Raw genomic sequence first — 57,671 nt, forward strand, 5'->3', positions numbered from 1 at the left:
TATAACCTAAGGGGGTTTATGTTATTATTTTTCGTTTAATTCTAATGCCATATCTATAAATGGACCGATTGATTTTCCTCTAATTGACATTCCTGCATCTGCAACTGAATCTAATTTGTATCTGTCGGATGCAGAACCATTTAAAGCATAGTCAATTCCGTCAATTTCAATAGTACACCAATATTTTTGTCGACACTCAATTATAACTTCTTCTGCATAAAATGGCCATTCTCCATGAAAATCTTTTTTTGATATTTTTTTGAATTTAATATCTGGATTAATTTTTCTATTAAGATTATCTATTGCCGTTCTTTTATGTGTCTTTTTTTCTTTCTGTTTAAATCGTGTTGTTTGTTTTCTGTAATCTATAGTTCCTATTTTATCATCTTTAAGTAATATAAAATCGTAATATACCGGTGAGAATTGTTGAGCTTTTTCTCCTAGTTGTCCAATTGTGAATTGTCTGCTAATTGCACGAACAAATATTTCGAGTTTACTTATAATAAATTGTGTTACGTATGAATGAACTTCCTTTTCATATTCAAAATCAGATAACTTTTCTAATAGATTTGTGTCAGCAAGTACAATATCTGTTTCGTATTTTTCCCAAAGCCTTTTTACATCAATACTTGGTTTGGAGGCAGATGTAATGATATCTAAGTTATGGTATCTGGCGTATTTTCCAAATTCAGAGAGTAGATAGATTAATTCTTTTAAATCGCTGTCTTCTCTTAGGAACTTTTCATCAATTTTGAGGGCAGGTATTTTTCTATTTTCAAAATAATTAGTGAGGATGTTATTTTTAAGTTCATTTAAATCATGACCGTTTCTTCCCCCACATTTTTTTAAATATTTACTGTCAGGATATTCTTTATGGATTTCATAATAGCCCAAGCAAATAAAACATTTCATTAGTCTTTCTAATCCACTTGAAAGTAGCTGAAAAGGCAAATGATAAAAATCATTTATAGAATCTAAATTTTGAAATTCTCCGAAACCAAGTTTAATTAACTTAAATGAAGTTGTTAATTCATCGTGTAGATATAAATCTTTAATTATACTATCTGTCATTTTTGTTTTACGTTTGTGCCTAACGTCAGTTCGTCTAATAACCTCCGTGTTTTTTAATAGTTCGTACTAAAATACTTTTTTTACTACACTATTACATAGCAATTTGCTTTTTTTGATAAAGACTAGAATAAAGAGCTAGAACTCCTAAAAAATCTAATACAGACAACATACAAATATTTATAGCTCTAAAAAGCGTTTGTTTCTTTGTTTTCAGTATGTTCCATATTCTTTTCAGGTTATATGCTATGAACATAAACCCTACATCTGCACTTGCTCTTTGCATTGTTTTTTTAGTTGAGATATAGCTAAAGCCCCATTGTCGTTTTATGGTTCCGTAAGGGTGTTCTACAATAGCTTGTCGTTTTTTATAAGTTTGAGGGTTCTGTAAAACTCTTTTAGCATTCTCTTCTATATATTGCTGGAACTCGCTACGCTGTATCACTTTTCCATTTATTTTAGAAGTAGTACATGATGCTCTCACTGTGCAGGTTCTACACTTATTTGTTTTATATTGTTTAAATCGATAGTTACGCCCTTTATATGTACTACCATTGCTTTTAAGAGTGTTTTTTTGCGGACAAGTATAAGTGTCGTTTTCTTGATTATATTTAAAATGTTCTGAGTTGTAGTTTAGATCGGGCGCCTGTGAAGCCCTGCCTATACCAGGAACGGCCACGAGCGTCTCTATACCTAATTGATTCGCTGTTTTAAATTCACTACCTGTATGATATCCTTTGTCATAGAGTGCTGTAAAGGTGTTTGTTTTTAAAATGGTTTAGCTCTGAGTAGCATCTGTCCCATTGCCTTGGCGTCATTATTATTGGTGACCAGATAATCAAAAGGAATATTGTTTTTTGCATCGACAGTAGACTGAACACAATAAGCAACTTCTGTGATGTTGTTTCTTATAATCAAATGCTTGCTATCTGGATCAGAGGTGGATATTTGTGTTTCTCCAGATTCTTTTAACTGCTCATTAAGTTTTTTATATTGGTTTCTACGGTCTTGGTGTTTATTAATGTCTTTCTTGATTTTCTCTTTTTCGTTTTTACTCTCACTCTGTTCAAGTGCCTTATTATACTATTCGAGTTTGTTATCAATGTAATCTAAGTGGCGTTGTATTTTCTTCTGGTTAAAATTGTTCTTCTTGCTGTTCTGTGCTCTAAACTTAGTACTGTCTCCTGCAATCAAAGTAGCACCAATGAGTCCGAAGTTACGAGCTATCTTTACGGTTTCAAAAAACACTTTTTTGATGGCCTTTGCATTATTCTTTCTAAAATTAGAGATGGTATTGTGATCTGGATCGAGTGATTCGAGTAGCCACATTACTTCAATGTTTCGTCTGGATTCTTTTTCTAATTGTCTAGAAGAATGAATTCGGTTCATATAACCATAGATATAAAGTTTAAGTAACACAGCTGGGTTATAGGCGGGAGGGCCATTTTCTATGAAATCTTCAAGAGAAACGGGAAAAAGGCAGGTTTGTTTTCGGTCTTTTCCAATGATAAATTTCATAATAAAAAGATACAAAAATCACTTGAAATAAACATGAGAACTTCTTTTTTTAATTACTAAAAACGAAAGAAGTTATTAGACAGTCTGACGTTGTTGTATAAGCTTTGTTGCGTTGGTTTAGCAGTAAAGTTACTAAATAATTACCGACCAAGAAAGTCCGCGAGGACTTTCGCAAGTAAGCAAAAAGCCAGCAATAAAGTTTATACGGTGTTAGGCACTTTGTTTTTTTAATTCTTTCTTATAATATCATCTTCATTCAAATATATTCCGTCTTTTCCAGCAGAAATTAATTTATAATTTAAAGAATCAATTAATTCGTATTTATATGGATTTTTCCAACTATCAGCTTTCCAACTTCCCCAAATAGGTTTTCGACTGACAAATGATTCATAATTTTTCGGATAAGTTCCATAATGATTTTTATAAAGTTTAATCAGTTTTATGTTTTCCGCATTATTTTCCGCCAATTCTTTTTCAGGAAACATTTTGTTCAGCAGTTCTTTATTCAAAGCCAAGAAAATAATCAATAAAGTCAGAAATATTGGATTGAACTTAATTGGTCCAATTCCGAATATTATGTTTGAATAATAAATATCAATCAGATTTAGGATTCCGAGAATCAAAGTCAGTCCGAATATATAAACAAATAGCTTTTTGTGCTTAAAATACAAAAGCGTTGAAATTCCAATTAATCCAATTCCCACGTAATGCTTATAATTCAGAGTATAATCCGTAAAAAATGTAATTCCGATTGAGATTATCAAAAGAATTATTGAAATCAGAAGTGGAATTATGTCTTTACCGATGGTTTTTCTCATATGTGCTGTAACGATAGCAGTATGAATAGTGACACCCATAAGGTGTTATTATTTATACTGCGTGTTATGTTTAGTTTATTTGTTCAAATCTAAGAAATTTTATCATCCATCCAATGGAACAAAGAAACGGTGTTTTAAAAAGCGCTCAAAATAAACCCCGCCAAAAGACTTATAATTGTCAGTGTTAGCTATTGCTTATATATTTAATATGGGGAGTCGATAACAATGGGACTGAGTGGTGAAAAATGCAAATATCTCGTCAGCTTTTTATACAGTACTATCGAGTTGTTGAAAAACAAACATTTGACTTTTTAATTTTTTTTCAATAACTTCACCAAAGTCTTTTAGACGTTACAACGTTTACAAATTCTGATTTGCACGATGCAATCGCTAAGACTTTGAGTGCGTCAATTATCATTGACACGTACTGTATAAAAAACTTCCTTACTCATAGTTTTTACCAATCCTATTAGAAGTCTTTTTCCGCGTGCTTTTTTAAATTAAATCTAACTAAAATATATAGTTATTAACTATATATATTCTATATGATCAACTAATGTAATAGTTTTTTAAGTTTTTAACGTCAAAATATTCCTAATTAATCATTCAACACCATGCATAATGTCATAATTATAAACTAGTAAACAGAAGAACTAACACATCAGTGAATTTTCTAATACTAAAACTATTCACATAATTTTTCATACACAAGACTATTAAACAAATCCCTTCAGCAAAACTCCTAACTCTAAACCTTCGTAGCCTTCAATGTAAAAATCAACGGATACAATTTATCTTTTGTAACAAACATACCCAAATCCGTTTCAATTAAATTAGGCAACACATCATATGGGCTTTCATCATGTTCGGTCAAATATTCTATATGTAAGCCTGCTTCGGTCAAAGCTGAAACAACTTCACCTAAACCATGATTCCATCCATATTCCTTACTTATCATTTTTGAATTTTGATTAGCATAAGTCCCCTCATACTCTTCATAAATAACATCATCTTGCATATAACCATATTTAATAATAGGTTTATCACTTAAATAATCGAACATCCAAACGATAGGATGAAATTCTGCCATAAAAAAAACGCCTCCTACCTTTAATCGTTCGGCTATCATCTTTCCCCAAGGCTTCAAATCGGGTAACCAACCAATTACACCATAACTAGTAAAGACAATATCAAACATCTCCTTAACATGTTTTGAGGTATCTAAAACATTACAGCAAACAAATCTTGCATCGCATTCTAACTCTAAATTTAACTCCTTAGCTAACTTTATACCTTCATCACTTAAATCGACACCAGTACATTTAGCTCCCATCCTACTCCAACTTAAGGTATCTTGTCCAAAGTGACATTGTAAATGTAAAAGCGATTTACCTTCAACATTACCCAAAGCATCTAACTCATATGACATTAATGATGATTTACCTTTCTTGAAACCTATTAAATTATACATATCACTTTCGGCATGTATTTTTACTTTATCATTCCAAGTAGCTTTATTAATTTTAAAATAATTATCGTTAGTATCCATTACAAAAATTTAATTCTTCAATATAAAACATCCCTTTTAAATGTTACATATCTTTGTCAAAAATTCCAATCATGAAAAAATCACTCTTGTTATTCTTATCCTATAATTAAGTTTTTCTTGTAAACAAAAAAAGAAAAAACACTTGAAACTAAACCTCTAACTATTGCCAAAAAAATAGCTAATGCTCATTTTGAAAACTGGAAAAATGTAACCAAAATTAGTTTCACTTTTAATGTAGACAAGGATAATACTCATTTTGAAAGAAATTGCTCCCACTATAAATTAGAAATGAACAAAATTACCTTAACTTATGCTAAATAAGTCGGTTATGCTCCAGGGGATGTTTCTGATATTTATTATGGAAACGGTTTTTTAATTAAAGAATAGATCTTTAGAAAAGGAAATAACAAAGAACCATCTATGATTACTACTTTTGAAAACTATCAAGATTTTAATGGTATTAAAATTGCTTTAGATCACAAAAAAGCGGATGTTAACTGGAACCTTAACTTCACAAATGTAAAAGTAGTTTTAAAATAAGGCTAATTAACCCATAATTTTATTTATTGATGTAATTAAAACATCCAAACTACGACTAATATCGTATATAAAGTATAAATAGAATTTTCCGCATTTGCGCCTATATATATTAAAAGTGCTTCAATCAATGGTTGAAGCGCTTTTCCTTTCTATATAATTTAACCTTTAAAAGCTTCTTTTACGTGAGTACCATCGCAAAATGGTTTATTACTAGAAGCTCCACATCTACAAAATGCTGTTGTTTTGTTTTTAGTCTCCTTACTTCCATCCTTATATGTAACTTGAAGTGTACCATAAACCAATAAAGGTCCGTTTTCTAATACCTCGACCTTTGTTTCTAAAGATTCCGAAGTTTTATCACCCTCAGCATTCATATAATAACTTAAGGCTCCAGACGGACATTTTTTTACTTGCTCAATAATATTATTTGTAGAAGCAGCATCAATCTTTATCCAAGGTCTATCTTTAGGTTGGAAAACTTCAGGAAGTCCTTTCGCACAGATAGCAGAATGAATACATTTTTTGGGTTCCCAGACCACAGTTACGACATTATTTGAATATTCTTTTATTTTACTCATATCGCAAAGTTTTTACTAAATATACAAAAAAACAACAATCAAATTATCATAATCTAGCTATTCGTTTCTAATTTAATAATTCTTATTTTTGTTACAAACAGAAAAAACCAATCACTTTGTCCAACTATAAATTAGGTCTTGATTATGCAATAGAAGAAGACCAAAATGATACATTATCGATTTACAAAACTCAATTTCATATTCCTAAAAGTCCCGATGGAAATGAATTAATTTACATGACGGGGAATTCTCTTGGTCTCCAACCCAAACAAACCAAAGCTTATATAAACCAAGAGCTTAAGGATTGGGCTAATTTAGGTGTAGAAGGACATACTGAAGCAAAAAACCCATGGCTACCTTACCATGAGTTTTTAAATAAAAATATGGCTAAAGTTGTAGGAGCTAAACCTATTGAGATTGTGGTCATGAATACGCTTACTGCAAACCTACATTTCATGATGGTATCTTTTTACCGCCCTACTAAAAAACGTTATAAAATACTTATTGAAAGTGATGCTTTCCCATCTGATAAATATGCAGTAGAATCGCAATTACGCTATCATGGTTATGATGATAAAGAAGGACTTATCCTCTGGAAACCTCGTGAGGGTCAAGAATTACTAAACTATGACGATTTAGAAGACATCCTTAAAAAACAGGGCGAAGAGATCGCTTTAATTATGATTGGAGGTGTAAATTACTATACAGGACAATTTTTCGATTTAAAGCGTATTACCGAATTAGGACACAAGTATGGTTGTATGATTGGTTTTGATTGTGCACATGGCGCAGGAAATGTAGAACTCAATCTTCATGACTCAGGAGCAGATTTTGCTGTTTGGTGTACTTATAAGTATTTAAATTCGGGTCCAGGAAGTCTAGCTGGTTGTTTTGTACATGAAAGACATGCTCATAATAAAGCCCTCAACAGGTTTACAGGCTGGTGGAGCCATAACAAAGAAACACGTTTTAATATGCGTGATGAATTCGATCAATTACCAGGAGCAGAAGGTTGGCAATTAAGTAATCCTCCTATTTTATCTATGGCAGCTATAAAAGCTTCTTTAGATATGTTTAATGAAATAGGCATAAAAAGTCTTACTGAAAAATCTAAAAAATTAACTGGGTATTTTGAATTTTTATTAAAACAATTAGGAGAAGATACTATTAGAATAATTACACCATCTAATCCAAATGAAAGAGGCTGTCAATTATCAATTCAAGTTATAAACGCAGATAAAACATTACATAATAAATTAACCGAAGCAGGTGTAATAAGCGATTGGCGAGAGCCCGATGTTATACGATGTGCGCCTACTCCATTATATAATTCATATCAAGATATATATTATTTAGTTGAAAAACTTAAAACAATATTAAATTAATCTCTCACTTCTGTAAAAATAGACTTCTATTTTATACAGAATAAAAATAATAAAATTCCTACTTTTGCAAAAGTAAAATGAAAGAAAAACAACAGAACATACTAGTAATAGGTGCTGGTCTATGCGGCTCCTTACTTGCTTTACGCTTAGGACAAAGAGGCTATAACGTTTCGGTTTACGAAATGCGTCCCGACTTAAGAAAAACAGATATTAGCGCTGGTCGATCTATAAACCTTGCCTTTTCAAATCGCGGTAATAAAGCCATGAAACTAGTTGGTTTAGAAAATAAAGTTAAAGCACTTTGCATCCCCATGAATGGTCGTATGATTCATGATAAAGAAGGCAATACCTTTCAATCTAATTACAGTGGTCGTAATCATGAATATATAAATTCTATATCTCGAGGCGATTTAAATGCTTTACTTTTAAATGAAGCAGAAAAACATGAAAATGTTTCTATCTATTTCAATAAGAAATGTAAGTCGGTTAATTTTGAAAATACAACGGCGCTATTTAAAGATTACGAAACAAAATCGGAATTTATTGAAGATGCAGATGCCATTATAGCAACAGATGGAGCGGGTTCTGCAATGCGAAAAAGCTACTATTTAAGTAAAGCATTCTTATTCAGTTTTTCTCAAGAATATTTAACGCATGGTTATAAGGAATTAAGCATTCTACCAACAGAAACTGGTGATTATAAAACTTATAAAAATGCTTTACACATTTGGCCGCGAGGCTCTTTTATGCTTATTGCTTTACCTAATTTAGATGGTAGTTTTACTGTCACTTTATTTTTAAGTTATAATGAAGGTGATTATAATTTCAATAATCTTACTACACCTAAAATGGTTACAGAATTCTTTCAAAAAGAATTTCCTGATGCCTTAAAATTAATGCCAAATTTAGTGGAAGAATTCTTTGAGAACCCTACTGCACCATTAGGCACAGTTAAATGTTCTCCCTGGCATTATAAAGGAAACACCTTATTAATGGGAGATTCGGCTCATGCTATTGTCCCTTTTTATGGTCAAGGGATGAATGCATCTTTTGAAGATGTTGTTGAATTTGACAACATTTTAGACCTTAATTTAGAAAATTGGGAATCCGTTTTTAAAACTTATGAAGATACTCGTAAAAAAGATACCGATGCTATTGCAGATTTAGCTATCGATAATTTCCATGAGATGAAAGATCATATTGCTAACCCTATTTTTCAAGAAAAACGTAAATTGGAAATGGCTTTCGAGAAAATATTCCCATCGGAATATTCATCAAAATATTCATTAGTAACTTTTAATGATAATATAGGCTATAAAAAAGCTATGTTAAAAGGTAGAGCACAAGACAAAGCTATTTTAAATATGTTAGCAGATGGTGATATCTTAATATCTGATGATATCAAAGAAAACGAGTTAAAAATAATATTAGAAAAAGTAAAAAACCAAACCAAAGCCATTCTTAAAGATGATAGAATAGCTGGATTGAAATAATATAAAAAGTCCTGCTTTTTGCAGGAATAACAAAAATTATGGACAATAAAACAGTGACTCCCAGAGGAGCATACCCGCATATAAAACGTGTAGGTGACTTTATATTTGTATCGGGAACCAGTTCTCGTCGCCCAGACAACATAATAGCTGGCGTAGATATTATTGACGAAATGGGAACTAAATATTTAAATATTGAAGTACAAACTCAAGAGGTTTTAAAAAATATAGACACTAATTTGCAAAAAGTAGGCGCTTCGTTAAAAGATGTTGTAGATGTCACTACTTTTTTAGTAAATATGAATGATTTTGCTAATTATAATAAAGCTTATGCTAATTTTTTCGACAAAGATACTGGGCCAACCAGAACAACTGTTGCTGTACACCAGTTACCACATCCAGATTTAGTTGTAGAAATTAAGGTTGTTGCTTATAAGAAGTTGTAGATGATAAAATATTTTATTCTAATATGCGTGCTCTCGTCATTAAATTTATTTGGTGATGCAGGCAACGATTATAGGTTTTATTTAGAACTCATTTCGAAAAATTCAGATACCATAAGTGGATACTTTTATCATTATCCATATAATGAGTATGATAAATTTACACACTACGATCAAAATTTTAAAAACTTTATAAAAAAAGACAGTATTGCTCTTTATTCGTTTATTTCAACTGTTAATATTGGAAATATGAATATTGATTTTTCTAAAACTGATTTTAAAAAAACGATTGATTTAAATAAGTATGATCATATTAGAGTAATTGATTACTTAGATTTTGGAGGAGGAGTCTACAGAATAAAAGAATTGAATAAAAATTAATATGCTTTAATAGTGGCAAAAAAATCTTTTTGTGAGTCTGTAAACATTTATGACATAGAAGAATGCTGTCATTTACACTTCTTATCTTGGAAAAACAATGTTAACAAAGATTTGATTGATAAAATCCTAGCAGATCTTCGCAACTATAAAAAAGATGAGTTAAATAATAATTTAGAACAAGATAATGAGCCAAAATTCTTTGAGTATTTAAATAAAATAAAGGAGTCTCTTCTTAAAAAAAACATATTACTAATACAATATTGCGAGTCTTGCTAAAATGAATATTAAAAACTATATAAACGGTATACATAAAAACCCAGTCAATAATGAGTGGATAGACAACTACTGTCCAGCAAATGGCGAAGTTTATGGACAAATACCTAACTCTTCCAAAGCAGATGTAGAAAACGCATATCGAGCTGCTAAATCTGCTTTTTCAGGTTGGTCTCAAACAACTTTAGAAGAACGTAGTAGAGTATTAATAAAAATTTCTGAATTGCTAGAAGCTAATCTTGAACGTTTTGCTGAGGCTGAAAGTAAAGATAATGGCAAACCTATTAGTTTAGCTAAAGCAGTAGATATTCCTAGAGCTGCTAGTAACTTTAGGTTTTTTGGACATGCTATTACACAATTCGCTAGTGAAAGCCATGAAAGTACTGGTCAAAATGCTATAAATTACACTCTAAGACACCCTATAGGTGTTGTTGGCTGTATTTCTCCATGGAATCTTCCGCTGTATTTATTTACTTGGAAAATAGCTCCTGCCATTGCAGCTGGAAACTGTGTAGTTGCTAAACCAAGTGAAGTTACTCCTATGACTGCTTATTTATTAGGTGAAATTTGCAATAAAGCTGGTTTACCTAAAGGCGTTCTAAACATTATACATGGATTAGGTAAAACTACGGGGCAAGCCATTATTAAACATCCAGATATAAAAGCGATTTCATTCACAGGAGGTACAGAGACTGGTGCTCGTATAGCAAAAATAGCTGCTCCCATGTTTAAAAAACTATCTTTAGAACTTGGTGGTAAAAACCCAAACATCATTTTTGCAGATTGTGATTATGATGATATGCTAAATACTACTGTACGTTCGTCCTTTGCCAATCAAGGACAAATTTGTTTATGTGGAAGTAGGATTTTTGTAGAAAAGTCTATCTACAAAAAATTTAAAATAGATTTTATTGAAAAAGTAAAACAACTTCATGTTGGGCATCCATCTGAAAGTGATATAAATATTGGAGCTTTAGTTTCTAAATCGCATTTAAAAAAAGTATTACAATATATTAATATTGCTAAAGAAGAAAACGGAACTGTACTTTGCGGAGGCAGTAAAGTAAATGTAGAAGGTTACGAAAAGGGTTATTATTTAGAGCCTACAGTTATTGAAGTACCTACAGACGAATGTAGAATAAATCAAGAAGAAGTATTTGGCCCTGTTGTAACTATTATGCCTTTTAGTTCTGAAAAAGAAGTATTACATATGGCAAACAAAGTAAAATATGGTTTGTCTGCAACACTTTGGACAAATAATTTAAAACGAACCATGCGCATAAGTAATCAATTACAAGCAGGAATTGTTTGGGTTAACACATGGATGTTACGTGATTTGCGCACTCCTTTTGGAGGCGTAAAAGCATCTGGAATTGGTCGTGAAGGTGGTTTTGAATCTTTACGATTTTTTACAGAAGCTAAAAATGTATGTATAAAATATTAATTTCCGAGTATCAGGAAATCTATTAAATTGAAACTAGATTATTATTAAAAAATGCAGCTCTAACAGAAATAAGTATATGGATTTAAAATTAAATAACAAAAATGCACTTGTATGCGGAAGCACACAAGGTATAGGAAAAGCTACAGCTATGGCATTAGCTGCTGAAGGTGTAAATGTAACCTTGGCTGCAAGAAATAGAGATAAACTAAAGGCTGTTTTAGCAGAGTTACCTCAACATAGAAACCATAGTTATATTGTAGCAGATTTTTCTAACCCAAGGGATTTACAAGAACAAGTCATTAATTTTGTTGAAAAAAATCATGGGTTTCACATCGTGATAAATAATACTGGTGGGCCCAGAAGTGGCGGAATATTAACGGCTAGTTTAGAAGAGTTTGAAAATGCTTTTACACAACATGTAAAATGCAATCATGTATTAGCTCAGGCTACAATTCCGTTTATGAAAACTGAAGGTTTTGGTAGAATAATAAATGTTATTTCTACGTCTGTTAAAGAACCTATTCCTGGTCTTGGAGTAAGCAATACTATTAGGGGTGCTGTAGGTAATTGGAGTAAAACACTATCTCTTGAAGTTGGTGCTTTTGGTATTACTGTAAATAATGTATTGCCTGGTTTTACAGAAACGGAACGTTTAACACAAATTATTAAAATTAAAGCTGCTAATGAAGGGAATACAATTGAAGAAATGGCAGAAATCATGAAAAACTACACGCCAATTAAACGTTTTGCTAAACCAGAAGAAACAGCCAGTGTTATAACCTTTTTGGCTAGTGAAGCTGCTAGTTATGTTAATGGGATTAATGTTCCGGTTGATGGCGGACGTACAAAATCTTTATAATAATTTAAACCCTATAGTCTTTAATACTTTTTAAGACCTTTGTATATTAGTAATAAATTTGCGTGAAGGATTGAAGCGATATCCTTTTTGTTTTTCTCAAAAAGATTTAGCGTAAAGCCTGACCTTTAGGGCACGCCCAAAAAATATAAATATGAGTAATTTAGTTTCTCCATTAAATTTTAAAGCTTGGATTGAGGAAAACAGACACCTTTTAAAACCCCCAGTTGGTAATAAATGTGTGTGGAAAGATGGTGATTTTATTGTAATGGTTGTTGGAGGACCTAATAACAGAAAAGATTACCATTATAATGAAACTCCTGAGTTTTTCTATCAAATTGAAGGTGACATTATTTTAAAAATAATAGACAATGGCACGCCTAAAGATGTGCATATTAAAGAGGGTGATATTTATTTATTACCTCCAAAAGTCCCCCACTCCCCCAAAAGAGGAGCTAATACAGTAGGTCTTGTTATTGAATACAAAAGACCTGAAGGCATGCGAGATGCTCTTTTATGGTTTTGTGAAAATTGTGTAACTAAACTTTATGAAGAAGATTTTATTGTAAAAAATATTGAAACAGATATGCCTAAAATATTTGATAAGTTTTATGGCGATAAAGATAAACGTAGTTGTCCTAACTGTGGAGAAGTTATGCAACCTCCTAAGAAAATTAAGATTGATTAAATAAAATTTAAAGATTCCTGACCTCTCAGGATTTAAACATGAAGCGTAAACTAAGAATTAACGGCCATTCACATCTACTTCCTTACCCAGAAGAGATTCCTGATTTTATGAAGGAAAAAGAAATTTTCTGGGTTGATGACGAACGTAAACACATGTTACAGAAAGGTTGGAAACGCCCTGTAACTGATTCTAGTTTTTTTCTAGATGAAAAGCTAGAATGGATGGAACGTAACAATTTAGACCATGCTGTTGTTTTAAATTTATCTCAACTATATGGCAATGGTTTACGTTTACAAGATATGAAAAAAGCATTACGCTTTCAAAACGATTTTAATGCAAAAATACAGCATGATCACCCTTCAAAATTCACTTGTGGTTTTGTGGTACATCCAGGTTTTATTCATGGTGCTTTATGGGAGATTGAGCGTTGTGTAAATGAACTAAACATGAAAGTGCTATGCTTACCTACCCATTTTATGGATTCTATAGGGCAATGGCGTTCTGTTTTTGATAAAGAAAATGATGCTATTTTTGAAATGGCTAACAAATACAAATTGGCCATAGAAATACACCCTTATGATGGTGATAAAATGATAAATTTAGAAAATTCTTCATGGCGTTTTCATCTTATTTGGATGCTTGCTCAATGTGGTGATGCGTATCATTTTTATACGCTTAATGGCATGCAGGAACGTTTCCCTAATATTAGAACGTGTTTTGCTCACGGCGGGCAGCTTGCTCAAATGAATTTAGGTAGACGTATACAGGGTTTCGATGGTAGACCAGATTTATTTAAAGGCAAACACCACCCTAGAAAAGCTGTTGGTCATCCTAATATTTATTTCGACACATTGGTACATGATACCGATTCTTTAAAATTGATGATTGATAGACAAGGAAGCAATCAAGTTATTATGGGACTTGACGATCCTTACCCTCTTGGTGAAATGGAAAGTGACGCACAGTCGTCCTATCCTGGTAAATTATTGGATTTAGCTATAGATAGAAACATTATTGACAAAAAACAGTACGAAGATATTTGGGAAGATAATGTACTTAGATGGTTATTTGGGGATGATAATAATGCTAAAAAAGATCTTATTTCTAAAATTTTAAATAATTAATCGAAAGCCTTTCTTTTTAGTTTATAAAAAGAGTGTTTGTAATTAGAAACGCATTAAACCTTATAAGGTTACTGCAAATAGTTATTATTAAGATATTTTACCTATTTTGAATAAAAATTAAACTATTATTAAAATGAATAAAGAAAAAAGTAATACTTTCGATTCTTAATTTTTATTTAATTTACTTTATGCATTTTATACCAGAAGCACTAGATAATTATGTTGTAAAACATTCTGAAGAAGAACCTAGTTTATTACAACAGTTAACTAGAGAGACTTATCAAAAAATATTACAGCCACGTATGCTTAGTGGTCATTATCAAGGGCGTATTTTAAGTATGATTTCTAAATTAGTAAATCCAAAGGATATTTTAGAAATAGGCACTTATACTGGCTATTCTGCCTTATGCTTGGCAGAAGGTATGCAAGCTACTGGTGAATTACATACTATAGATATAAATGAAGAACTTATAGATTTTCAACGTAAATACTTTGATAAATCTGCTTTTGGAGATAGAATCCATCAACATTTAGGAAGTGCTTTAGATGTTATACCTAAGTTTGATAAAACTTTTGATTTAATTTTTATTGATGCCGATAAAGATAATTACCCTAATTATTATAACATTATAATTGATAAGTTAAATACTGGAGGTATTATTCTATCTGATAACGTGCTTTGGAGTGGTAAAGTTATTGAAAAGTTACGTCCTGATGATACCTCTACAAAAGCTTTATTAGAATATAATACCCTATTGAAAGAAGATTCTAGAATTGAAACGATCCTTTTGCCTATTAGAGATGGCTTAACAATTAGTCGCAAGTTGTAATAGCAAATATTAACAAGCCCCTTGAAATTTAGTTTTACAATTACTACTATTCTGAATATTGGTTTCTATTATTTGAAAAAATTCATAGTTATCAAATGGCTTTGTTATAATTCCATTAAATCCAATAGATTTATGGTTTTCTTTAAGTTCTTCTACATCTGCTGCTGTAAGTGCGATTATAGGTATATCTGTATTAAACTTTCTTATTAATTGAGTAGCTTCTATCCCTCCCATAATGGGCATATTAATATCCATTAAAACAAGATCAAATATTTTATTTTTTAAGACCTTTATGGCTTCAGTACCATTTTCTACAATTTCGCAAAAATAATTTTCCTTCTCTAATAAGTTTCGTGTTACTATTTGGTTAATTTTATTATCCTCGGCTATTAGTATTCTACAATGGTTAACAGGTTGTATACTCTCTTTAAACATTTTTACATTAGAGTTTACAAGTACTTTTTTATCTAAATCTACTGTAATATTAAAACTAAATGTTGATCCAAAACCATATTCACTTTCAAGTTCTATTTCTCCTCCAAATAGTTCGACTATTTTCTTGGTAATTGAAAGTCCTAATCCTGTTCCTTGATAATTAGTATTACTATTTTCTAATTGAGAAAAATTTTCGAATATTGTATTAAACTTTTCTTCTGGTACACCTATACCACTATCTTGTATTTCAAAACGTAAATCCACCTTATCGTCTAATAACTTCAATGTTTTTACTCTTACAGCAATGCGTCCATTTTTTGTGAATTTCACACTGTTTCCTATTAAATTAATTAAAACTTGAGATAATCTCACATTATCACACTTAATATATTTAGGAACCCTTTTATCTATAATTACTTCTATTTTATTATTCGTTTCTTGTAACTTATAATCAAAGGAACCTACAATGTTTTCTACTAAGCGTCTTAAATCTACTGATACTTTCTTTAATTCAACTTTTTGAGATTCAATTTTACCGAATTGTAAAACTTCATTAACTAAATTTAAAAGGTAATCGCCTGAGTATTTAAGAGACTCTAAAAATTTACTATCTCTATCATTTAAACTATTATTTGATAACAACAAGGACGTTATCCCTACTACTCCATATAATGGTGTTCTTAATTCATGAGTTACGTTTGATATGAATTTTGATTTTAACTCTGATGATTTTAGTGCTTCATTCTTAGCTAGTTCAAGCTCTTTATTTTGTTTTTTTAAGGTATTTGTTAATCTTCTTTTTGAAATATAATTCTTAAGCAAAGTTATAAGGGAGATAGCCAATAAAACTAATGTAAGTGTTATTACAAAATTTATATTTTTAATTTTTTTTGCTATTTGTAATTGCCTTTGTTTTTCACTGTTTGCTATTTGAACATCATTTTTATAATCTTCAATTAGAAACTTGGATTTTGCTATAACATCTTGCCTTACTCGCTCTTGATTTATAAACTCATCATTATAGGTATTGTATTTTAATAATGCCAAATAAGCCTCTTCTTTACTACCTGTTTCTGCAGACGATAAAGACAACTCTTTATAAAGTTTACTTAACAATGAATTACTATCATGATTATTGCTTAAAGCTGTCTCTTCTAAAGAAGCTATAGCTTTATTAAATTTTATATTAGCATTGTTATAAAGCTCCTTTTTTACAAGATATAACCCATGTATATAACAATAATAATTTTTATAGTAACTATTTAATTTTGTATCAGTATTATTTATATTTTTTTCTAATCTCAATAAATTTATTAGAGCTTTTTCTAAATGTTCCTTTTCCAAATAAAACTCACATAATTTCACTCTAGTTTCTAGCATTAAATCATGATATTGATCTAAGCTATAATTATTATCATCAAAAAAGTTATGTTTAGAAACATGTTGTAATGCCTTCTCGAAATAAGATACAACATCTTCATTAGACTTTTTCATTTTATATAGCTTACCTAGGCTTAAATATGCATTTGCTAATAAAAAATTATCCCCAATTACTGTTGAAGGTTTTAGCATAGAAGTATAACTGCGCTCTGCATTTTCATATTCATGCATTGAGTTATAAATATTACCTAAATAAAAATTAGAAACAGCTTTACCATAACTATCATTTATAGAGTCTGATATTTTTTTAACTTTATTGAACGCTTTAAAAGAGAGTACTATTTCATTATTATTATAGTGTAATAAAGCAGTGCAGCTAATGCTATCAATTTGATTTATTAAATGTCTTTCACTTTGGCTGAAAGCAACATTAATAAGTGCCAAAAAGCACATTATTAAGTAGGTTTTCATAAATGTATAATTGGTTAAGAAAGACTAATGTAGTACTATTATCGCTATATTATCGCTATAAATACAAAAAAATCGTTGAAAGATAGCGATATGAAAGAAAAGAAATACAAAAAAATTATACTGAAGCTAAAATTAGAATTTTCGTTTTACAGAACCTGTAAAATCTTCTAAATCATCTTTAACTTTATTGAGTTCATTTTTAACATCTTTAGTTATACTGGTATCAATACCACTATTTTCAGCAGTTTTTGTTATTTCGTACTTAATGTCATTAGTCGCGTCTTTAAGAGTTCTCATACCCTTTCCTAATCCACGTGCAATTTCAGGTAACTTATCGGCACCAAAAACCATAATAACAATAAATAGTATAAAGGCTATTTCTGCACCACTAATAAATAAAAATGTAGCTTGTTGTATCACTGTACAAATATAGTGAGTGTTTTGTTAGAATAAAAAAAAAGCCGATTTTAAAAATCGGCTTTAATAAAAAATTAATATGTTTTTTTAACTTTTAACCCTGAATTTTTTCTTTGAATTTGTCAAAAGTACTTTTTTGAACCTTCTTTGGCCATGAGTTATTAGACGTATCAATATCTGCAGTTTCATTATCTGGATCGACAGTTATTGAAACTATTTCTTTTTCTGAAGCTAAAGATTTACTTACCATATTATCGTTTAACCTCCATATCTGAGCTGGATACGTTTCTCTTTTAGATGTTCCATCTGCATATGTATATTCAACAATTATTGGCATTACTAAACCTCCTGGTTTTTCAAATGTAATATTATAGAAATATTTTGGCGCTTTAATACTTTTACGTTCTTCTGGTGTAAAATTATCCATAAGGTACTCTTTAACTGGAATAGATTTTTCTAAAAGTGTTCCTTTTTTTAAATCTTCGTTATAATCTTCACTACCCTCTTCAACCATAAATACTAATGGGATTAATTGGCTCTTTTTCAACCCTCTTTCTTTCATTATATTTCTCATATACTCGTTAGGTTCTGAGGATACATAAAACTTCTTTACATCTTTTACTCCTATATCAACCCAGTCTGTAGTATAAAACCACCCTCTCCAGTACCAATCTAAATCAAAAGCAGAGGCATCTTCCATAGTTCTAAAAAAGTCTTCTGGGGTAGGGTGCTTAAACATCCAACGTTGCGCATATTCTTTAAAAGCATAATCAAATAAATCACGCCCCATGACAGTTTCTCTTAAAATATTTAATGCAGTAGCAGGCTTACCATAGGCATTATTCCCAAATTGATAGGTATTTAAACCTTTAGTCATAATTGGAGCTATTGCATCTTGTTCTCCTCCCATATAAGGCACTATCATTTCTGCTGGTCCACGATCTGAAGGAAAGTGTTTATCACTTGCAGATAATGCTTTTGGATACCATTCTCCAAAATCTTGCTCGGCAACATACTGAAGAAAAGTATTTAAACCTTCATCCATCCATGTCCATTGACGTTCATCACTATTAACAATCATAGGAAAAAAGTTATGTCCAACTTCATGTATAATTACTCCCATCATACCATATTTTACACGATCGCTATAGGTACCGTCTTCTTTTGGACGACCAAAATTCCAACAAATCATAGGATATTCCATACCTTGATTTTTAGCATGCACAGATATTGCTTTATGGTAAGGATAATCAAATGTCATTCTTGAATAAGATTTTAATGTACTAGCTACTGCCTTTGTAGACCATTCTTCCCAAAGAGGGTTTCCTTCTTTTGGATACATAGAAACTGCCATCACATCTTTATTTCCAATTTTAACAGCCATCATGTCCCAAATAAACTTTCTTGATGTTGCAAAACCAAAATCACGAACATTTTCGGCAGATAATTTCCATGTTTTTGTTTCTGTAGATTTACTTTTTTCTGCTTCCTCTGCTTCTTTTTGAGTTACAATAACGACTGGCTTATCATAACTTTTTTTAGCTAACTCATAACGCTCCATCATTGTTTTAGAAAACACTTCTTTTCTGTTTGTTAGTACTCCTGTACCATCTAAAATATGATCTGCCGGCACTGTAATATTTACATCATAATCGCCAAATGTTAAGGCAAATTCATCACGTCCCCAAAATTGAGAATTTTGCCAACCTTCTACATCACTATATACTGCCATTCTTGGGTAAAACTGAGCTATAACATAAGCTCTATTTTTATCTTTTGGAAAAAACTCATAACCTGAACGTCCACGTTTCACAACATGATCATTAATATTATACCACCATTTAATAGAAAATGAAAATTTATCACCAGACTTTAATACTTTAGGTAACTCTACTCGCATCATAGTTCTATTTATCATGTGCTCCAAGTTTTTACCACTAGCATCTTTTACTTCCTGAATTTTAAACCCGCCATCAAAAGGCTTTGTTAAATAATCTGCAACAAATTCATCTGGTTGTAATACTGGAGATATCCCATCACCTTCTATTAATGGGCTTTTTGAGTCTTTTGCCCTAACATTTTGATCTAACTGTACCCATAAATATTTTAAATTGTCAGGTGAGTTATTTGTATAAGTTATGGTTTCAAAACCAGACAATTTAGATTTCTCATCGTCTAAAACAATATCCATTTTATAATCAGCTTGTTGCTGATAATAAGCAGATCCAGGAGCTCCAGATGCTGTTCTATATAAGTTTGGAGAAGAAAACTCATCATACAATTGTTTAAATTTATTTGTATTTGTATGCCCCTTTGTTGACTCAGTTTTTTCTTCATTCTGTGCAAAAGCGGCAGTAGAAATAAAAACTACAGAAAGAAAATAATACTTCAATTTTTTCATATCAAATTTTATATTTTATTTAACGAATTGCCTCTTTTAGCTAAAATAAACTAAAGATAACAATATAAAACGCTCGAAATTAATGAATCCTGAAAGGTTTTAACTTATTTTTAAATAAATTTTAACAGTGCTTTATCCTTTTGCGGGATGAGAATAAAACTTTTTTGTTTGGAATTAATTTTTGTTTTTACAATATTCTGCTGATCTTCAAATAAATCAAACAAAACCCTATTAATAATTTCTATAGACTCTATTTTTTCTATTTTTTCTATTTCTAAATAAAAACGCATAATATCTCCATCGTATTCTTTACCAAGGAAAACTAAATTCACTAGTTTATCATTAACTTTAATCTTTATTTTTTCTTTTAAATAACGCTCCGTGTAAAAATTTACATTTTTTACTGATTCATCTTTATCTGCCAATGTTATGTTTTCATCAAAACGTTCCCTTAATAAGGCCTCAAAATCATCTATAAAAACTCTAGATGTTATCTGTATTGATCGGCTTTTTTCAATATAATCTATTTGAGTAACGCTTATGTAGTATTTATGTATGCCCGTAAAGGCAAAAAGAGGTAACAATATTAATATAAAAGTTAACTTGAATAATTTCATTTTCAACATACTGTTTTTTTCAAAAAGGTTATAAATACTTTATTACATTTTTTTGCTAAAGTAGTTATTTTGATGTTTCAAAAAGTATTCCATAATATTAGTCTTTAGATTATTCAAGATTTGCTTTATAAGTAATAAGTTTTTCCTTTAAAAATTCTAATATTTCAATATCATTTTTTCCTTTACAACGTTTATTGAAGTTTGGATCTTCTTGGCAGAAATAGAAAAAATCTATATACAAGCTTTCATCAAGAGAGTTCATACTAAAAAAATCTTCTGATAAACTTGCTTTTATTTTTTGTAATAATTCGTCATTTACCTCTAATTGAATCCGTTTTTTAAGCATTTTAGTTCTGCCAGATATAGCATTTAATATTGGGTTTAACGGCACTATACCTCCACCTGTTGTAGCTTCATGTAATCTACGCTCACCTTGTGTAGCAGGTTTTCCTGTATATCCTGGAATACCAACATCAAAAAAATTAATAGGTGCTTTTCCTTCTACATTAGTAATATCTGAACTTAAGCTTCCAGTTAAAACCCTCCCAACTACAACTTCTTCTAACTCATTAATTTGCTCTTCTAACTTTACAAAAAGGGCTTTACTTAAAATAATATCTTTTGAAATTATAACTTCTTTTAATTTATACTGAATTGATGAAAAAGTTAATGTGTCATTAATTTTTGCTGTAATAATAAAACTTCCTTTACTATCTGTAATAGTAAAAACTTGAGATGTTTTATTAATAACGTGAATATTCTCAATACCAATATTACTTTCAACTTTCCCTGAAATTTCTATTGATTGAGAAAAAACTACTCGAAAAGAAAGCAAAACTAATATTACAATGAAAGGCTCAATTTTTAGCATTTTGAAGTTTTAAAAACGATTGACTTTGTTTTATTAAAAACTCGACAAGCTGTATTTCATTTTCAGGCATAAGAAACTCAGATTTAACACCTTTTTTTTCAATAAAACGAACAAAATCAACAACATCTACTAATGGAATATTAAAATTTTCGCTTATATATTTATCGGTATAAACATCTAAGATTAACGCTTGCTTTTCTAACTTATCGGCTAGTTTATCTTTTTTACTAGGTCTATTTTTTTTCTTCTTAACAAATAATTTTACAATTTTTACTAAGTCTGGTAAATAATCGCGATCATCTGGATTTTTTATAGACTTTAAATGATCTTTTGTTACCTTACTATCAAAAGCCTTATCATTATAATACTCAAAATCCGCACTCATATTCCCCATGTTTATGGTTATAGGCTTAACTGTTTTAACGTTTTGTATATCGGCTCCCATATTTCCTGTAAGACCAGACGAAAGCGTAACAGCATCTAATTTATTAATTTGCTCAACCAAATGAATTTTTAATTCTTTCGATTTTAGAACATCAGCATCAATAATAATGGAGACCGTTTGAAATTGCAATGCAGAAACTTCAATAATATCATTTAAGGAAACAGCTATTTTAAATAGACCTTTACTATTGGTTATAGTTCCTTTATTTGATGAACTATTAAAAATAGTTACAGCTTCAACATCATTATTATCTGCAAGAATAACACCGTTTACTTCTACCCTATTTATTGTTTGACTGTTTATAGAAGATGATAAAAAAACTAAAATCAAAAAGATTAATATACGCTCCAATGTTGATTGAATTAGAGTACAAAGTAAGTGTATGAAATCTTAAATAAAATGTAAACAGCCTTTAATTTTTTGTTAAAAACCTGATAAAAAACCGATTAACTATTTTTTTAAGTTTAAAAACTCTTTACTTTTTTTATTTAGAAGTTCAAGAAACTCCATTTCTTTTCCATAATTCAACAATGTGAAATCAAAATTATCGCTTTCGGTAAACTGTATAAATTCTTCAATGCGATGTTCTGGTATTTTAAAATTATCAACTAAAAATTCCGATCCGAAATAATATTTAATAGCCTCTATAGGCACTTCTGGTACACCAACCTTCTTTTTATCTTTAACTTCAGACCTAAACAAAGGAAGCAGTAATTGATCTACTACATTTACAATATTAAGGCCATCAACCATAGGTCGATATTCTCTTCCTATACTCACGTTATTAGCTTTAGATTTATAATCTTTTTCAAAATTATAATCAGTATTATTCTTAATACCAAAATACAAAGCATCTAATTTAGGTTTGAAAAGCTTAGTTACTTCTATATCTTCATTTAAATCTCCTGATAATCCTTTTGGTTTAACAACAACCTCATCTAATCGGTTAATTTCTTCAATTAAAAAAAGCTTTATTTTTTTAGATTTAATTATTGATTCATTAATATTAAAACTAATATTTTGATACTGTAATGCACTTACTTCTATTTTATCATCCAACTTAACTTTTAAAACAAACTCCCCTTTTTCATCTGAAACAGCTCCTCTATTTGAAGTTGTATTAAAAATAGTTATTCCAGAAATATCATTGCCTTCAATAATTATTTTACCAGAAACCTGAATTCTATTAATATTTTGTGATACTGAACAGATAGAAGTCAAAAAAACTAAAAAGAAGAATAATTTGCTCATTGTATTTTCTTTTAAAAATACCATTTTAATTACTCTTTATGAAGCAAAACCAGTAAAAATTTTTCTAATTCCAATTTTTGATTAGCTTTATACTCTAACATTTTTTTTATGAGAAATATCATTATAGCTAGTACATCTACAATACATGGAAGTGGTTATTTAGATTATATATTAGATGATTTAAAACTTTTTTTTAATGATGCTAAAAACATTCTTTTTATTCCCTATGCAAGACCAAGTGGTATATCTCATGATGATTATACAGAAAAAGCTAGTATATGTTTTGCTAAAATCAACAAACAAGTAAAAAGCATACATACATTTAAAAACCCTATTGAAGCAATAAAAAATGCTGAAGCCATTTTTGTGGGAGGCGGCAACACCTTTGTTTTAACAAATCAATTACACAAAAACAACCTAATTAATGCTTTAAAAACAGCAATTAACAATGGAACACCATATTTAGGTACTAGTGCAGGTAGTAATATTTGTGGGTTAACTATAAAAACAACCAATGATATGCCTATTGTATACCCTCCAAGTTTTAATGCTTTAGGTTTTGTTCCTTTTAATATTAATCCGCACTATTTAGATCCAGATCTTACTAGTAAACACATGGGAGAGACTAGAGAAACCAGAATAAAAGAATTTCATCATTTTAATACACAACCTGTTATAGGTTTACGTGAAGGAAGTTGGTTAAAAGTAACAAACAATTCTATTGTTCTAAAAGGTAATTTAACTGCTCGGGTTTTTGAATATAATAAAACGCCTTATGAGGTTGGAATTAACACAGAATTAAACCATTTAAAATAAAAAAGCTTCATCTTTATGACGAAGCTTTTAGAGCGGGAGACCAGGTTCGAACTGGCGACATTCAGCTTGGAAGGCTGACGCTCTACCAACTGAGCTACTCCCGCATTAACTATGGTGCAAATATACAATCTCATCTTATATATACAAGAAAAAATTATAACTTTTTTAAAAAATGATAGCCTAAAATTCTAAAGTCCTCATTATGATAGAACTTATGAGAAGGATAATTATTCACATAAGTATTTAACTCTGCTGTTTCACAACCTTTACTTAGCGCATAACTATAAATCCAGTCAAAAAACTGCTTTCCTAAACCTTTCCCTCGATAACCATCATCTATAAAAACATGATCTGCCTCTATACTTTTTCCTGAATAATGCCTCGTACAAAACCACAATCCACAAACTCCTATTAATTTATCATTATCGTATATAACAGCACATTCATAATTTTGAGTAACCATTTCTGAAAAACGCTGTTTTAAAACTTCATCTGATACTGTATTTTTATTTAATTTTCTAACCAAAGGGACTACTAAATTAATATGCTCCTTTTCTATGATTTTAAAAACAAAAGACATAAGATTATTTTTTTGTGAAGATAATTAATTTTAAGTTTGATAAACACAACATCTATAAAATTGGATTATAAAATTAGGTTAATAAATACAGAAGAAGCATACATTATTAGGCACTCTGTTTTAAGGGTAGGTAAACCTATAGAATCTTGTGCTTTCGATGGAGATAACCTTGAAACCACTTTTCATTTTGGGATCTTTTTAAAAAATGATTTAATAGGAGTTTGTACGTTTTTAAAAAACAGTAATAATCTAATAACTGAGACCTCTCAATACCAACTTAGAGGCATGGCTATTTTAGAAAAATTTCAAAAAAAAGGTTTAGGTAATGTTATTTTAAATTATGGCGAAAATTTCTTAAAGACAAAAAATACACAAATAATTTGGTGTAATGCGAGAGAAAAAGCTTCTAATTTTTACAAAAAAAGTCATTATAAAATAATTGGCAACCCTTTTAATATTAAAGAAATAGGCATACACTATATAATGTATAAAGTATTGTGACCAATCTTGAAAAATTGTTTCTAATTAATAGAACCTATTTTTTTTGTAATTTTATATCAATATTTTAAAGAAGATGAGAGGAAAGAATCTTAAAATCAGATTACTAATTGGTGCAGCTATCGCTTTATTTTTTGTTTTAAAAAAATGTAGCCAACAAGAAGTTAACAAATATACAGGTAGAACTCAAACTATATCAATGACGCCTGATAAGGAAATTGCTATTGGCTTGCAGAGTAAGCCTCAAATGGAGCAGCAATATGGAGGTTTACATCCAAATAACAAATACCAAGCTTTAGTTGATAAAGTTGGAAATAAATTAGTAAACAATAGTATTGCTAGAAAGACACCTTATAAATATGAATTTCATTTATTAGCAGATCCTAATACAATTAATGCGTTTGCTTTACCTGGTGGACAAATTTTTATTACTTATGCTTTATTTTCTAAATTAGATAATGAGGAGCAATTAGCAGGTGTTTTAGGTCATGAAATTGGTCATGTACTGGGTAGGCACAGTGCAGAGCGTATTGCCGAAAGTGAATACTGGCAAGGATTAACAACCGCTGGATCTGTTGGAGCAGATATGGGTGGATTAGTTAGCAATATTGGTCAAAACAAATTATTAACTAATGGACGAGACGATGAGTTAGAAAGTGACGATCTAGGTGTTCAATTCATGATTAATTCTGGGTACAATCCTGAAGAAATGATTGGTGTCATGGAAATTTTAAAAGATGCAGCAGGTTCTAATCGTGTACCCGAATTTAAAAGCACACATCCAGACCCCGACAATAGAATTGAAAAAATTCGAAAAGCCATTAAAAAATACAAAAATCAATAAATTAAAAAAGCCTTGTTAACCAAGGCTTTTTTATACGAGTGACTAACTCAAAATAATATTACACTATTATTATTTTTTCTTTTTAGACAATGCTTCTTTTATAATAACTATAGCATCTGTTGCTCCATGCAATTTTGCATACTGCGCAGCTGTCATTTTCTTATTAGATCTTGTTTTTAAATTAGCTCCTTTAGAAATTAAAAGCTTTAAAATTTCTGTTCTATTAAATTTAGCAGCGTACATTGCTGGTGTCATTCCATTAGACTTTTCGTTTACATCTGCTCCTCTAGCTATAAGCTTCTTTACTGTTTCTATATCTCCTTTAGCTATCGAAACACAAAATGAATTCACTTTAAATACAGCCTCAACATGACTTGTATTAGTATTTTCTATAATAGGTTTTGCATTAACAGTTAAAATAGAGAAACATAATGCAATTGCGGTGATGATGATTGTTTTTTTCATGATGAAAGATTTTAATTGATTTAATGATTTCGTTTTTTTGATATATTATTATAGACGATAATAATTTATACTTGTTACACCTAAAAACGATTTATAACATTTTTTTAACGTTTAACTTATATATAATCAACCGAATGACTACTTTGTTATAAAATCATAAAAAGCCTCTAGTACTCTGGTATTTGAAAAGGTTTTTCACCTATTCTTTTATTAAACTTATTTATATTTGCGACATATTAAAATTTAAAAAAATGAACAAAAAAGTTATCTTAATGATACTTGATGGATGGGGAAATTCTCCAGATCCTAAAGTTTCTGCTATCGATCATGCTAATACACCTTTCATAGATTCACTTCATAAAAAATATCCTTTTGCTACATTAAGGACAGATGGTTTACACGTTGGTTTACCAGAAGGACAAATGGGAAATAGTGAAGTTGGCCATATGAATCTAGGTGCTGGTAGAATTGTATATCAAGATTTAGTAAAAGTTAATTTAGCTGTAAAAAACAAAACGCTTAACACAGAAAAAGTTTTGGTTGATGCCTTTAGCTATGCTAAAACTAATAATAAAGACGTTCATTTTTTAGGTTTATTAAGTGATGGTGGTGTACATTCTCATATCAATCATTTATTTGGTTTATTAGATGCAGCAAATGATTTTGGGTTAGAAAACACCTACGTTCATGCCTTTACAGATGGACGTGATGTAGATCCAAAAGCAGGATATGGCTTCCTTACCGAATTAGAAGAACGTTTAGATAAAACCAATAGTAAATTAGCTACTGTTACAGGTAGATATTATGCTATGGACAGAGATAAACGTTGGGAACGTGTAAAACTAGCTTACGATGCTTTAGTTAACAGTGTTGGTGAAAAATCTAATAATGTTACTGAAACTATTCAAAAAAGTTATGATAACGATGTTACTGATGAATTTATCAAACCAATTATCATGGTTGATAAAGAAAATAAACCTGTCGCTAATATTAAAGAAGGAGATGTTGTTATCTTTTTTAACTTTAGAACAGACCGTGGTCGTGAATTAACAGAGGCTTTATCGCAAACTGATTTTCATGAACAAAACATGCATAAATTAGATTTACATTATGTAACGCTTACTAATTATGATGACACCTATAAAAATGTTAATGTTATATTTAACAAAGATAATTTAACCGAAACTTTAGGTGAAGTTTTAGAAAAGCATAATAAAAAGCAAATCCGTATTGCTGAAACAGAAAAATACCCACATGTAACATTCTTTTTCTCTGGCGGACAAGAAGCGCCTTTTAAAGGAGAAACTCGAATTTTAAGAAACTCTCCAAAAGTAGCGACTTACGATTTAAAACCAGAAATGAGTGCTTACGAACTAAAAGACGCTTTAATTCCTGAATTAGAAAAAGGTGAAGTCGATTTTGTTTGTTTAAATTTTGCTAATGGAGATATGGTAGGTCATACAGGTGTAATGGAAGCAGCAATAAAAGCCTGTGAAGCAGTAGACGAATGTGTTAAAGAAGTTGTTACTAGTGCACTAGAAAACGACTACACAACATTACTCATCGCAGATCATGGAAACTGTGAAACCATGATAAACCCAGATGGTTCTCCTAATACTGCACACACAACAAATCCTGTACCAGTTGTTTTAATTGATAACGAATTAACTCAAATAAAAGATGGGATTTTAGGTGATATGGCTCCAACTATTTTGAAGCTTATTGGCATAGAACAACCAGAAGCAATGACGCAACACCCTCTAGTATAATCCTAATAATAGTAAATTGTTGTATTTTTACATAAAACTCAGATTTACAATTTAAATGAATTTTAGCCAACAATTAATTATTGCTGTTGATTTTGACGGTACAATAGTAGAAGATGCTTACCCTAAAATAGGCAAGCCCATGCTATTTGCTTTTGATACTTTAAAAAAACTTCAAAGTGAAGGCCATCGTTTAATATTATGGACCTATAGATCTGGAGATAAACTAAAAGAAGCTGTTAAGTTTTGTGAAGACAACAACATCTTTTTTTATGCTGTAAATAATAGTTTTCCAGAAGAAGAGTACTCGGCAGAAGTAAGTAGAAAAATTAATGCCGACCTATTTATTGATGATAGAAATATTGGCGGTTTTCTTGGTTGGGGAGAAATATATCAAATGCTAACAAATACTGCTCCTCCCTTAGCAGAAAAGAAAAAAGGATTTTTAAGCTTTTTTAAATAAACTAATTTTACATGCGCTAAACACGTTTCAATTTATTGATCTTTTAGTGCATGTGAAATTTCCTTAAAATAAGATATTAGTTTTAAGTATCTTTGCCTATATTTTATTAAGAATGATTATAGTAAAAACCGCAGAAGAAATTGAGTTAATGCGCGAGAGTGCACTAATAGTATCAAAAACATTAGGAGAAATTGCTAAAGTAGTTAAACCAGGTGTTACAACATTACAATTAGATAAAATAGCAGAAGAGCATATTAGAGATCATGGAGCAATTCCTGGTTTTTTAGGGTTATACGATTTCCCTAACACACTATGTATGAGCCCTAACCACCAAGTAGTACATGGTATTCCTAATAAAGACCCATTAGTTGAAGGCGATATTATTTCTATAGATTGTGGTGCTTTAAAAAATGGTTTTTACGGAGATCATGCCTATACATTTTCTGTTGGAGAGATTGCTCTAGAAACAGAAAAGTTACTACAGGTAACAAAAGAATCTTTATATATTGGGATTAGAGAATTTAAAGCTAACAACCGTGTAGGCGATGTTGGTTTTGCTATACAAAAGTATTGTGAAGACCATGGCTACGGTGTTGTAAGGGAATTGGTAGGTCATGGATTAGGTAGTAAAATGCATGAAGATCCGGAAATGCCAAACTATGGAAAACGTGGAAGAGGCAAAAAATTTGTTGAAGGTATGGTTGTAGCCATAGAGCCTATGATAAATATGGGAACACACCGTATAAAACAACATAGAGATGGCTGGACTATTACAACATTAGATAAAAAACCAAGTGCACATTTTGAGCATGACGTTGCTTTAGTTAATGGTAAACCAGAATTACTTTCAACTTTTGCTTATATCTATGAAGCATTAGGGATTAAAAGTGATGAGGAAGATGAGTTTAGACAGGAAGCCTTAACCTTATAATTATGGACTTTAATATCTCTAAAATTCCGCAAAAAGAATTAGTCAAGGGTATTAAAGGTCGTTATATTCACACAGAAAATACCACCATCGGTTTTATTGATATTGAAAAAGGAGCTATTTTACCAGCTCATTCACATTTCCATGAGCAAACTACTCAAATTATTTCGGGAAAGTTAGAAATGACAATTGATGGTATTACAAAAATTTTAGAACCAGGAACTATTACAATAATTCCATCAAATATTGTTCATAGCGCTATTGCAATTACTAAATGTGTTTTAACCGATACTTTCTACCCAATTCGCGAAGATTATAAATAACCTCTTTTGAAAAAACTCTTCAAACTTATATTAAACAGCATTCCTAGACCATTACTAATTAGGTTAAGCTATGTAATAAGGCCAATTATAGCCTTTTTTTTAAAAGGAAATAAATTTACCGATCCTATAGATGGCAAAAGTTTCAAAAGTTTTCTTCCATACGGTTATGGTAAACAACGAAATAATGTTTTATCGCCTTCGACACTTTCATTAGAACGTCACAGACTATTATGGTTGTACCTTAAAAATGATACCGATTTTTTTTCTGCAAATAAAAAAGTACTCCATTTTGCTCCAGAACAATGTTTTTTAAAACGTTTTAGATCTTTAAAAAACATAAACTATACTACAACAGATTTAGAGTCTCCTATTGCCGATATAAAAGCCGACATATGCAACCTTCCTTTTGAAGATAACAGCTATGATGTTATCCTCTGTAATCATGTTTTAGAGCATATTCCAGACGACGCTAAGGCTATGCAAGAATTATATCGAATATTAAAACCTGGCGGCATGGGAATATTTCAAATCCCTCAAGATTTAAACAGAGCTATTACTTTCGAAGACGATTCGATAACAGATAAAAAAGAACGTGCTGAGATTTTTGGACAATACGATCATGTACGCGTTTATGGGCGCGATTATTTTAACAAACTTCGCAATATTGGTTTTAAAGTTGAAGAAGTTGATTATACAGCAACACTTTCTAATGAAGAAATCACTAAATATTGTTTAGCTAAAGGAGAAATCATTCCTGTGGTTTACAAATAAAATAATCTACTATACTTATGACGCAACAAATTATTATTACTACTGCAGCTGTATTTGGAATGTTATCCGTAATTTTTGGTGCTTTTGGAGCACACGCCTTCAAAAAAATCCTATCTAAGGAACAATTAAAAAGTTTTGAAACAGGAGTTAAATATCAAATGTATCACGCTATTACTTTATTAATACTAGGCTTTAATTTAAAAAATATAACACCTGCTGTTTACTGGTGTTTTACTTTAGGCATCCTATTATTTTCTTTCAGTATTTATGGTTTAGTTCTATCTGATGCCAAAGAAAAAAAGCTTCGGTTTTTAGGACCTATTACTCCAATAGGAGGATTATTTTTAGTTATAGGTTGGTTTTTATTGATAATTAATCTTTGGTAAAACATTTATAAAAGCAAAATTGATATTTTACTCAACTTACTTCTCTTTTAATACGCAGTACTTTTAAGCTTATAAAAAACTAGGACTAATTAGGAAAACCATTTAAAGCTAAAGTTTCCAATTCCTTTTTATCATTCTCAAAAATTAAAAACACTTTAAATTCAGGGTGTACCTTTAAAAAAGTCTGTACTTTTTCAATCCCCATAGCTTTAAAAGCTGTAGCATAGGCATCTGCAGTCATACAATCTTTAGCGATCACAGAAATACTTAACAAATTTGTTTTACTAGAATACCCCGTTTTGGTATCTATAATATGAGAATACCTATTTCCATTCTCGTCAACTTTAAATTTTCTATATGTCCCAGAAGTTGCCATAGCTCCTGTACCTAAATTAATAGACTTTAAAATAGATTTCTCTCCATTAAAATTAGGTTCTTCAACTCCTACTTTCCAAGGAGCTTCCTTTTTTTTATTTATCCCTTTAACACGTATTTCTCCTCCTATTTCAACTAAGTAATTTTCAATATTTTTAGATTCTAAAAACTCACCTATTACATCTACACAATACCCTTTAGCTATAGCGTTAAACTCAAGATAAATATTAGGATGTTGTTTTTCTATAGTATGTTTTACCCTGTTCGTTTTATTGAAACCAACATACTGCATTAAGCTATCAATTTTTAAACTATCTAATTTTTCTATAGCTTCTTCTGCTCCAAAACTCCAAGCATTAACAACGTTCCCAATAGTAGGATCAAAAGCGCCTTCGGTAAGGCTAAATATTTCTTTTGAAGCATCATAAACTCTAGCAAAATGATTATCAATACTATTTGATTCATTTCTATTTAATTTGGAAATATCTGAATTAGTTTGATAGGTAGACAACGATTTATTGATTACATAAAACAAACTATCAAATTGCTTTTCATAATTTATTTCAGAATGATAAATAACTGAATATGTTGTTCCTAAAACGCTACCTACTAGCTTAGTATTTTTTTGCCCTCCATTACAAGAATATAGCAAAACAAATAATAAAACAGTAAAAATTCTCATGATAAATATCTTATTTCTCTTTTTATCCTCAATAACTAGAGTTATAATCTTTACTATTAATAACTTAATTCAAATTTGTTTCCAAAACTTGAATTCCGTTATATTCTAAAAGATATTCTTCCCCTAAACAAATAGGTCGATTTTCGCCATTTACATGGCCAACACCAACACCTGCATATAACACTTTAGCATCTTTTTCTCTAGCGTGTTTCTTAAATGATTCCATCCATACTATATCATAATTATTAGGATTTTCTGGTAAAATAACCACTCTAACAATCACAAAAAAATATTGCTTGTTCTTGTCCATACAAACAAATTGTGGATGCTTTTTAAGCTTACTATTTACCGCTATAAATTCAAATCCACGTTGTTCTAAATCTTTACCAACATGGTTCATAGCCAAATTATGTAGTTCTTGTTCTGTAAGAGGTTTGCTCATAACTTCAAAAATAATATTAAAATTTTGCTTACCCTACAATTTAAAAATGTTTAATTTTAAAAACCTAAAAAATTATTCTAAACTACTATAATTTTCATTCAAAATATATAAATGGATAGATTCGCGCTTTCTAAAAAAATTGGTTTATTCTTAGGTCCCTTATGCTTTATCATACTTAAAACATTACCTCTAAGTATAACCTCTGAAAAAGGGGAAACTGTTATAGCAATTGCTTTATGGATGATTTGTTGGTGGATTACTGAAGCCGTTTCTATTTCGGTCACAGCGCTATTACCATTATTATTATTCCCATTGTTTAAAGTCATGCCAATAGCTGACGTTGGTACCAATTACGGAAGTCCAATAGTATTCCTATTCTTTGGAGGTTTTGTATTAGCTCTGGCTCTAGAAAAAGTAAACCTACATAAACGAATTGCATTAAACATTATAAAAAAAACAGGAACTACTCCTAACAAAGTTATTTTAGGATTTATGATTGCTACAGCTTTCATGAGCATGTGGATAAGTAACACAGCCAGTACAGTAGTCATGTTACCTATTGCTATGTCCGTTATAAAACTACTTATAAATGATGAAGATGGTTTTACTAAAAAAGATCAAAATTTTGCTATTAGTGTTATGTTAGGAATCGCTTTTTCAGCTAATGCAGGTGGCATTGCTACAGTTATTGGTACACCCCCAAATTCTGTATTAATAGGTTTATTAGAAAATGAATATCATATTGAAATATCATTCCTTAAATGGATGATCTTAGGCTTACCCTTCTCTATAATCTTAATATCTATTATTTATTTTGTAATGGTAAAATGGCTATTTCCAAATACTGGTTTACAATTTAAAGCATCAGAAAACATTATTGATTCTGAACTAAAAGCATTAGGAAAAATAACTACAAAGGAAAGGCATGTGCTCATTATTTTTGGAATTATTGTATCACTTTGGATTTTTAGAAGTCTTATTAACTCATTAATTCCTAGTTTAGGGTTATCTGATACTATAATTAGTATTCTAGGTGCTCTAGCTCTTTTTACTATTCCTTTTAACCTAAAAAAGGGAGATTTTATATTAGTATGGAATGATACTCAAAAATTAGCATGGGGTATATTAATTTTATTTGGTGGTGGTTTAGCATTGGCTAAAGGCATGTCTACTAGCGGTATTGTAGATTTAGTAGCTAACTCTATAACTAATAGTAACATTAGCATACTATTAATGGCCTCTTTACTAATTATTTTAATGCTATTTATGACTGAGTTAATGAGCAACGTAGCCTTAGTTGCTGTTCTTGCACCTGTTGTAGCTGGTATAGCCATAGGGCTAGAGATACCTGTACTTTATTTATTAATTCCTGTAACAATGGCTAGTAGCTGTGCTTTTATGCTCCCCATGGCTACACCTCCAAATGCTATAGTTTTTGCAAGTGGATTTATAAAAGTAAGCCAAATGGCTAGAGTGGGAATAATACTAAATATTATAGCTATACTTTTATTAATTATAGTTTTTAAATTTATTATACCTCTATTTTTCTAAAGAGAATCTATTTAAATCGAACAAATTTAGAACTAACAAATGTGTAATTAGAAACAGATATTACTGCATCTTTTTCTAAATGATACCAAGGAGAAAATAAATTATCTTCTAAATTCTTTACTAAATGTACACTTTGTGCTGGAGTGTTTCCTTGAAACATTAAAAATATTTTATCACCATTCTCATTTACAGCTTCATCACAAATCATAACAATATGCCCAGGAGAGCCTCCTCTAATAAGCATGTCTCCAATTTTTAAATCTTTAGCAGAATCAATTTTTGGTAATTCATTATAGAGAGATAAGGTTCCAGAATAAGTGTAAATTAAATTCAAATATTTATAAAAATTATCTTTTGAATGATTTACCGATGCTGTTTTATGAAAAGACACCTTGTTTCCCTTAATTTTAGGTCTATATCCTGCTGCATATTGTTTCCAAGAACAATAATGTCCGCTAGTAAAATTAAAACCTATATCGTCTTTCTTATTGATTTTCCACAAATATTCACTTCTAACCCTAATTAGTACGTCTGCACATTGCTGTAATCCATTTTTTGGCACTGGTATATCCAAAACCCCTATATGTCCTTCTTGCCAATAATATTCAGAATCATCATAATTAATAATCTTACTTCCATATGCTTTTAACTTATAATCTCTTAAATACTGTTCGAAAGATCCTTTAGGGTATCCAACACGTTTATACCCCTTAGGTACATTTACTCTAGAATTAATAGTAAGGCTATCTTTATCTATTAAATTAGGTGTTTCAATAGAATTAGTAACAGTCTTAACTGTTCCCGAAATAGACTTAAACTGAAATACAAAAAATATAACAGAACCCAGAATACTTATAAAAAACAACGATCGTTTCATTTAAACCTAACGTAATGAATCTTATTTTAATATATTGAAAATGAAAGTTTAATAATAATTTTATAGTCAAAAAATATTTTTTTTTGTAATTTAAAGAAAAATAGACTTATGAAAACTTCACATCGGTTAGAATCTGCTTTAAAAAAACTCTACAATGCTTTTCATAGTAACACTCTAAACCCTGAATGTTGTATACAATGCGCTGTAGGGAATATTTTAGATAATACGGATAGCTGGAAATATCTTTCTGATTCTCATGGAGCATTAGAACTTAATTATATTGGTAAAGTACATCAATCCTTGGGCAGAAAATTTAATGGGTACACACCTCTTGAATTACTCAAAATTGAACATATATTTTTAAACGCTTGTGGTTTTAAATTACCACTCCATCATAAAAACAAAAAACCCAAAAACCCAACAGATAAAGCCGTTTTGTTTGATGGATTATTTGCAGTAGTCGATTATCTATGTAAATTAGATAGTATAACTAACGTTATGGACTATACTAAATTATTTGAGTTTGAAAATGAAAAACCTAAATATGAGTTAAACTAAAATACTTTTTTAAACAAGAAAGCCCAACATTAAAATGTTGGGCTTTCTTGTTTTAGAATAACTTCTATCAAATAACGATTATCTCATTACCCTCCAAAGTCATCAAATCTAATATGCTCATCTGGAATACCAAAATCTTCTCCCATTTTTTGAACTGCTTTGTTCATTAATGGCGGACCACAGAAATATAACTCGATATCTTCTGGTGATTCATGAAGACTTAAATAATTATCTATAACACAGTTATGAATAAATCCTACGAAACCATCACCTGGAGCATCAATATTCTCCTTTACTTTCCAGTTATCTTCTGGTAAAGGTTCAGACAATGCTAAGTAAAATTTAAAGTTAGGAAACTCTTTTTCTAACTCATAGAAATGATCTAAATAGAATAATTCACGTTTAGAACGACCTCCATACCAATAAGTTACTTTACGTCCAGTTTTTAATGTTTTAAATAAGTGATATAAATGTGAACGCATTGGTGCCATACCTGCTCCACCACCAACGTAAAGCATTTCGCTTTCAGATTCGTTGATAAAAAATTCACCGTAAGGTCCTGAAATAATTACTTTATCTCCTGGCTTTTGGTTAAAGATATAAGAAGATGCTACACCTGGATTTACATCCATCCAGCCACCTTTAGCTCTGTCAAACGGAGGACAAGCCACACGTACATTTAACATGATTTCGCGCCCTTCGGCAGGAAACGAAGCCATTGAATATGCTCTTTCAACAGTCTCTGTATTCTTCATTACTAATGGCCAAAGCTTAAACTTATCCCATTCTGCTTGAAATTTATCAGGTGTCTCGTGTTCTTCCGGGTGTGCTGTAATATCCATATCTGAATACTTGACTTCACAAGGAGGAATTTCAATTTGAATATATCCACCTGCTTTATATCCCATATCTTCTGGAATTTCAACAACAAACTCCTTAATAAAAGATGCTACGTTATAGTTACGAACTACAACAGCTTCCCATTTCTTAATTCCAAATACTTCCTCTGGAATAGTAATATTCATGTCTTGCTTTACTTTTACTTGACATGATAGACGTGCTCCTTCTTTTAATTCTTTTCTTGAAAAGTGAGGTGTTTCTGTAGGTAAAGCTTCACCTCCTCCTTCTAATACATGACACTCACATTGAATACAAGTTCCACCTCCACCACATGCAGAAGGTAAAAATATTTTTTGAGCTCCTAATGTAGATAATAAACTACCACCTGAAGCTACTTCTATTTCTCTTTCACCATTGATTGTAATTTTTACAGGACCAGATGGAGATAATTTTTGTTTTACAAATAATAACAATGCTACTAATAACAACGTAATAATTAAAAAAGCTACTACTGTTACTGTAATTGTTCCTAATGTACTTGCGGCTAATATCATATTACTCATTTACTTTTATGTTGTTAGCTAACACTTCTTTTACTTCTAAATTTTCTTTAGATTCATCGACGTTTGCTGTATTTTCTTCTTTGGTAGTTTCTTCTTCTCCACCAGTTAACATACCTCCAAAACTCATAAAGCCTATAGCCATTAAACCTGTAATAATAAAGGTAATACCTAAGCCTCTTAATGCTGGCGGTACGTTTGAATATCTAATTTTCTCACGAATAGCTGCTATAGCTAAAATTGCTAAAAACCATCCAATTCCAGAACCAATTCCATAAACAGTAGCTAAACCTAAAGTTGGAATTTCACGAGATTGCATAAATAAAGACCCTCCTAAGATAGCACAGTTTACAGCAATAAGCGGTAAAAATATACCTAGTGAGTTATATAATGATGGTGAAAATTTTTCAACTACAATCTCTACTAATTGTACCATGGTTGCAATAGTTGCTATAAACATGATAAATGATAAGAAACTTAAATCGTAATCTGCATAATCATCACCTAACCAAGCTAAAGCTCCTGGTTGTAATAAATACTGGTCTAATAACCAGTTTAAAGGTACGGTGATTGCTAATACAAAGATAACTGCTGCACCAAGTCCAACCGCAGTACTTACTTTTTTAGATACAGCAAGGTATGAACACATTCCGAGGAATACGGAAAATACCATGTTATCTATAAATATTGATTTTAAAAATAATTCTAAATGTTCCATATTTTTTATAGTATTTAGTATTTAGTATTTAGTATGAGCGTTCAGTAATAATCTACTGAATTAACCGCCAACTGTATACTAATTTTAGTCTTCTATTAATGCTTTGTTTCTTGTACGTTGCACCCAAATAATAATTCCAACAACAATTAATGCCATAGGAGGCATAATCATGAATCCATTATTTTCATAACCAAATGCATACACACCCGTTTTTTCAATAGGATCTCCTAAAACTTTAAAACCTAATAAAGTTCCAGCACCTAATAATTCTCTAAAAAAAGCAACTATAATAAGTATTACACCATATCCTAATGCATTTCCTATACCATCAAGAAATGAACGCCATGCACCATTACCTAAAGCAAAAGCTTCAAAACGTCCCATAATAATACAGTTCGTAATAATTAGTCCTACAAATACTGAAAGTGTTTTACTTAATTCATATGCAAAAGCTTTTAATACCTGATCTACAATAATTACTAAAGCAGCTACTACAATTAACTGAACAATAATTCTAATTTTTGATGGAATAATGTTACGCATTAAAGAAATAACTACATTCCCTATACCTAATACAAATAATACAGAAACAGACATTACAATTGCCGCTTCTAACTCTGCAGTAATAGCTAAAGCCGAACAGATACCTAATACTTGAATTGTAATAGGGTTATTATCTGCTAATGGATCTTTAATTAATGCTGCGTCTTTTTTTGATAAAAGTCCCATAATTATTATTTCAATGTTTTAAAATAAGATACATATTGTTTCAACTCTGATTTAAGCATTGCTGAAACACCATCGCCAGTAATTGTTGCTCCTGCGATTGCATCTACTTCGTTATCGTTTTTTTCTATATTCTTTGGATCGTTATTTCCTTTAGCAACAGTAATTCCTTTGAATTCTCCATTGTTCATTAGGTCTTCACCTATAAAATCGTCCATAAAAAAGCGCTGTTTAATGTTTGCACCTAAACCTGCAGTTTCTCCTTTATGATCAAAATAAGCACCTTGTACAACCATATTTTTATCTAAAGCGATATACCCCCAAATTGCATCCCAAAGTCCTTTTCCTCTTATTGGTGCTATATAATATGTTTTACCATCTTTAACACCTACAAATAAAGGTAATCTTCTAGCATTTCCTGCTTTCGCACTAGTTTGCTCTTTTTTTACATCTATTAAGTAAGCTTCTTTATCTTCGGTTACATTTTTACCTTGTATAACTAATTGCTTAGTTATATACTTAGAAAATAATTCAGGAGCTTCATCTGTAGAAACGAAAATTGCACTACTTTCATCGTTAGCGTTAACTCCCATAGCATACAAAATATTTTGTTGCTTCTCTAAACGCTCATTATTATTAATTCTAGGCTTTAAAGCTGATGCTGTAAACGCTAATAGTCCTCCCACTACAACTACCATAGCTATGGCAAAAAGTATGGTATATAAATTTGAATCTGTTTTATTACTCATGATTAAGCCGTTTTTACTTTTAGACGTTTCATTCGTTTCTTTACATTTCCTTGAACCACGTAATGGTCTATTGTTGGAGCAAACACATTCATTAATAGAATAGCTAACATAACTCCTTCTGGATATGCTGGATTAAATACACGAATTAGAATAGAAATAAATCCTATTAAGAAACCATAAATCCATTTTCCTTTATTAGTTTGTGATGCAGTAACTGGATCTGTAGCCATAAACACTGTACCAAAAGCAAAACCACCAATTAATAAATGATGCCAAAACTCAGTACTCATAAGACTATAAAACTTACTACTCTCAGAAATTAAACCAGAACTTGCTACAGAATTAAAAATTAATCCCATGACTAATGCTCCTACTACTGATGATAGCATAATTCTCCAGCTTCCTATTTTAGAAAATATTAAAAATAAACCTCCTAATATAATTAGCAATGTTGAAGTCTCTCCAACAGAACCAGGAATAAAACCTAAGAACATATCCATAGCATTATAAGCTACTTCTTTACCTTGAGCTAAACTACCTAATATCGTTTCTCCAGAAATGGCATCAGGTGTAGCACCATCTGCTAAATTTTGTACTCTAGGATCTGCTCCATGTACCCATACTTTATCTCCAGACATCCAAGTAGGATATGCAAAGAATAAAAAGGCTCTTATAGTAAGTGCTGGATTTAAAATATTCATTCCAGTACCACCAAAAACTTCTTTTCCAATTACAACACCAAATATAACAGCAACTGCAAGCATCCATAAAGGAATATCTACTGGTACGATAAGCGGTACTAACATTCCTGTTACTAAGTAACCTTCTTCTACTTCATGCCCTTTAATGATAGCAAATATAAATTCAATTCCTAAACCAACACCATAGGATACTATTACTAAAGGTAATATTTTCCAGAAGCCAATAAAGAAATTATCTATAGTCCAAAATTCTGTACTAAAAAATCCAGAAGTAACGGCTTGAATTTCTCCAATAGCTAAATTATGTTGGTAGCCAGCATTAAACATACCAAACAATAAACACGGCACCATAGCCATAATTACAGTATTCATAGTACGTTTTAAATCGTCTGCTGCTTTTATGTGTGTACCATTATGAGTAGTCTCATTTGGTAAGTATAAAAAAGTATGAATTGCGTTAAACGCAGGCGCCATTTTAGTACCTTTATACTTTTCTTTTAATTTATGTAAATTATTTTTTAAACCCATCTGTAATATTTTTCATTTCGTTCCTCAATGAATAATTATCCAATTTCTTTAAGCATTAAGTCTAAACCTTCTCTTATAATTTTTTGATGTGGTTGCTTAGACACACATACAAATTCTGTTAAGGCAAAATCTTCTGGAGCAACTTCATACATTCCTAAAGCTTCCATTTCGTCTAAATCTTTATACATGCAAGCTTTTAAAATTTGCATAGGGAATATATCTAAAGGAAAAACCTCTTCGTAAGTTCCTGTAGTTACAAAAGCTCTATGCTCTCCGTTTGTATTTGTATTTAAATCGTATTTTTTCTTAGGGTTTAACCAAGAAAAAGTGAGTGCTCTAGATGTAGATACTTTATTAAAAACAGGTTTATTCCATCCAAAAAACTCATAATCATCTCCTTCTGGAATTACAGAAATTACATTGCTGTAATAATCTAAATTTCCATCTGGCTTAACTTGTTTTCCAGATAAAACATTTCCAGATATAATACGATCGTTAGCATCTTTATCAACACCATTATCATAAACCATTGTAGCAACTTCACTACCAATAATAGTTTTAAAATATCTTGGCTTTTTAACCGAAGTTCCTACTAAAGCGACAATACGCTCTGCATTAAACTTACCTGTTAATAAAAGTTCTCCAATAATAACTAAGTCTTGCGGGTTAACTGTCCACACAACTTCGCCTTTATTTATAGGATCTATTTTATTAATTTGAGTACCAACATTACCAGATGGGTGTGGTCCAGATACTTTGTGTAAAGTAGTCCCAGATAAACCTGCTAAAGGTGAGTTAGAATTTTTACCTACAGAAACATGAACTTTACCTGCTGTTAGTTTCACTAAAGCAGTAATTGCTGCTTGTAATTCTGCTTCTTTACCTTTTAAAGTAAAATCTAAATCGGCAGCTAAAGGTGCACTTGCGTATCCTGAAATAAATATTGCTTTTGGCAATCCTTCTGGATTTGCAATCACATCATAAGGACGTTGCTTTACAAATGGCCAACATCCAGATGCTAGCAAATGAGCCTTTACATCTTCTGGTTTTGCTGTATCTAAATTGAAAACCCCATAATCCACATAGTTTTGCGGCTTATCTGCTTCAATTTTAATAGCATCAATGCGTCTTTTTGGTCCACGAACAACCTCTATTACTTTTCCTGAAACTGGAGACGAAAACTTAACCGTTTCATAGTTTTTGTCATAAAACAAAGTATCTCCAGCTTTCACTGTAGTTCCCTCTTTTGCAACAAGTTTTGGTATAACGCCGTGAAAATCCTCTGGCCTTATGGTGCAGTAGTTGCTAATAATTGCTTGTTCTGCAACTTTCTCAGCTTCACCATTAAGTTTAATGTCCAGACCTTTTTTAATACGAATGTCGTTTGACATATTTATTTTAATTGAAATTAGTTGTCTAAAAATCGGTGCAAAAGTACGAATTAATACCTAAAAAATAATCGTAATAAATGCATCTTATCTATTTATATTTATTCTAAATAACAAATCGGTTTAGGCATGAAATTTGTTTATATTTACAACTTATAAAGCTTTACACAATGACTTATAAGATTATACTTATTTCACTTATTTCTTTTGTTTTCAACTTTGCTCAAAGTCAAATCAATGAAGTCTCGCCTCCAGACTACATTAAGACCATTAATTTTAGAGGAAATACTCCAGAAACACAATTACCAATTTTAAAACTTGGCGAATACCTTATTTTAGAATTTGATGCTTTAAATGGTGACGAAGAAGATTATTATTATAAAGTTGATCATTTTAATGCTGATTGGACACCATCTGTTTTAATGAAGTCGGAATACATGAATGGTTTCGACAACCAACGTATTAGAAATTATGAAAATTCACTTAATACATATCAAATCTATTCTCATTATAAACTTACTATTCCTAATGCACAAACGAGAGGTTTAAAAGTTTCTGGGAATTATATGTTATCTATTTATAATAATGATGACGAACTTGTTTTTTCAAGAAAGTTCATGATTTTTGAAGATAAAGTTAATGTTGGTGTCACTATAAAACGATCACGAGATATTCAATATATTGAGGAAAAACAACGTGTTGAGCTTACAATATCCTCTGGTAATATGCAACTTAGTAACCCTAATCAAACTGTAAAAGCTGTCATCATTCAAAATAATAATTTAAACACCTCTATAACCAATATAAAACCGCAATACACAATAGGTAATAACCTTATTTATAAATATGACAGTGAAACAAGTTTTTGGGGAGGCAATGAATATCTCTTTTTTGAAAACAAAGACGTGCGTGCTTCAAATACAGGTATACAGCTTATAGATTTAAAAGACTTATATCATAATTATTTATATACCAATATTGAAAGAGCTACAAGACCATATACATATAACCCAGATATTAATGGTAATTATTTAATCACAAATGTAGACGCGGACAACCCATACATTGAAGCAGATTATGTCTGGATGCACTTTTCATTATTGAGCAGTGAAACCTTAAAAGACAAAACGATTCATATATATGGTAATTTTAACAATTATACTATAGACGAAAGTACCAAAATGATTTTCGACGAAACCACCAATACATTCAAAAAAGCTATGCTACTTAAACAGGGATTCTATAATTATAAATATATTATAGAAAATAAAGATGGTAGTATTGATGAAGGTTTTATTGGAGGAAACTTCTACCAAACCGAAAATAATTATAAAGTATTAGTATATTACAGAGCTTTAGGAGCTAGGTATGATAAAATTATCGGTATAGGTGAAGGCAATTCTGTCAATATTTCTAATTAAAAGCGCCGTTTAACTATTTTTTTTACCAAAGGAACTAAAATTAAAGCTAAACATCTAATATTTACTATTTTAGCAATTATAATAACACTCTCAATATTATACTATGATGGTTCAACAAATTACAAGAGGCATAAAAATTTCGGTAGCAACAACCTTTGAAGGCTCATTCTACAAAAATTATAAAATACAGTATGCATTTGGATATACTGTGACTATTGAAAACCAAAGTAAAGATTCTGTACAACTTAATGCACGTCATTGGGAAGTTTTAGATGCCTTAAATAATGTAGAAACTATTTCTGGAGAAGGTGTTATTGGTAAAAAACCTGTTTTAAAACCTGGTGAATCTCACACCTATACTTCTGGGTGTTTATTAACCTCACCCTTTGGAGCTATGAAAGGTCATTATAATATGGTTAACTTTACTACTACCAAAAATTTTCAAGTAATTATACCTACTTTTAGATTAAGTGCACCATTTGCTATTAATTAGTCATAGAATAACTTCAGTTTTTATTTTTAAACAATTCACTTTTAAAAATAAAATTAGATTTAAGTAAAATTGAGTCCTCTCATTAACAATCTAACAACGAAGAAAAAGATATATTAATTAGTAATAAACGTTTTATACAAATATTTATAATTTAACAAAACTTATTATCAATTTATAAGAACTCGCATAAACCTTGTTTAATTCACTATGGTTTAAAAAACGCAACATTATTGTTTTGTATTTAGTAAAACAAATCACATTGTTAATAAAGCTTAAAAAGCATCTCAAATTAAACTTAGTTCCTTCTGTAACAGATTATTCAGTTTTCAATCGCTTTACTTCCTCTTCTCTTCTTTCACCAGAGGTTTAAAACCTGGCGATTTACTAGCATTTAATCTAATTCCCAAACACGTACATAATCTACCTGCATCGTTTGAGGAAACTTATCTATATTATTTATAGCGAATTGCCTTTCAGGTAAAGCAAAAGCATTATTACAAAACGTAGTGTATGGTGCTCTTATTCCTAATGAAAGAGCTACTTTCATAGATCTATGCCACTTATCATTTTGTTTTCTCCCAACTTCTCTTCTATCTACATACCAAGTAATCCAATTTGGTGTTATTTTACATCCATAATAATGAAAATCTTTTCTAGGATCAAATCTATTAGAATCTGACGCTTGCCCCGTAACATTCTCTTGTTTATCATGTAATTCTGGATTCCCTGGTCTAAACCATCTTCTCCCTTTTCTAGTATTATAATCAACTTTAGCTAAAGGAATCTTATTACCATCTCCATCTAGTTCGAATGTGTAACCATTATTACCAACTTTAAAACGAGTTGCCACTATAGCATGTAAATTATGATCCATTACCATTTCATTATCATCTACTAAATCTCCTCGTTGCGTCATTTCTACAACATCTACTTCGCTATACCTAACCTTTCCTTCTTCTGTTATACTATCATCAATACTACTATACATCCAAAAGGCAGGGCTTACTCCTGGGAACAATTGAGCGCCTTTAATTCTAGCCTCATAATAACCATAAGCACCACTAGCAAAAGATTTTAAAATACCTGAAGTATAAAATAAATCGTTGGTTCTTCCTCCACAATTTTGATTTATTGCTCTATCTGCTCTAGCATCATCAAAGCGAGCCGTAATAGTTAGAATACCATTTTCTTGTTTACAATTTTTTGAGTTATCCCATGTCCATGTCTGCACATGTTGAGGATTACGCTCCCATTTAGTATAATCTACATCTTCTTCAGGATCCCCTGGCTTACCAAAATCATCTGATCTATTCCATTTAATCACCCAATTTTCACCTGCTTCAGCGTTTAATGGCTTCGAATTCTCTGGTATCTGAGCATTTAGAGTAATCGAAAAACATATCAACGTTAAATGCATTGAAAATAAAATATTTTTTTTCATGTTTGATTTGGGTTTTTATATTCCTGTACAAATTTAATAGAATACACAATACTTTTTTACTAAAAAACTTCTTTTGTTTATGAAATTATTTACACTTTTAGATTGAAGCGAAAATTAATAAATCCTCATTTTTAAAGACATTATTGAGCTATATAGCATAGATAAAAAAATACCAATTATGAATTAAAATAGACTTAAAAAGACGTAGTTACTTTCTTTTTATACGACACTATAATTATTTTTTCACAGCAACGCTACGAAAAATATAAACAAGGAAGTAAAAAATGAAATGAACGAGTATCTTAGGTTCATTTTAACTTATAATTGGTATAATAGATAAGAAACACACTATATTACATATGTTTTATATTTAAATAGGCATTTTCTTCTTAAATAAATAAGTGTTTGCAATTAGGTTTAAACTACAAACACTTATATAAAAGCTTAAATCAATTTACTATAATTCTTTTTAAGAATATTTTTTTATTAATTTGAATTTTCACAAAATAAATTCCACTATCAATAGAGTTTATAGGAATACTCAAATTAGAGTTATTTTTAAAGTTCTTAAAATAAATAACTTCTTCACCTTCAAGATCAACTAAACTAAACTTGATTCTTTTTCTTTTCTTAGACTTCTTATTTAATTTAATATTCAGATTTTGTCCATTATCAATTGGATTTGGATGTACAGTAATACCATCATCTTCATCTAGACTCTCTTCTGTAAATGATAACGGTAATAAAGCACCTATCTTAATGCCTTCTATACGATTATCCATGAACACATTCTTCGAAGGATCTTTAGATGATTTAAATGTACTAGAAATAATATATTGCTGTCCAGAGCTTAAATTTGCTGTTGGTTTTGCGTTTACACCTCCTTTTTTAAGATCTATTGTAAACTTAATTTTACCTCTTCTTCTTCCTGTTGCATCACTTAACGCTACTCCTCTGTAGGTTTCTAAATTTTTATTTCTTGCATCTTTTAATATTAAATTAGCTGACACGTTATTCTCTGAAACAAAACCTCTTCCTGCATCAAAATTTATTTCGAAAGTCAACGTTTCTCCAGTAGTAAATACTTCGGTCGTTAATCGGTTAGCTTCTTCATCTTCTATTTCTAGTTTAGGCTCCAATACTGGTTGAGATACAAATTTAACAATCTTAATACCTTTTATCTGGTTATCTAATAAAATATTTTTCGAAGGATCTTGTGAAGATTTAAATCTACCAGAAATAACATATTGCTCACCAGGGTTTAAATCGGCTGTAGGTGTTGCGTTTACACCTCCTTTTTTAAGATCTATTGTAAACTTAATTTTACCCCTTCTTTTTCCTGTTGCATCACTTGACGCTACTCCTCTGTAGATTTCTACATTTTTATTTCTTGCATCTTTTAATATTAAATTAACTGACACGTTATTTTCAGCAACAAAACCTATTCCTGCATCAAAATCCACATCAAAAGTTAATGTCTTACCTGTAGTAAACGTATCACTTGTTAATCGCTTAGCTTCTTCATCTTTTATTGCTAATTTAGGTTCTGAAGGCGTAGTAGTATTCTCATCTAATTCCCACACTCTAACGTAATCTACTTGCATTGTTTGAGGAAACTTATGTTTATTAGCTAAAGCAAAAGCTCTAGTAGGTAAAGCAAAAGCATTATTACAAAACGTAGTATATGGCGCTCGTATTCCTAATGAAAGAGCAACCTTCATAGACCTATGCCACTTATCATTTCGTTTTCTTCCAACTTCTCTTCTGTCTACATACCAAGTAATCCATTCTGGTGTTATTTTACAACCATAATAATGAAAATCGGCTCTAGGGTCAAATCTATTAGGGTCAGATACACTACCTGTTACGTTTTCTTGTGCATCATGTAATTCTGGGTTCCCTGGTCTAAACCATCTTCTTCCTTTATTAGTATTATAATCACTTGCAGCTAAAGGAATCTTATTGCCTCTTCCATCCAATTGAAATGTATAACCATTATTACCAACTTTAAAACGAGTAGCAACTATTGCATGTAGATTATGATCCATTACCATTTCATTACCAGCAACTAAATTTCCTCGTTGTGTCATTTCTACAACATCTACTTCACTATATCTAATCTCTCCCTCTTTAGTCGCGTTATCATCAATAGAACTGTACATCCAAAACGCTGGACTTACACCTGGAAATAATTGAGCACCTTTAATTCTAGCTTCGTAATAACCATAAGTACCACCAGCAAAAGATTTTAAAATACCTGAAGTATAAAATAAATCGTTAGTTCTTCCGCCACAATTTTGATTAATTGGTCTATCTGCTCCAGCATCATCAAAACGAGCTGTAATGCTAAGGATACCATTTTTTTGTTTACAATTTCTTTTATTATCCCATGTCCATGTTTGTACATGTTGTGGGTTACGCTCCCATTTAGTATAATCTACATCTTCTTCGGGATCTCCTGGGTTACCAAAGTTATCCGATCGATTCCATTTTATCACCCAATTCTCATTTGCTTTCGCATTTAAAGGTCGGGAATTTTCTGGCATTTGAGCACTTAAAATAAGTGAACAAAATATCAACACTAAACATGTTGATATTGAAATAATTTTTTTCATTTTTTTAATGTTTTTGATTTGAGTTATATATAAACTTATACGTGTTTTTAACAATAAAAGACTCTATGATTAATAATAAAAAACAACATTTTACACAAGATTATGACTACAAGAAAATTAGAGAATCATTTTTTAATACTTATTAAACTTTTTTAATATCTCTTAACCTATAACTCACTCAAACCAAAAACACTTTCGTTCTCTTCAATATGAAAGAATTGAGTATTTGTATAAAGCAGCTCATAAGGTAAGTTATAATATTATTCACAATAAAAACATAATCAACATTAGTGCCACATAACGCAAACTGTATCTAGATTAATACTTAGTTGTTTCGTCAATTTTACATAGGTTAAAACAAACTCCAGTATAGCGATAACTAAATAATTCATGTAATTACATCTGTATTATTAATTAGCATCACATTATACAACACATCTATTCCTATATTGATAAATTGGGCGTTACCGCAAGGGTCGGGCTTTCCGCTATATCTTTTTAAAACACTATTAAGAAAAGTGAATGATATGGTAACCTGTTAAGTCAAAGTTCTCATTATAATTAATTCCATTTAAGTTTTCAAAAAGGATACCGCTACAATCCCTAACGCAACAATAGAATACTCAAGAATTTTATTTATATTAGCTTATTACATCTTTAAACTACCATATGAAAATTTATAGATTTTTACTAGTTGTCACATTTTTAATTACTAGTTGTGTAAATAAATCGGATCAAGATTCGAATAAAACCACGCAAATAGACAAAACAGAAAATACATCCAAGCAATTACGCCATGTGGTTCTCTTTAAATTTAAAGATTCTACTTCCGCAGCAGCTATTAAAAAAGCTGAAGATGCTTTTGCTGCCTTACCATCAAAAATCTCAGGAATAACAGGTTTTGAATGGGGTTTAAATAATAGCCCTCAAGGATTAAACAAAGAATTCACACATTGCTATTTTTTAACCTTTGATGGTGAAGACGGAAGAGAAATGTATATTCCTCATCCTGCACATTTAGAATTTGGCGACCTACTAACTCCTATTCTAGAGGACGTATTAGTACTAGATTACTGGAGTGAATAAGATTCAAAAAAGAACCAAACGTTGAATCTTAATTACAAAAAGATGGCATTCATCTTAATAACTATAACCTATTAAACCTAAAAATAGTTTCATCTTGTTTAATATGAAAGAATTTACAGTTTGAATAATGTACAAATTCAAATTCTAAATCATAATCAAACGAAGCATCCTCTACAACAAAAACAGTATCAACATCAATATTCCCATAAGGCGAAATACGTCTATACCTATATTTAGTAGTTTCATCAGTTTTATGTAGCTCATACCATGCTCCAGCAGCTATACCAGGTAACCATTGCGCATTTTCATGCAAATCGTCAACAAGTCTAGGCTCTAAAGTTCCAACAAGATTAGGCTTATGGTCTTTTAACTTATCTAAAAAACAACGTAGGTTTTCACTTGTTTGCGAACCTTTAAATTTAGAGATTACTCCCAATTCAGAAACCTCATAAACCTGCTTTTCAGTATTAGCTAATAACACATTACCAACCGTACTTGGTGTAAACCATTTTGAGTTTTCAAGCACTTTTACCATTTTAGAATCTACTACCGAAGCAATTAACGTATCGGTTACAAAACGAGCACAATTACAAGCTTTTTTGACAAAAGCAGCATATCTAATAAAATGCTTTTCCTGCATACCTGTAATATACGTTCTTGCTTTTTTATAATCTACAGCATTACAAACAGAAGCTAATAACTTTCCTTCGCCATGAGTTAGTTTTGGATGTGTTGCTAAAAAAACTAAAATAGCATTTAGATTTTTAATAGCATTATTTTCTATAACTGCTCTTATAGGAAAATCTAATTCATTATCAGTATCACGCCCTCTTACTCTTCCATTAGGTTCAGGAGTAATATAGCGTCCAAAATCATAATATTCTAAAACCCCAGTTTCTTTATCAATTAAAATCAAAGCAGCATGACCTGCTCTCAAATAATCCTTTTTACCAATACCTACAAATCTTAAAAGTGGAGAATACCACTCTTCTGCTACCATAACAACAGTATCTGGATACGCTAATGTTAAAACAATACCTGTATTATCCATTCACTATCTGTTCTTGACTGAAGACTTTTGTTGTAACAGTTTTATTTTGAATACTTTCATGTCTCATACTTAAAGTACCATTTATTTTTTTAACTTGAGTAATACTAGTCGTTTTTATACGCCCCCTATCCATCACAACTCCATAGTTAGAATTATCTCCTCCTGCAGTCTTATGAAATATCAACATAGTATTCGAATCTAATTTATTTTCTGTATTAAAACCTTCAAACCATTTTACACGCTCTTTTTTCATGGCTTGAGAATACAAAGTAGAAGATGACCATATTTTAGGCTCAAGCGGTAGTTGGTTAAAATGCTTTTGTTCACCATCCCATACCAACTCATAAAGCTTCAAAGTTGTATTCCAATCTAAAATTACTATAGTAAAAGGCTCAATATTTTGAAAATTATATCCTTTAACAGTCTCTACAATATTATCCGAAAGCATAAAATCTTTTACAACAATACCTCGACTCATTCTATAGCCTTTTTTTTTATCATGACATTCAAAACCTCCATTAAGTAAACAAATCAATCTATTTTTTTCACTTAATCCAATCCATGTACCACCAGCAAGCTTATCTTTAGGAAACAACATTTTAGTTTGATTAATAAAATAAAAATCTGGTTCTAATGATATTCTATCTGGTGCTTCATCTCTATTAGAGGTCAACACAAAATCATTTTTTCCTTTAGGAATAATAGTAACTGTACACATAAAATGGTAGTCTAAAAATCGTTTTACAACTTACAAAAAATAAACAAATTTTAACGCCATTTTAAGAAGTGCTAGTCATAATTAATCATTTTAATATTCGTAAATTTGCACCTCATTTACTGAAAATTCAATAACAAAAACTCAAAAATCATGGGAAAAGGCTTTTTTAATGTACCTATTGCAATTAACGAACCCGTTAAAAGTTACGCTCCTGGATCACCAGAACGTGAAGCTATTCGAAAAACATATAAAGATATGTTTAACAGTAAAATCGAGGTTCCTTTATATATAAATGGTAAAAATGTTTCAACCGGAAACACTAGAACAATGTCTCCTCCGCATGATCATCAACATATTGTTGGTACATACCATCTGGCTGAACAATCTCATATTGATGATGCCATAAGCACTGCATTAGAAGCAAGAAAAACATGGTCACAAATGCCATGGGAACAACGCGCCGCTATATTTTTAAAAGCTGCCGAGCTAATTGCTGGACCATATAGAGCTAAAATAAATGCAGCAACCATGATTGCGCAATCTAAAACAGTACATCAAGCTGAAATTGATGCCGCATGCGAGTTCATCGATTTCTTGCGCTTTAATGTACAATTCATGACAGATATCTATCATGAACAACCAGAAAGCACAAGCGACTCTTGGAACCGTATTGAATACCGCCCTTTAGAAGGTTTCACTTACGCTGTAACACCATTTAACTTTACTGCTATTGCTGGAAATTTACCAGCATGTATGGCTCTTATGGGTAATGTTGTAGTTTGGAAACCAAGTGATAGTCAAGTATATTCTGCAAAAGTAATTATGGATGTATTTGAGGAAGCTGGTGTTCCTCCTGGAGTTATTAATGTTGTTTTTGGAGATCCAGTCATGATTACCAATACCGTAATGGCAAGTCCAGACTTTTCAGGATTACACTTTACAGGTTCTACATTCATTTTTAAGGAACTATGGAAACAAATAGGAAACAATATTCATAACTATAAAACTTACCCAAAAATTGTTGGAGAAACAGGCGGTAAAGATTTTATAGTAGCACATAAATCTGCAAACCCAAAACAAGTAGCTACAGCCATTGTACGTGGCGCATTCGAATTTCAAGGTCAAAAATGTAGCGCAGCATCTAGAGCCTACATTCCTAAAAGCCTATGGGCAGATGTAAAAAAGCTAGTTATAGAAGATGTAAACTCCTTTAAAATGGGTTCTCCAGAAAATATGGATAACTTTATTACAGCAGTAATCCATGAAGGTTCTTTCGATAAGTTAGCCAAATATATAGATCAAGCCAAAGCAGATACAGATGTAGAAATCATAGCTGGTGGTCATTACGATAAAAGCAAAGGATACTTTATAGAGCCTACTGTGTTAGTTGCTAAAGACCCTAAATACACAACTATGTGTACAGAATTATTTGGTCCTGTAATTACAATATATGTCTATGAAGATGATGCTTACGCAGAAACTTTAAAACTTGTGGACAAAACTAGTGATTATGCTTTAACAGGAGCCATTCTTTCTACAGACAGATACGCTATCACACAAGCAACTGAAGCTTTACAAAACTGTGCTGGAAACTTCTATATAAACGACAAACCTACAGGAGCTGTAGTTGGGCAACAACCTTTTGGTGGTGCCAGAGCATCTGGAACTAACGATAAAGCTGGAAGTGCTCAAAACTTATTACGCTGGGTATCGCCTAGAATGATAAAAGAAACTTTTGTAACACCTACAGATTACCGCTATCCATTTTTAGGTGAATAACACTAAACAGTAACAAAAAAGTTAAAAGCAATTAGATTTATCTAGTTGCTTTTTTTGTTGAATCCCTTACCACCAACTCCGAACTCAAAACCACAGAATCTCTCTCCGTTTTGTGATCCTTAATCTGGTCTATAAGTAACGAAGAAGCAATTTTCCCCATTTTAAAATCTGGCTGATTAATTGTAGTAAGTGCAGGTTCTATAACAGTGGAAATAGGGTCATCATTAAAACCTATTACAGCTATATCTTCAGGAATATTCACACCTTGATTTTTTAAATATTGAATTGCACTAATAGCAGCCGTATCGTTTGCAGAATAAATACCATCAACACCTTTTAATTTAAGCACCTGTTTAGCATGCTCTATACCATCCTTTTTTAAAAGCATCGATTCAAAACAATTAGCCTCATTAAATATTAAACCATGCTTTTTTAAAGCATCCATATATCCTTTTTTCCTATTTCTATATAATGCTAACACCTGTGGACCAGAAAAATGAACAATATTTTTGCAGCCATTTAATATTAAATACTCGGTAGCTTCAAAACTCGCTTCATAATCATTAATACTCACACTGGAACAATCTTCAAAATCGCAAGGTCTATCATAAAAAACAATAGGCCCTCCATGGTTTTTATAAGCCATTAAATGCTCACAAGAGGTTGTCTCCATAGAAATAGAGATTAATACCCCATCAACACGATTTGATAATAACGAATTAATAATCTTTTTTTCTCTTTGCAAGCTTTCCAAAGACTGACAAATAACTACATTATATCCAGCTTCATAAGCAGTCTCTTCTATTCCAGAAATTACCGAAGAAAAGAAATTCCGAGAAAGTCTGGGTACAATCACACCAATGGTATTTGTTTTATTAGTACGCAAATTTGACGCTAAGCTATTTCGTTGATACCCTAACTCTGTTGCCTTCTCAAGAATACGCTGTTTAGTTTTAGTAGAAATACTAGAACTATCATTTAAAGCTCTAGATACCGTAGAGCTATTTATACCTAAAGCTTTCGAAATATCATGTATAGTTACTTTACTTTTTTTCATTCAAACTAAAATCATTAAACCGCATATTGGTCATTACGTTTCACAAATATAACAAATAGCACATTAACGCAATCGATTGCACAACATGAATAATTTACTATCTTTACAAAAAATAAAACGTGAGTCAAATATTCAATATAAAAAACAAAACAGTTATAATAACTGGTGGTTATGGTGTATTAGGATCTAATATTGCGAAATATCTAGTAGCATCTGGAGCCAGAGTAGTTATTTTAGGAAGAGATGAAAATAAAGCAAAAACATTTGCTCAAGAACTCTCCAAAACACATGCTTTAGGATTTAAAACCGATGTACTTAACAAAGAAGATCTTATAAAAACCAAAGAAAGCATCATTAATGCATGGGGACAAATAGATATTCTTATCAATGCCGCTGGAGGGAATATGCCAGGAGCTACAATTGCTCCTAACGATTCATTATTCAACATGTCTATTAATGACTTTCAAAAAGTAACCGATTTAAATTTAATGGGCACCGTAATCCCATCTTTGGTTTTTGGAGAACATATGAGCAAGCAAGGCCATGGCTCCATAATTAATGTATCGTCCATGGCAGTGCCCCAAGCCATTACTAGAGTTGTTGGTTATTCAGCATCAAAAGCAGCTATGGAAAACTTTACAAGATGGATGGCTGTAGATATGGCCTTAAAATACGGCGACCAAATTAGAGTAAATGCCATTGCACCCGGTTTCTTTTTAGCAGAACAAAACAGAAAGCTATTAACCAACACAGATGGCTCTTTAACAGACAGAGGACATACCATTATTCAAAACACACCCATGAAACGCTTTGGTAACCCCGAAGAATTAAACGGAGCCGTTCACTTATTATGCAGTGAAGCTTCAAAATTCATAACAGGCACAGTAATTAGTATAGATGGAGGTTTTAGTGCCTTTAGCGGCGTATAATTTGTAATTATGAAACAGACTTTTAGATGGTTTGGAGAATCAGACCCAGTAACATTATCAGATATAAAACAAGCTGGAGCCACAGGCGTGGTAACCGCCTTACACCATATACCTAACGGTGAAATTTGGGAAACAGATGCAATTTTAAAAGTAAAGGACACTATTAATTCTTACGGATTAGAATGGACATTTATAGAAAGCATTCCCATTCATGAAAATATAAAACTAAAAACGGGCGATTATTTAAAACGTATTGAAAACTATAAACAAAGTCTAAAAAATGTAGCACAGTGTGGTATCACAAATGTGTGTTATAACTTTATGCCCGTTCTGGATTGGACACGTACACACCTTTTTTGGACGTTAGAAGACGGTAGTACAGCTTTACGCTTCGACAAAATTGACATGGTCGTTTTTGAAGCCCATATCATGGAACGCCAAGATGTAGAAAAAGCCTATTCTAAAAACATGCTACAACAAGCAGAGAAACGCTTTTTAAAAATGACACCAGAAGAAAAAAAGCGATTAGAAGACAGTATTTTAAAAGGTTTACCAGGCACTGTTGAAGACCTTACCATTCCTGCTTTTAAAAACATGATTGCGCAATATAAAAACATCACACATGCCTATTTAAAAGCAAACCTATCCTACTTTTTAAACGAAATAATTCCAATTGCCGAGGCACATCATATAAAAATGGCTATCCATCCAGACGATCCTCCACTTGATATTATGGGGTTACCTCGTATTATAAAATCGGAAAGTGACTTGGATGACCTCGTTAATTTTATAGATAGTCCATCAAATGGTATTACATTCTGTACAGGCTCTTTAGGTGCTAACCCAGATAACGACCTTCCAAAAATGATACGAAAATTTAAAGATAAAATCCATTTTCTTCATCTAAGAAATGTAAAAAGAGAACCCGATGGTAGCTTTTTTGAAGATAATCATTTAGAAGGATCATCCGATATGTACGAAATTGTAAAAGCCGTTTTAGAAGTTGAAAAAAACACCAACAAACAACTACCAATGCGACCAGATCATGGTCACCAAATGTTAAGCGATTTAAAATCTAATAAAGCTTATGCAGGCTATTCCGCCATTGGACGTTTACGTGGTTTAGCAGAATTAAGAGGTTTAGAACTTGGTATTTTAAAAAGCAATTAATTATGCCAGATATACATTCAAAAAACTTTATACATGACGATTTTTTATTAGAATCGGATGTAGCAAAAACACTATATCATGAGTATGCCAAAAACATGCCTATCATAGATTATCATAATCATTTATCACCTCAACAAATTGCAGAAAACAAACCACTAAACAACATTACAGACGCTTGGTTAAAAGAAGACCACTATAAATGGCGTGGCATGCGAGCCAATGGTATCGAAGAAGATTATATAACAGGAAAAGCATCCCTAGAACATAAATTTTTAAAATGGGCAGAAACTGTGCCTTACACTCTACGCAACCCTCTGTTTCATTGGACACACCTTGAATTAAAACGCTATTTTAATATAGATGATATACTACAACCATCTACAGCTAAGTCTATTTACAAAAAAGTAAATACCATATTAAAAACAAAAACACCAACAGATCTACTAGAATTAATGAAAGTTGAAGTCGTTTGCACCACAGATGACCCAACGGACGATTTAAAATACCACAAGCAAATAAAACAACGTAACGGATACACAAAAGTATACCCAACCTTTAGACCAGACAACCTCTTTTTTATAGAACAAGACCATTTTCAAACCTATCTAAAAAAACTAGCAACCACTGTTAACTTTAATATAGATAGTATCGAATCCCTTTTAAAAGCTATCGATAACCGTATCGATTATTTTCACAAGCACGGTTGCCGCTTGTCCGATTTCGGAATTAGTGGCCCTATTTCTATGGAAGATTATACCCTAAAAGAAGTCGATACCATTCTAAAAAAACAAATTAATGGCACATTATTAACCCCACTAGAAATAAAAAAATACAGATCCTGTCTCTTAGAATATTTAAGTAAAAGCTACCATAAAAAAGGCTGGGTACAGCAATTTCATTTAGGCGTTATTAGAAATAATAACAAACGTTTAAAAGAACAGTTTGGAGCAGATGCCGGTTGCGATTCCATTGGCGATTATCCTATTGCAGAAACACTTTCAAAACTATTTGATAAACTAGATTACGATAATGCATTAGCAAAAACCATTACCTATAACTTAAATCCCTCTCAAAATGAAGTCTTTGCCACTATGATGGGGAATTTTAATTCCTCACAAACACCTGGGAAAATGCAATGGGGTTCTGCCTGGTGGTTTCTAGACCAAAAAAATGGTATGGAAAAACAAATTAACACCCTATCTAATTTAGGCTTACTAAGTCGGTTTGTAGGCATGCTAACAGACAGTCGCAGTTTATTATCCTTCCCAAGACACGAATATTTTAGACGCATACTTTGTAACTTGCTAGGTGAAGACATAAAAAAAGGGCTACTACCAAACGATATTAACTTTATAGGCAAGATGGTACAAGATATATGTTACAATAATGCTACAAATTATTTTAAGTTTCAATGTTAAATCCAGACTAAACAGCGCTATGACAAAATTTATCTATCAATCACCAGTAAAGCAAATTTTAAATAAAAGCATCCTAATAATTATAGTTGTTTGTTTTAGCGCATGCAATAATCTTCAAAAACAAAAAACAATAAAGTTAGCACACGGTCTAGACACCAATCATCCCGTTCATAAAGCCATGATTTTTATGAACAACGATTTAAAAAAACGTTCTAACGGCACCATGTCTATCGAAATCTACCCCAATCAACAACTAGGCAACGAGCGACAAACACTAGAACTACTTCAAATAGGAAGTTTGGGAATGACTAAAGTTTCGGCAGCAGTCATGGAAAATTTCTCCCCAAATATGAAAGTTTTTGGACTCCCATTTTTGTTTAAAAACAAAGCACACCTATTTAACGTTCTAGACGGAAATATAGGTAAAGAACTTTTAGATGGCGGACAAAAATACTGGCTTAAAGGATTAGGTTATTACGATTCTGGAAGCAGAAGTTTCTACACAAAAAAAGCCCCAGTAAACACACCAAACGATTTAAAAGGTTTAAAAATACGCGTTATGGAAAGTCCAACAGCCATGACTATGGTAAATAGCTTAGGCGGTGCTCCAACACCTATTTCATGGGGCGAATTATATACATCCTTACAACAAGGCGTTGTTGACGGCGCAGAAAACAACCCACCA

General features: G+C 31.1%; 55 protein-coding genes, 1 tRNA gene and 1 pseudogene (1 of these 57 cut by a window edge). 28 read left to right on the forward strand and 29 right to left on the reverse strand.

The annotated features are described in order from the left end of the window. Positions 1 to 24 precede the first annotated feature (24 nt). From A8C32_RS04720 to A8C32_RS04740, 5 genes and pseudogenes are all read right to left on the reverse strand, one after another. Positions 25 to 1,071: a DUF2511 domain-containing protein gene (locus tag A8C32_RS04720; protein ID WP_069829295.1), complete on the reverse strand. Its 1,047-nt coding sequence runs from the start codon at positions 1,069 to 1,071 to the stop codon at positions 25 to 27. A 91-nt stretch (positions 1,072 to 1,162) separates the two neighbouring features. Then, positions 1,163 to 2,586, reverse strand: a pseudogene (locus tag A8C32_RS21430) (IS1182 family transposase). Between the two features lie 227 nt (positions 2,587 to 2,813). Continuing rightward, a complete protein-coding gene (locus tag A8C32_RS04730) occupies positions 2,814 to 3,443 on the reverse strand; it encodes a hypothetical protein (RefSeq protein ID WP_069829296.1) in 630 nt (209 codons plus the stop codon). 709 nt (positions 3,444 to 4,152) lie between these two features. Further along, the gene (locus A8C32_RS04735; RefSeq protein WP_069829297.1) at positions 4,153 to 4,953 is read right to left on the reverse strand and encodes a class I SAM-dependent methyltransferase; all 801 of its coding nucleotides are present in this window, start codon (positions 4,951 to 4,953) and stop codon (positions 4,153 to 4,155) included. Between the two features lie 698 nt (positions 4,954 to 5,651). Further along, entirely contained in the window at positions 5,652 to 6,071 is a 420-nt protein-coding gene (locus tag A8C32_RS04740; RefSeq protein WP_069829298.1) for a (4Fe-4S)-binding protein, read from the reverse strand. A gap of 116 nt (positions 6,072 to 6,187) precedes the next feature. On the opposite strand from A8C32_RS04740, the gene kynU reads away from it, so the two are divergent. From kynU to A8C32_RS04790, 9 genes are all read left to right on the forward strand, one after another. After that, on the forward strand, positions 6,188 to 7,456 hold the full coding sequence (gene kynU, locus A8C32_RS04745; RefSeq protein ID WP_069829299.1) for a kynureninase: 1,269 nt from the start codon (positions 6,188 to 6,190) through the stop codon (positions 7,454 to 7,456). Between the two features lie 77 nt (positions 7,457 to 7,533). Next, positions 7,534 to 8,949, forward strand: a complete 1,416-nt coding sequence (locus A8C32_RS04750; RefSeq protein WP_069829300.1) for an FAD-dependent oxidoreductase — start codon at positions 7,534 to 7,536, stop codon at positions 8,947 to 8,949. Between the two features lie 38 nt (positions 8,950 to 8,987). Further along, a complete protein-coding gene (locus A8C32_RS04755) occupies positions 8,988 to 9,392 on the forward strand; it encodes a RidA family protein (protein ID WP_069829301.1) in 405 nt (134 codons plus the stop codon). Between the two features lie 27 nt (positions 9,393 to 9,419). After that, positions 9,420 to 9,770 (forward strand): hypothetical protein, encoded by a 351-nt coding sequence (locus A8C32_RS04760; RefSeq protein ID WP_123803319.1) that lies wholly within the window; start codon positions 9,420 to 9,422, stop codon positions 9,768 to 9,770. Positions 9,771 to 10,047: 277 nt separating this feature from the next. Next, positions 10,048 to 11,487: an aldehyde dehydrogenase gene (locus A8C32_RS04770; protein ID WP_069829304.1), complete on the forward strand. Its 1,440-nt coding sequence runs from the start codon at positions 10,048 to 10,050 to the stop codon at positions 11,485 to 11,487. A gap of 76 nt (positions 11,488 to 11,563) precedes the next feature. After that, a complete protein-coding gene (locus A8C32_RS04775) occupies positions 11,564 to 12,346 on the forward strand; it encodes an SDR family oxidoreductase (RefSeq protein WP_069829305.1) in 783 nt (260 codons plus the stop codon). Positions 12,347 to 12,497: 151 nt separating this feature from the next. Then, a complete protein-coding gene (locus A8C32_RS04780) occupies positions 12,498 to 13,031 on the forward strand; it encodes a 3-hydroxyanthranilate 3,4-dioxygenase (RefSeq protein WP_069829306.1) in 534 nt (177 codons plus the stop codon). Positions 13,032 to 13,069: 38 nt separating this feature from the next. Further along, positions 13,070 to 14,155 (forward strand): amidohydrolase family protein, encoded by a 1,086-nt coding sequence (locus A8C32_RS04785; RefSeq protein WP_069829307.1) that lies wholly within the window; start codon positions 13,070 to 13,072, stop codon positions 14,153 to 14,155. A 188-nt stretch (positions 14,156 to 14,343) separates the two neighbouring features. Beyond that, a complete protein-coding gene (locus A8C32_RS04790) occupies positions 14,344 to 14,985 on the forward strand; it encodes an O-methyltransferase (protein WP_069829308.1) in 642 nt (213 codons plus the stop codon). A gap of 9 nt (positions 14,986 to 14,994) precedes the next feature. On the opposite strand, the gene A8C32_RS04795 is transcribed toward A8C32_RS04790, so the two are convergent. From A8C32_RS04795 to A8C32_RS04825, 7 genes are all read right to left on the reverse strand, one after another. After that, positions 14,995 to 17,271, reverse strand: coding sequence for a tetratricopeptide repeat-containing hybrid sensor histidine kinase/response regulator (locus A8C32_RS04795; RefSeq protein WP_083253253.1), 2,277 nt, complete (start codon positions 17,269 to 17,271; stop codon positions 14,995 to 14,997). A 132-nt stretch (positions 17,272 to 17,403) separates the two neighbouring features. Further along, on the reverse strand, positions 17,404 to 17,691 hold the full coding sequence (locus A8C32_RS04800) for a Sec-independent protein translocase subunit TatA/TatB (protein WP_069829310.1): 288 nt from the start codon (positions 17,689 to 17,691) through the stop codon (positions 17,404 to 17,406). Between the two features lie 91 nt (positions 17,692 to 17,782). Beyond that, the gene (locus A8C32_RS04805) at positions 17,783 to 20,089 is read right to left on the reverse strand and encodes a M1 family metallopeptidase (RefSeq protein WP_069829311.1); all 2,307 of its coding nucleotides are present in this window, start codon (positions 20,087 to 20,089) and stop codon (positions 17,783 to 17,785) included. A gap of 110 nt (positions 20,090 to 20,199) precedes the next feature. Then, positions 20,200 to 20,706 (reverse strand): DUF6702 family protein, encoded by a 507-nt coding sequence (locus tag A8C32_RS04810; RefSeq protein WP_069829312.1) that lies wholly within the window; start codon positions 20,704 to 20,706, stop codon positions 20,200 to 20,202. A gap of 109 nt (positions 20,707 to 20,815) precedes the next feature. Continuing rightward, on the reverse strand, positions 20,816 to 21,577 hold the full coding sequence (locus tag A8C32_RS04815) for a carboxypeptidase-like regulatory domain-containing protein (RefSeq protein WP_069829313.1): 762 nt from the start codon (positions 21,575 to 21,577) through the stop codon (positions 20,816 to 20,818). Next, positions 21,564 to 22,352, reverse strand: a complete 789-nt coding sequence (locus A8C32_RS04820) for a carboxypeptidase-like regulatory domain-containing protein (protein ID WP_165605792.1) — start codon at positions 22,350 to 22,352, stop codon at positions 21,564 to 21,566. Before A8C32_RS04820 ends, A8C32_RS04815 begins: the two co-directional genes overlap by 14 nt. Before the next feature lie 120 nt (positions 22,353 to 22,472). Then, positions 22,473 to 23,273 carry a carboxypeptidase-like regulatory domain-containing protein gene (locus tag A8C32_RS04825; protein ID WP_069829372.1) on the reverse strand — a complete coding sequence of 267 codons (801 nt, stop codon included), beginning with the start codon at positions 23,271 to 23,273 and terminating at the stop codon, positions 22,473 to 22,475. Between the two features lie 108 nt (positions 23,274 to 23,381). Between A8C32_RS04825 and pepE the strand changes: the two genes are divergently transcribed. Beyond that, entirely contained in the window at positions 23,382 to 24,089 is a 708-nt protein-coding gene (gene pepE, locus A8C32_RS04830; RefSeq protein ID WP_069829315.1) for a dipeptidase PepE, read from the forward strand. A 31-nt stretch (positions 24,090 to 24,120) separates the two neighbouring features. Here pepE and A8C32_RS04835 read toward each other — a convergent pair. Beyond that, positions 24,121 to 24,193, reverse strand: a tRNA-Gly gene (locus tag A8C32_RS04835). 50 nt (positions 24,194 to 24,243) lie between these two features. Further along, positions 24,244 to 24,669 (reverse strand): GNAT family N-acetyltransferase, encoded by a 426-nt coding sequence (locus tag A8C32_RS04840; RefSeq protein WP_069829316.1) that lies wholly within the window; start codon positions 24,667 to 24,669, stop codon positions 24,244 to 24,246. 60 nt (positions 24,670 to 24,729) lie between these two features. On the opposite strand from A8C32_RS04840, the gene A8C32_RS04845 reads away from it, so the two are divergent. Together A8C32_RS04845 and A8C32_RS04850 are read left to right on the forward strand one after the other, a co-directional pair. After that, positions 24,730 to 25,170: a GNAT family N-acetyltransferase gene (locus A8C32_RS04845; protein ID WP_240491690.1), complete on the forward strand. Its 441-nt coding sequence runs from the start codon at positions 24,730 to 24,732 to the stop codon at positions 25,168 to 25,170. 73 nt (positions 25,171 to 25,243) lie between these two features. Further along, on the forward strand, positions 25,244 to 26,011 hold the full coding sequence (locus A8C32_RS04850; RefSeq protein WP_069829318.1) for a M48 family metalloprotease: 768 nt from the start codon (positions 25,244 to 25,246) through the stop codon (positions 26,009 to 26,011). Between the two features lie 69 nt (positions 26,012 to 26,080). Here A8C32_RS04850 and A8C32_RS04855 read toward each other — a convergent pair whose 3' ends face one another. Next, positions 26,081 to 26,476, reverse strand: coding sequence for an ankyrin repeat domain-containing protein (locus A8C32_RS04855; RefSeq protein ID WP_069829319.1), 396 nt, complete (start codon positions 26,474 to 26,476; stop codon positions 26,081 to 26,083). 251 nt (positions 26,477 to 26,727) lie between these two features. Here A8C32_RS04855 and gpmI point away from each other — a divergent pair, with 251 nt between their 5' ends. The 6 genes from gpmI to A8C32_RS04885 all read left to right on the forward strand — a co-directional run bounded on the left by gpmI (position 26,728) and on the right by A8C32_RS04885 (position 31,113). Beyond that, positions 26,728 to 28,245, forward strand: a complete 1,518-nt coding sequence (gene gpmI / locus A8C32_RS04860) for a 2,3-bisphosphoglycerate-independent phosphoglycerate mutase (RefSeq protein ID WP_069829320.1) — start codon at positions 26,728 to 26,730, stop codon at positions 28,243 to 28,245. Between the two features lie 55 nt (positions 28,246 to 28,300). Then, the gene (locus A8C32_RS04865) at positions 28,301 to 28,705 is read left to right on the forward strand and encodes a BT0820 family HAD-type phosphatase (RefSeq protein ID WP_069829321.1); all 405 of its coding nucleotides are present in this window, start codon (positions 28,301 to 28,303) and stop codon (positions 28,703 to 28,705) included. A 112-nt stretch (positions 28,706 to 28,817) separates the two neighbouring features. Then, positions 28,818 to 29,636, forward strand: coding sequence for a type I methionyl aminopeptidase (map, locus tag A8C32_RS04870; protein ID WP_069829322.1), 819 nt, complete (start codon positions 28,818 to 28,820; stop codon positions 29,634 to 29,636). A gap of 2 nt (positions 29,637 to 29,638) precedes the next feature. Then, a complete protein-coding gene (locus A8C32_RS04875; RefSeq protein WP_069829323.1) occupies positions 29,639 to 29,956 on the forward strand; it encodes a cupin domain-containing protein in 318 nt (105 codons plus the stop codon). Positions 29,957 to 29,962: 6 nt separating this feature from the next. Beyond that, positions 29,963 to 30,727, forward strand: coding sequence for a class I SAM-dependent methyltransferase (locus A8C32_RS04880; RefSeq protein WP_069829324.1), 765 nt, complete (start codon positions 29,963 to 29,965; stop codon positions 30,725 to 30,727). Positions 30,728 to 30,744: 17 nt separating this feature from the next. After that, positions 30,745 to 31,113: a DUF423 domain-containing protein gene (locus A8C32_RS04885; RefSeq protein WP_069829325.1), complete on the forward strand. Its 369-nt coding sequence runs from the start codon at positions 30,745 to 30,747 to the stop codon at positions 31,111 to 31,113. Positions 31,114 to 31,198: 85 nt separating this feature from the next. Here A8C32_RS04885 and A8C32_RS04890 read toward each other — a convergent pair whose 3' ends face one another. Further along, positions 31,199 to 32,170 (reverse strand): FAD:protein FMN transferase, encoded by a 972-nt coding sequence (locus A8C32_RS04890; protein WP_069829326.1) that lies wholly within the window; start codon positions 32,168 to 32,170, stop codon positions 31,199 to 31,201. A gap of 64 nt (positions 32,171 to 32,234) precedes the next feature. Beyond that, complete coding sequence (locus A8C32_RS04895; RefSeq protein ID WP_069829327.1) at positions 32,235 to 32,612, reverse strand: DUF8840 domain-containing protein; 378 nt, start codon at positions 32,610 to 32,612, stop codon at positions 32,235 to 32,237. Positions 32,613 to 32,723: 111 nt separating this feature from the next. Here A8C32_RS04895 and A8C32_RS04900 point away from each other — a divergent pair, with 111 nt between their 5' ends. After that, the gene (locus A8C32_RS04900) at positions 32,724 to 34,163 is read left to right on the forward strand and encodes an SLC13 family permease (RefSeq protein WP_069829328.1); all 1,440 of its coding nucleotides are present in this window, start codon (positions 32,724 to 32,726) and stop codon (positions 34,161 to 34,163) included. A gap of 7 nt (positions 34,164 to 34,170) precedes the next feature. Here A8C32_RS04900 and A8C32_RS04905 read toward each other — a convergent pair whose 3' ends face one another. Continuing rightward, complete coding sequence (locus tag A8C32_RS04905) at positions 34,171 to 35,040, reverse strand: DUF4846 domain-containing protein (RefSeq protein WP_069829329.1); 870 nt, start codon at positions 35,038 to 35,040, stop codon at positions 34,171 to 34,173. A gap of 108 nt (positions 35,041 to 35,148) precedes the next feature. On the opposite strand from A8C32_RS04905, the gene A8C32_RS04910 reads away from it, so the two are divergent. Next, positions 35,149 to 35,598, forward strand: a complete 450-nt coding sequence (locus A8C32_RS04910; protein WP_069829330.1) for a Na(+)-translocating NADH-quinone reductase subunit F — start codon at positions 35,149 to 35,151, stop codon at positions 35,596 to 35,598. Positions 35,599 to 35,684: 86 nt separating this feature from the next. Here A8C32_RS04910 and nqrF read toward each other — a convergent pair whose 3' ends face one another. From nqrF to A8C32_RS04940, 6 genes are all read right to left on the reverse strand, one after another. Then, positions 35,685 to 36,992, reverse strand: a complete 1,308-nt coding sequence (gene nqrF / locus A8C32_RS04915; protein ID WP_069829373.1) for an NADH:ubiquinone reductase (Na(+)-transporting) subunit F — start codon at positions 36,990 to 36,992, stop codon at positions 35,685 to 35,687. Position 36,993: 1 nt separating this feature from the next. Next, positions 36,994 to 37,716, reverse strand: a complete 723-nt coding sequence (gene nqrE / locus A8C32_RS04920; RefSeq protein WP_083253255.1) for an NADH:ubiquinone reductase (Na(+)-transporting) subunit E — start codon at positions 37,714 to 37,716, stop codon at positions 36,994 to 36,996. 84 nt (positions 37,717 to 37,800) lie between these two features. Beyond that, a complete protein-coding gene (locus A8C32_RS04925; RefSeq protein WP_069829331.1) occupies positions 37,801 to 38,445 on the reverse strand; it encodes an NADH:ubiquinone reductase (Na(+)-transporting) subunit D in 645 nt (214 codons plus the stop codon). Between the two features lie 5 nt (positions 38,446 to 38,450). Continuing rightward, positions 38,451 to 39,191, reverse strand: a complete 741-nt coding sequence (locus tag A8C32_RS04930) for a Na(+)-translocating NADH-quinone reductase subunit C (RefSeq protein ID WP_069829332.1) — start codon at positions 39,189 to 39,191, stop codon at positions 38,451 to 38,453. Between the two features lie 2 nt (positions 39,192 to 39,193). Then, positions 39,194 to 40,420 carry an NADH:ubiquinone reductase (Na(+)-transporting) subunit B gene (locus A8C32_RS04935; protein ID WP_069829333.1) on the reverse strand — a complete coding sequence of 409 codons (1,227 nt, stop codon included), beginning with the start codon at positions 40,418 to 40,420 and terminating at the stop codon, positions 39,194 to 39,196. Positions 40,421 to 40,455: 35 nt separating this feature from the next. Continuing rightward, the gene (locus A8C32_RS04940; RefSeq protein ID WP_069829334.1) at positions 40,456 to 41,811 is read right to left on the reverse strand and encodes a Na(+)-translocating NADH-quinone reductase subunit A; all 1,356 of its coding nucleotides are present in this window, start codon (positions 41,809 to 41,811) and stop codon (positions 40,456 to 40,458) included. A gap of 167 nt (positions 41,812 to 41,978) precedes the next feature. Here A8C32_RS04940 and A8C32_RS04945 point away from each other — a divergent pair, with 167 nt between their 5' ends. Both A8C32_RS04945 and apaG read left to right on the forward strand, forming a co-directional pair. Beyond that, positions 41,979 to 43,229, forward strand: a complete 1,251-nt coding sequence (locus A8C32_RS04945) for a type IX secretion system plug protein (protein WP_069829335.1) — start codon at positions 41,979 to 41,981, stop codon at positions 43,227 to 43,229. 106 nt (positions 43,230 to 43,335) lie between these two features. Beyond that, complete coding sequence (gene apaG / locus A8C32_RS04950) at positions 43,336 to 43,722, forward strand: Co2+/Mg2+ efflux protein ApaG (protein WP_069829375.1); 387 nt, start codon at positions 43,336 to 43,338, stop codon at positions 43,720 to 43,722. A gap of 391 nt (positions 43,723 to 44,113) precedes the next feature. Here apaG and A8C32_RS04955 read toward each other — a convergent pair whose 3' ends face one another. Both A8C32_RS04955 and A8C32_RS04960 read right to left on the reverse strand, forming a co-directional pair. Next, positions 44,114 to 45,163, reverse strand: a complete 1,050-nt coding sequence (locus A8C32_RS04955) for a LamG domain-containing protein (RefSeq protein ID WP_069829336.1) — start codon at positions 45,161 to 45,163, stop codon at positions 44,114 to 44,116. Positions 45,164 to 45,612: 449 nt separating this feature from the next. Further along, the gene (locus tag A8C32_RS04960; protein WP_123803323.1) at positions 45,613 to 47,778 is read right to left on the reverse strand and encodes a T9SS type A sorting domain-containing protein; all 2,166 of its coding nucleotides are present in this window, start codon (positions 47,776 to 47,778) and stop codon (positions 45,613 to 45,615) included. 669 nt (positions 47,779 to 48,447) lie between these two features. Between A8C32_RS04960 and A8C32_RS04965 the strand changes: the two genes are divergently transcribed. Further along, the gene (locus A8C32_RS04965; protein ID WP_069829338.1) at positions 48,448 to 48,864 is read left to right on the forward strand and encodes a Dabb family protein; all 417 of its coding nucleotides are present in this window, start codon (positions 48,448 to 48,450) and stop codon (positions 48,862 to 48,864) included. A 61-nt stretch (positions 48,865 to 48,925) separates the two neighbouring features. On the opposite strand, the gene A8C32_RS04970 is transcribed toward A8C32_RS04965, so the two are convergent. Both A8C32_RS04970 and A8C32_RS04975 read right to left on the reverse strand, forming a co-directional pair. Continuing rightward, the gene (locus A8C32_RS04970; RefSeq protein ID WP_069829339.1) at positions 48,926 to 49,915 is read right to left on the reverse strand and encodes a DUF6695 family protein; all 990 of its coding nucleotides are present in this window, start codon (positions 49,913 to 49,915) and stop codon (positions 48,926 to 48,928) included. After that, on the reverse strand, positions 49,908 to 50,633 hold the full coding sequence (locus tag A8C32_RS04975) for an NRDE family protein (protein ID WP_069829340.1): 726 nt from the start codon (positions 50,631 to 50,633) through the stop codon (positions 49,908 to 49,910). Before A8C32_RS04975 ends, A8C32_RS04970 begins: the two co-directional genes overlap by 8 nt. Before the next feature lie 150 nt (positions 50,634 to 50,783). Between A8C32_RS04975 and pruA the strand changes: the two genes are divergently transcribed. Continuing rightward, positions 50,784 to 52,412, forward strand: coding sequence for an L-glutamate gamma-semialdehyde dehydrogenase (pruA, locus tag A8C32_RS04980; RefSeq protein WP_069829341.1), 1,629 nt, complete (start codon positions 50,784 to 50,786; stop codon positions 52,410 to 52,412). A gap of 37 nt (positions 52,413 to 52,449) precedes the next feature. Here the strand turns inward: pruA and A8C32_RS04985 are convergent, their stop codons facing one another. Further along, complete coding sequence (locus tag A8C32_RS04985; protein WP_069829342.1) at positions 52,450 to 53,469, reverse strand: LacI family DNA-binding transcriptional regulator; 1,020 nt, start codon at positions 53,467 to 53,469, stop codon at positions 52,450 to 52,452. A gap of 119 nt (positions 53,470 to 53,588) precedes the next feature. Here A8C32_RS04985 and A8C32_RS04990 point away from each other — a divergent pair, with 119 nt between their 5' ends. The 4 genes in view from A8C32_RS04990 to A8C32_RS05005 are tightly spaced (at most 19 nt apart) and all read left to right on the forward strand, a layout consistent with a single transcriptional unit that may run on beyond the window. Further along, positions 53,589 to 54,398, forward strand: a complete 810-nt coding sequence (locus tag A8C32_RS04990) for an SDR family oxidoreductase (RefSeq protein WP_069829343.1) — start codon at positions 53,589 to 53,591, stop codon at positions 54,396 to 54,398. A 9-nt stretch (positions 54,399 to 54,407) separates the two neighbouring features. Further along, a complete protein-coding gene (gene uxuA, locus A8C32_RS04995) occupies positions 54,408 to 55,568 on the forward strand; it encodes a mannonate dehydratase (RefSeq protein WP_069829344.1) in 1,161 nt (386 codons plus the stop codon). A 2-nt stretch (positions 55,569 to 55,570) separates the two neighbouring features. Then, the gene (gene uxaC / locus A8C32_RS05000) at positions 55,571 to 56,986 is read left to right on the forward strand and encodes a glucuronate isomerase (RefSeq protein WP_069829345.1); all 1,416 of its coding nucleotides are present in this window, start codon (positions 55,571 to 55,573) and stop codon (positions 56,984 to 56,986) included. A 19-nt stretch (positions 56,987 to 57,005) separates the two neighbouring features. Continuing rightward, positions 57,006 to 57,671 carry the 5' portion of a TRAP transporter substrate-binding protein gene (locus A8C32_RS05005; RefSeq protein WP_069829376.1) on the forward strand. The gene runs 342 nt beyond the window's last position, so 666 of the gene's 1,008 nt are visible here — the first part of the coding sequence; its start codon is at positions 57,006 to 57,008; its stop codon lies off the right edge, out of view.

Source organism: Flavivirga aquatica (assembly GCF_001747085.1).
Lineage (GTDB): Bacteria > Bacteroidota > Bacteroidia > Flavobacteriales > Flavobacteriaceae > Algibacter_C > Algibacter_C aquatica.

What these genes read in the sequence shown, in the direction of transcription:
- A8C32_RS04900 (WP_069829328.1), top strand. Translation starts at nt 32,724, where the DNA reads ATGGATAGATTCGCGCTTTCTAAAAAAATTGGTTTATTCTTAGGTCCC.
- A8C32_RS04810 (WP_069829312.1), bottom strand. Translation starts at nt 20,706, where the DNA reads ATGAAATTATTCAAGTTAACTTTTATATTAATATTGTTACCTCTTTTT.
- A8C32_RS04890 (WP_069829326.1), bottom strand. Translation starts at nt 32,170, where the DNA reads ATGAGAATTTTTACTGTTTTATTATTTGTTTTGCTATATTCTTGTAAT.
- A8C32_RS04750 (WP_069829300.1), top strand. Translation starts at nt 7,534, where the DNA reads ATGAAAGAAAAACAACAGAACATACTAGTAATAGGTGCTGGTCTATGC.
- uxaC (WP_069829345.1), top strand. Translation starts at nt 55,571, where the DNA reads ATGCCAGATATACATTCAAAAAACTTTATACATGACGATTTTTTATTA.
- pepE (WP_069829315.1), top strand. Translation starts at nt 23,382, where the DNA reads ATGAGAAATATCATTATAGCTAGTACATCTACAATACATGGAAGTGGT.
- A8C32_RS04895 (WP_069829327.1), bottom strand. Translation starts at nt 32,612, where the DNA reads ATGAGCAAACCTCTTACAGAACAAGAACTACATAATTTGGCTATGAAC.
- A8C32_RS04930 (WP_069829332.1), bottom strand. Translation starts at nt 39,191, where the DNA reads ATGAGTAATAAAACAGATTCAAATTTATATACCATACTTTTTGCCATA.
- A8C32_RS04815 (WP_069829313.1), bottom strand. Translation starts at nt 21,577, where the DNA reads ATGCTAAAAATTGAGCCTTTCATTGTAATATTAGTTTTGCTTTCTTTT.
- A8C32_RS04960 (WP_123803323.1), bottom strand. Translation starts at nt 47,778, where the DNA reads ATGAAAAAAATTATTTCAATATCAACATGTTTAGTGTTGATATTTTGT.
- A8C32_RS04975 (WP_069829340.1), bottom strand. Translation starts at nt 50,633, where the DNA reads ATGTGTACAGTTACTATTATTCCTAAAGGAAAAAATGATTTTGTGTTG.
- A8C32_RS04795 (WP_083253253.1), bottom strand. Translation starts at nt 17,271, where the DNA reads ATGAAAACCTACTTAATAATGTGCTTTTTGGCACTTATTAATGTTGCT.
- uxuA (WP_069829344.1), top strand. Translation starts at nt 54,408, where the DNA reads ATGAAACAGACTTTTAGATGGTTTGGAGAATCAGACCCAGTAACATTA.
- A8C32_RS04955 (WP_069829336.1), bottom strand. Translation starts at nt 45,163, where the DNA reads ATGAAAAAAAATATTTTATTTTCAATGCATTTAACGTTGATATGTTTT.
- A8C32_RS04945 (WP_069829335.1), top strand. Translation starts at nt 41,979, where the DNA reads ATGACTTATAAGATTATACTTATTTCACTTATTTCTTTTGTTTTCAAC.
- apaG (WP_069829375.1), top strand. Translation starts at nt 43,336, where the DNA reads ATGGTTCAACAAATTACAAGAGGCATAAAAATTTCGGTAGCAACAACC.
- A8C32_RS04985 (WP_069829342.1), bottom strand. Translation starts at nt 53,469, where the DNA reads ATGAAAAAAAGTAAAGTAACTATACATGATATTTCGAAAGCTTTAGGT.
- A8C32_RS04885 (WP_069829325.1), top strand. Translation starts at nt 30,745, where the DNA reads ATGACGCAACAAATTATTATTACTACTGCAGCTGTATTTGGAATGTTA.
- map (WP_069829322.1), top strand. Translation starts at nt 28,818, where the DNA reads ATGATTATAGTAAAAACCGCAGAAGAAATTGAGTTAATGCGCGAGAGT.
- A8C32_RS04780 (WP_069829306.1), top strand. Translation starts at nt 12,498, where the DNA reads ATGAGTAATTTAGTTTCTCCATTAAATTTTAAAGCTTGGATTGAGGAA.
- A8C32_RS04770 (WP_069829304.1), top strand. Translation starts at nt 10,048, where the DNA reads ATGAATATTAAAAACTATATAAACGGTATACATAAAAACCCAGTCAAT.
- A8C32_RS04785 (WP_069829307.1), top strand. Translation starts at nt 13,070, where the DNA reads ATGAAGCGTAAACTAAGAATTAACGGCCATTCACATCTACTTCCTTAC.
- nqrF (WP_069829373.1), bottom strand. Translation starts at nt 36,992, where the DNA reads ATGATATTAGCCGCAAGTACATTAGGAACAATTACAGTAACAGTAGTA.
- pruA (WP_069829341.1), top strand. Translation starts at nt 50,784, where the DNA reads ATGGGAAAAGGCTTTTTTAATGTACCTATTGCAATTAACGAACCCGTT.
- A8C32_RS04865 (WP_069829321.1), top strand. Translation starts at nt 28,301, where the DNA reads ATGAATTTTAGCCAACAATTAATTATTGCTGTTGATTTTGACGGTACA.
- A8C32_RS04740 (WP_069829298.1), bottom strand. Translation starts at nt 6,071, where the DNA reads ATGAGTAAAATAAAAGAATATTCAAATAATGTCGTAACTGTGGTCTGG.
- A8C32_RS04925 (WP_069829331.1), bottom strand. Translation starts at nt 38,445, where the DNA reads ATGGGACTTTTATCAAAAAAAGACGCAGCATTAATTAAAGATCCATTA.
- nqrE (WP_083253255.1), bottom strand. Translation starts at nt 37,716, where the DNA reads ATGGAACATTTAGAATTATTTTTAAAATCAATATTTATAGATAACATG.
- A8C32_RS04965 (WP_069829338.1), top strand. Translation starts at nt 48,448, where the DNA reads ATGAAAATTTATAGATTTTTACTAGTTGTCACATTTTTAATTACTAGT.
- A8C32_RS04855 (WP_069829319.1), bottom strand. Translation starts at nt 26,476, where the DNA reads ATGAAAAAAACAATCATCATCACCGCAATTGCATTATGTTTCTCTATT.
- A8C32_RS04905 (WP_069829329.1), bottom strand. Translation starts at nt 35,040, where the DNA reads ATGAAACGATCGTTGTTTTTTATAAGTATTCTGGGTTCTGTTATATTT.
- A8C32_RS04910 (WP_069829330.1), top strand. Translation starts at nt 35,149, where the DNA reads ATGAAAACTTCACATCGGTTAGAATCTGCTTTAAAAAAACTCTACAAT.
- A8C32_RS04970 (WP_069829339.1), bottom strand. Translation starts at nt 49,915, where the DNA reads ATGGATAATACAGGTATTGTTTTAACATTAGCGTATCCAGATACTGTT.
- A8C32_RS04730 (WP_069829296.1), bottom strand. Translation starts at nt 3,443, where the DNA reads ATGGGTGTCACTATTCATACTGCTATCGTTACAGCACATATGAGAAAA.
- A8C32_RS04805 (WP_069829311.1), bottom strand. Translation starts at nt 20,089, where the DNA reads ATGAAAAAATTGAAGTATTATTTTCTTTCTGTAGTTTTTATTTCTACT.
- A8C32_RS04850 (WP_069829318.1), top strand. Translation starts at nt 25,244, where the DNA reads ATGAGAGGAAAGAATCTTAAAATCAGATTACTAATTGGTGCAGCTATC.
- A8C32_RS04735 (WP_069829297.1), bottom strand. Translation starts at nt 4,953, where the DNA reads ATGGATACTAACGATAATTATTTTAAAATTAATAAAGCTACTTGGAAT.
- A8C32_RS04790 (WP_069829308.1), top strand. Translation starts at nt 14,344, where the DNA reads ATGCATTTTATACCAGAAGCACTAGATAATTATGTTGTAAAACATTCT.
- A8C32_RS04825 (WP_069829372.1), bottom strand. Translation starts at nt 23,273, where the DNA reads ATGAGCAAATTATTCTTCTTTTTAGTTTTTTTGACTTCTATCTGTTCA.
- gpmI (WP_069829320.1), top strand. Translation starts at nt 26,728, where the DNA reads ATGAACAAAAAAGTTATCTTAATGATACTTGATGGATGGGGAAATTCT.
- A8C32_RS04940 (WP_069829334.1), bottom strand. Translation starts at nt 41,811, where the DNA reads ATGTCAAACGACATTCGTATTAAAAAAGGTCTGGACATTAAACTTAAT.
- A8C32_RS04935 (WP_069829333.1), bottom strand. Translation starts at nt 40,420, where the DNA reads ATGGGTTTAAAAAATAATTTACATAAATTAAAAGAAAAGTATAAAGGT.
- A8C32_RS04720 (WP_069829295.1), bottom strand. Translation starts at nt 1,071, where the DNA reads ATGACAGATAGTATAATTAAAGATTTATATCTACACGATGAATTAACA.
- A8C32_RS04840 (WP_069829316.1), bottom strand. Translation starts at nt 24,669, where the DNA reads ATGTCTTTTGTTTTTAAAATCATAGAAAAGGAGCATATTAATTTAGTA.
- A8C32_RS04875 (WP_069829323.1), top strand. Translation starts at nt 29,639, where the DNA reads ATGGACTTTAATATCTCTAAAATTCCGCAAAAAGAATTAGTCAAGGGT.
- A8C32_RS04775 (WP_069829305.1), top strand. Translation starts at nt 11,564, where the DNA reads ATGGATTTAAAATTAAATAACAAAAATGCACTTGTATGCGGAAGCACA.
- A8C32_RS04755 (WP_069829301.1), top strand. Translation starts at nt 8,988, where the DNA reads ATGGACAATAAAACAGTGACTCCCAGAGGAGCATACCCGCATATAAAA.